At 49.9% G+C, this 57,671-nt stretch carries 52 protein-coding genes, 1 tRNA gene and 2 pseudogenes (1 of these 55 running past the window's edge); 38 read left to right on the forward strand and 17 right to left on the reverse strand.

The genetic code is table 11. From position 1 onward, the window contains the following. On the reverse strand, nt 1–253 hold a 253-nt coding region (locus I6E42_RS09285), incomplete at its 3' end, for a YabP/YqfC family sporulation protein (protein WP_235371644.1). A gap of 156 nt (nt 254–409) precedes the next feature. On the opposite strand from I6E42_RS09285, the gene I6E42_RS09290 reads away from it, so the two are divergent. From I6E42_RS09290 to lexA, 4 genes are all read left to right on the forward strand, one after another. Then, nucleotides 410–1,183 carry a Cof-type HAD-IIB family hydrolase gene (locus I6E42_RS09290; RefSeq protein WP_235371645.1) on the forward strand — a complete coding sequence of 258 codons (774 nt, stop codon included), beginning with the start codon at nt 410–412 and terminating at the stop codon, nt 1,181–1,183. A gap of 102 nt (nt 1,184–1,285) precedes the next feature. After that, complete coding sequence (locus I6E42_RS09295; protein ID WP_235371646.1) at nt 1,286–2,884, forward strand: MBL fold metallo-hydrolase RNA specificity domain-containing protein; 1,599 nt, start codon at nt 1,286–1,288, stop codon at nt 2,882–2,884. Between the two features lie 86 nt (nt 2,885–2,970). Next, nucleotides 2,971–3,936: a DUF975 family protein gene (locus I6E42_RS09300; protein ID WP_235371647.1), complete on the forward strand. Its 966-nt coding sequence runs from the start codon at nt 2,971–2,973 to the stop codon at nt 3,934–3,936. A gap of 176 nt (nt 3,937–4,112) precedes the next feature. Continuing rightward, nucleotides 4,113–4,730, forward strand: a complete 618-nt coding sequence (gene lexA / locus I6E42_RS09305; RefSeq protein ID WP_235371648.1) for a transcriptional repressor LexA — start codon at nt 4,113–4,115, stop codon at nt 4,728–4,730. Between the two features lie 53 nt (nt 4,731–4,783). Here lexA and I6E42_RS09310 read toward each other — a convergent pair whose 3' ends face one another. The 10 genes from I6E42_RS09310 to I6E42_RS09355 all read right to left on the reverse strand — a co-directional run bounded on the left by I6E42_RS09310 (nt 4,784) and on the right by I6E42_RS09355 (nt 14,508). Beyond that, the gene (locus tag I6E42_RS09310; protein ID WP_235371649.1) at nt 4,784–5,347 is read right to left on the reverse strand and encodes a chromate transporter; all 564 of its coding nucleotides are present in this window, start codon (nt 5,345–5,347) and stop codon (nt 4,784–4,786) included. After that, nucleotides 5,344–5,901 carry a chromate transporter gene (locus tag I6E42_RS09315; protein ID WP_235371650.1) on the reverse strand — a complete coding sequence of 186 codons (558 nt, stop codon included), beginning with the start codon at nt 5,899–5,901 and terminating at the stop codon, nt 5,344–5,346. Before I6E42_RS09315 ends, I6E42_RS09310 begins: the two co-directional genes overlap by 4 nt. A gap of 18 nt (nt 5,902–5,919) precedes the next feature. Next, nucleotides 5,920–7,008 carry a redox-regulated ATPase YchF gene (ychF, locus tag I6E42_RS09320; protein WP_235371651.1) on the reverse strand — a complete coding sequence of 363 codons (1,089 nt, stop codon included), beginning with the start codon at nt 7,006–7,008 and terminating at the stop codon, nt 5,920–5,922. 341 nt (nt 7,009–7,349) lie between these two features. After that, a complete protein-coding gene (locus I6E42_RS09325; RefSeq protein ID WP_235371652.1) occupies nt 7,350–7,742 on the reverse strand; it encodes a VOC family protein in 393 nt (130 codons plus the stop codon). A gap of 16 nt (nt 7,743–7,758) precedes the next feature. Further along, complete coding sequence (locus I6E42_RS09330; RefSeq protein ID WP_235371653.1) at nt 7,759–9,144, reverse strand: Na+/H+ antiporter NhaC family protein; 1,386 nt, start codon at nt 9,142–9,144, stop codon at nt 7,759–7,761. Between the two features lie 6 nt (nt 9,145–9,150). Beyond that, the gene (locus I6E42_RS09335; RefSeq protein WP_235371654.1) at nt 9,151–10,134 is read right to left on the reverse strand and encodes a phosphoglycerate dehydrogenase; all 984 of its coding nucleotides are present in this window, start codon (nt 10,132–10,134) and stop codon (nt 9,151–9,153) included. A 123-nt stretch (nt 10,135–10,257) separates the two neighbouring features. Further along, entirely contained in the window at nt 10,258–11,376 is a 1,119-nt protein-coding gene (locus I6E42_RS09340; protein WP_235371655.1) for a mandelate racemase/muconate lactonizing enzyme family protein, read from the reverse strand. A gap of 23 nt (nt 11,377–11,399) precedes the next feature. Further along, nucleotides 11,400–12,677 (reverse strand): TRAP transporter large permease, encoded by a 1,278-nt coding sequence (locus tag I6E42_RS09345; protein WP_235371656.1) that lies wholly within the window; start codon nt 12,675–12,677, stop codon nt 11,400–11,402. A gap of 1 nt (nt 12,678) precedes the next feature. After that, a complete protein-coding gene (locus tag I6E42_RS09350) occupies nt 12,679–13,311 on the reverse strand; it encodes a TRAP transporter small permease (RefSeq protein ID WP_235371657.1) in 633 nt (210 codons plus the stop codon). Between the two features lie 120 nt (nt 13,312–13,431). Continuing rightward, nucleotides 13,432–14,508, reverse strand: a complete 1,077-nt coding sequence (locus I6E42_RS09355; protein ID WP_235371658.1) for a TRAP transporter substrate-binding protein — start codon at nt 14,506–14,508, stop codon at nt 13,432–13,434. A gap of 299 nt (nt 14,509–14,807) precedes the next feature. Between I6E42_RS09355 and I6E42_RS09360 the strand changes: the two genes are divergently transcribed. The 33 genes and pseudogenes from I6E42_RS09360 (at nt 14,808) to I6E42_RS09520 (ending at nt 51,559) form a co-directional block, all read left to right on the forward strand. Further along, nucleotides 14,808–15,542 (forward strand): FadR/GntR family transcriptional regulator, encoded by a 735-nt coding sequence (locus I6E42_RS09360; protein WP_235371659.1) that lies wholly within the window; start codon nt 14,808–14,810, stop codon nt 15,540–15,542. A gap of 14 nt (nt 15,543–15,556) precedes the next feature. Further along, nucleotides 15,557–16,285, forward strand: a complete 729-nt coding sequence (locus I6E42_RS09365) for an SDR family NAD(P)-dependent oxidoreductase (protein WP_235371660.1) — start codon at nt 15,557–15,559, stop codon at nt 16,283–16,285. Between the two features lie 1,047 nt (nt 16,286–17,332). Further along, nucleotides 17,333–17,409 (forward strand) — tRNA-Arg (locus tag I6E42_RS09370). A 398-nt stretch (nt 17,410–17,807) separates the two neighbouring features. Next, entirely contained in the window at nt 17,808–18,539 is a 732-nt protein-coding gene (locus tag I6E42_RS09375; protein WP_235371661.1) for a class I SAM-dependent methyltransferase, read from the forward strand. Between the two features lie 38 nt (nt 18,540–18,577). Then, nucleotides 18,578–19,327, forward strand: a complete 750-nt coding sequence (locus I6E42_RS09380) for an alpha/beta fold hydrolase (protein WP_235371662.1) — start codon at nt 18,578–18,580, stop codon at nt 19,325–19,327. A 132-nt stretch (nt 19,328–19,459) separates the two neighbouring features. Next, nucleotides 19,460–19,735: a hypothetical protein gene (locus I6E42_RS09385; protein WP_235371663.1), complete on the forward strand. Its 276-nt coding sequence runs from the start codon at nt 19,460–19,462 to the stop codon at nt 19,733–19,735. Continuing rightward, a complete protein-coding gene (locus tag I6E42_RS09390; RefSeq protein WP_235371664.1) occupies nt 19,728–19,952 on the forward strand; it encodes a hypothetical protein in 225 nt (74 codons plus the stop codon). The genes I6E42_RS09385 and I6E42_RS09390 overlap by 8 nt, the downstream gene beginning before the upstream one ends. Beyond that, on the forward strand, nt 19,945–20,820 hold the full coding sequence (locus I6E42_RS09395; protein ID WP_235371665.1) for a DUF6017 domain-containing protein: 876 nt from the start codon (nt 19,945–19,947) through the stop codon (nt 20,818–20,820). Before I6E42_RS09390 ends, I6E42_RS09395 begins: the two co-directional genes overlap by 8 nt. An 18-nt stretch (nt 20,821–20,838) precedes the next feature. After that, the gene (locus tag I6E42_RS09400) at nt 20,839–21,666 is read left to right on the forward strand and encodes a ParA family protein (RefSeq protein ID WP_235371666.1); all 828 of its coding nucleotides are present in this window, start codon (nt 20,839–20,841) and stop codon (nt 21,664–21,666) included. After that, nucleotides 21,623–23,014 carry a CD1107 family mobile element protein gene (locus I6E42_RS12920; RefSeq protein ID WP_412761299.1) on the forward strand — a complete coding sequence of 464 codons (1,392 nt, stop codon included), beginning with the start codon at nt 21,623–21,625 and terminating at the stop codon, nt 23,012–23,014. Before I6E42_RS09400 ends, I6E42_RS12920 begins: the two co-directional genes overlap by 44 nt. Nucleotides 23,015–23,146: 132 nt before the next feature. Continuing rightward, on the forward strand, nt 23,147–23,830 hold the full coding sequence (locus tag I6E42_RS09415; RefSeq protein ID WP_235371667.1) for a hypothetical protein: 684 nt from the start codon (nt 23,147–23,149) through the stop codon (nt 23,828–23,830). 131 nt (nt 23,831–23,961) lie between these two features. Then, nucleotides 23,962–24,048, forward strand: a pseudogene (locus tag I6E42_RS12925) (hypothetical protein); the annotation flags it as partial. Nucleotides 24,049–24,084: 36 nt separating this feature from the next. Next, the gene (locus tag I6E42_RS09420) at nt 24,085–25,023 is read left to right on the forward strand and encodes a relaxase family protein (protein WP_412761300.1); all 939 of its coding nucleotides are present in this window, start codon (nt 24,085–24,087) and stop codon (nt 25,021–25,023) included. 300 nt (nt 25,024–25,323) lie between these two features. Next, complete coding sequence (locus tag I6E42_RS09425; RefSeq protein WP_235371669.1) at nt 25,324–25,560, forward strand: helix-turn-helix domain-containing protein; 237 nt, start codon at nt 25,324–25,326, stop codon at nt 25,558–25,560. 45 nt (nt 25,561–25,605) lie between these two features. Further along, nucleotides 25,606–27,867 carry an AAA family ATPase gene (locus I6E42_RS09430; protein WP_235371670.1) on the forward strand — a complete coding sequence of 754 codons (2,262 nt, stop codon included), beginning with the start codon at nt 25,606–25,608 and terminating at the stop codon, nt 27,865–27,867. Between the two features lie 32 nt (nt 27,868–27,899). Next, nucleotides 27,900–31,301 carry a DEAD/DEAH box helicase family protein gene (locus I6E42_RS09435; RefSeq protein ID WP_235371671.1) on the forward strand — a complete coding sequence of 1,134 codons (3,402 nt, stop codon included), beginning with the start codon at nt 27,900–27,902 and terminating at the stop codon, nt 31,299–31,301. Nucleotides 31,302–31,313: 12 nt separating this feature from the next. Continuing rightward, complete coding sequence (locus I6E42_RS09440; protein ID WP_235371672.1) at nt 31,314–33,227, forward strand: FmdB family zinc ribbon protein; 1,914 nt, start codon at nt 31,314–31,316, stop codon at nt 33,225–33,227. Between the two features lie 3 nt (nt 33,228–33,230). After that, on the forward strand, nt 33,231–34,823 hold the full coding sequence (locus I6E42_RS09445; RefSeq protein WP_235371673.1) for a nuclease-related domain-containing DEAD/DEAH box helicase: 1,593 nt from the start codon (nt 33,231–33,233) through the stop codon (nt 34,821–34,823). After that, the gene (locus I6E42_RS09450; RefSeq protein ID WP_235371674.1) at nt 34,811–35,641 is read left to right on the forward strand and encodes a DNA adenine methylase; all 831 of its coding nucleotides are present in this window, start codon (nt 34,811–34,813) and stop codon (nt 35,639–35,641) included. Before I6E42_RS09445 ends, I6E42_RS09450 begins: the two co-directional genes overlap by 13 nt. Then, nucleotides 35,628–37,934: a DGQHR domain-containing protein gene (locus I6E42_RS09455; protein WP_235371675.1), complete on the forward strand. Its 2,307-nt coding sequence runs from the start codon at nt 35,628–35,630 to the stop codon at nt 37,932–37,934. The genes I6E42_RS09450 and I6E42_RS09455 overlap by 14 nt, the downstream gene beginning before the upstream one ends. Nucleotides 37,935–37,964: 30 nt before the next feature. After that, nucleotides 37,965–38,945, forward strand: coding sequence for a helix-turn-helix transcriptional regulator (locus tag I6E42_RS09460; protein WP_235371676.1), 981 nt, complete (start codon nt 37,965–37,967; stop codon nt 38,943–38,945). Nucleotides 38,946–38,981: 36 nt separating this feature from the next. Continuing rightward, nucleotides 38,982–42,143 carry a DUF3427 domain-containing protein gene (locus I6E42_RS09465; protein ID WP_235371677.1) on the forward strand — a complete coding sequence of 1,054 codons (3,162 nt, stop codon included), beginning with the start codon at nt 38,982–38,984 and terminating at the stop codon, nt 42,141–42,143. Between the two features lie 26 nt (nt 42,144–42,169). Further along, nucleotides 42,170–42,544: pseudogene (locus tag I6E42_RS09470) on the forward strand ((deoxy)nucleoside triphosphate pyrophosphohydrolase); the annotation flags it as partial. Between the two features lie 75 nt (nt 42,545–42,619). Further along, nucleotides 42,620–43,171, forward strand: a complete 552-nt coding sequence (locus I6E42_RS09475; RefSeq protein ID WP_328284100.1) for a class I SAM-dependent methyltransferase — start codon at nt 42,620–42,622, stop codon at nt 43,169–43,171. After that, nucleotides 43,132–44,304, forward strand: a complete 1,173-nt coding sequence (locus I6E42_RS09480) for an HNH endonuclease domain-containing protein (protein WP_235371678.1) — start codon at nt 43,132–43,134, stop codon at nt 44,302–44,304. The genes I6E42_RS09475 and I6E42_RS09480 overlap by 40 nt, the downstream gene beginning before the upstream one ends. A gap of 173 nt (nt 44,305–44,477) precedes the next feature. Next, nucleotides 44,478–45,113, forward strand: a complete 636-nt coding sequence (locus tag I6E42_RS09485; RefSeq protein WP_235371679.1) for a LexA family protein — start codon at nt 44,478–44,480, stop codon at nt 45,111–45,113. Between the two features lie 869 nt (nt 45,114–45,982). After that, nucleotides 45,983–46,273 carry a helix-turn-helix domain-containing protein gene (locus I6E42_RS09490; RefSeq protein ID WP_235371680.1) on the forward strand — a complete coding sequence of 97 codons (291 nt, stop codon included), beginning with the start codon at nt 45,983–45,985 and terminating at the stop codon, nt 46,271–46,273. Nucleotides 46,274–46,743: 470 nt separating this feature from the next. Continuing rightward, a complete protein-coding gene (locus I6E42_RS09495; RefSeq protein WP_235371681.1) occupies nt 46,744–47,685 on the forward strand; it encodes a ParB N-terminal domain-containing protein in 942 nt (313 codons plus the stop codon). Then, a complete protein-coding gene (locus tag I6E42_RS09500; RefSeq protein ID WP_235371682.1) occupies nt 47,682–48,464 on the forward strand; it encodes a DUF6551 family protein in 783 nt (260 codons plus the stop codon). The genes I6E42_RS09495 and I6E42_RS09500 overlap by 4 nt, the downstream gene beginning before the upstream one ends. Before the next feature lie 31 nt (nt 48,465–48,495). Next, entirely contained in the window at nt 48,496–48,873 is a 378-nt protein-coding gene (locus I6E42_RS09505) for a type II toxin-antitoxin system PemK/MazF family toxin (protein WP_235371701.1), read from the forward strand. Nucleotides 48,874–48,937: 64 nt separating this feature from the next. Continuing rightward, the gene (locus I6E42_RS09510; RefSeq protein WP_235371683.1) at nt 48,938–49,174 is read left to right on the forward strand and encodes a helix-turn-helix domain-containing protein; all 237 of its coding nucleotides are present in this window, start codon (nt 48,938–48,940) and stop codon (nt 49,172–49,174) included. Nucleotides 49,175–49,266: 92 nt separating this feature from the next. Further along, a complete protein-coding gene (locus I6E42_RS09515) occupies nt 49,267–50,136 on the forward strand; it encodes a helix-turn-helix domain-containing protein (protein ID WP_235371684.1) in 870 nt (289 codons plus the stop codon). A gap of 16 nt (nt 50,137–50,152) precedes the next feature. Continuing rightward, on the forward strand, nt 50,153–51,559 hold the full coding sequence (locus I6E42_RS09520; RefSeq protein WP_235371685.1) for a tyrosine-type recombinase/integrase: 1,407 nt from the start codon (nt 50,153–50,155) through the stop codon (nt 51,557–51,559). A 680-nt stretch (nt 51,560–52,239) separates the two neighbouring features. Here the strand turns inward: I6E42_RS09520 and gltS are convergent. The 3 genes from gltS to I6E42_RS09535 form a co-directional block, all read right to left on the reverse strand. Next, nucleotides 52,240–53,427 carry a sodium/glutamate symporter gene (gltS, locus tag I6E42_RS09525; protein WP_235371686.1) on the reverse strand — a complete coding sequence of 396 codons (1,188 nt, stop codon included), beginning with the start codon at nt 53,425–53,427 and terminating at the stop codon, nt 52,240–52,242. 84 nt (nt 53,428–53,511) lie between these two features. Then, nucleotides 53,512–54,480, reverse strand: coding sequence for an aminopeptidase (locus I6E42_RS09530; RefSeq protein ID WP_235371687.1), 969 nt, complete (start codon nt 54,478–54,480; stop codon nt 53,512–53,514). 192 nt (nt 54,481–54,672) lie between these two features. Beyond that, the gene (locus I6E42_RS09535; RefSeq protein WP_235371688.1) at nt 54,673–55,323 is read right to left on the reverse strand and encodes a GntR family transcriptional regulator; all 651 of its coding nucleotides are present in this window, start codon (nt 55,321–55,323) and stop codon (nt 54,673–54,675) included. Nucleotides 55,324–55,840: 517 nt separating this feature from the next. Between I6E42_RS09535 and I6E42_RS09540 the strand changes: the two genes are divergently transcribed. Then, complete coding sequence (locus I6E42_RS09540; protein ID WP_235371689.1) at nt 55,841–56,272, forward strand: RrF2 family transcriptional regulator; 432 nt, start codon at nt 55,841–55,843, stop codon at nt 56,270–56,272. A 75-nt stretch (nt 56,273–56,347) separates the two neighbouring features. Here the strand turns inward: I6E42_RS09540 and I6E42_RS09545 are convergent, their stop codons facing one another. The 3 genes from I6E42_RS09545 to I6E42_RS09555 form a co-directional block, all read right to left on the reverse strand. Beyond that, nucleotides 56,348–56,755: an RbsD/FucU family protein gene (locus I6E42_RS09545; RefSeq protein ID WP_235371690.1), complete on the reverse strand. Its 408-nt coding sequence runs from the start codon at nt 56,753–56,755 to the stop codon at nt 56,348–56,350. Beyond that, nucleotides 56,756–57,370 carry an SIS domain-containing protein gene (locus tag I6E42_RS09550; protein ID WP_235371691.1) on the reverse strand — a complete coding sequence of 205 codons (615 nt, stop codon included), beginning with the start codon at nt 57,368–57,370 and terminating at the stop codon, nt 56,756–56,758. 62 nt (nt 57,371–57,432) lie between these two features. After that, nucleotides 57,433–57,671 carry the end of a ribokinase gene (locus tag I6E42_RS09555; RefSeq protein ID WP_235371692.1) on the reverse strand. Its footprint extends 757 nt past the window's final position, so 239 of the gene's 996 nt are visible here — the last part of the coding sequence; its start codon lies beyond the right edge, outside the window; it ends in the stop codon at nt 57,433–57,435.

Consider the following 57,671-nt stretch of genomic DNA (forward strand, 5'->3'; position numbering starts at 1 on the left):
CCCGCCCCCTGGGCTCATAGATCAGGGCGTTGACGAGGCCATCCACCTTCAGGTCCCCGCCGTCCAGCGACAGCTTCTCAATGTGCAGCCCCTCCCCCTGTACTTCCAGCCCGCCCCGGGCGGTGGACAGCAGGATGGAGCTCTCGTCAAAGTTCTCCACCTCCTCCACCCCGGAGATGGTAAGCTGCTCCCGGTCCTCCAGCACCACCCGGTGCGGCGCTCCGGGACGGAGCCGTTCTTCCTCGTATGCCATGGGCCTTCCCCCTTCCCGTTTTTCCATCTTATGGCCCGGCCAGTCCCGTTTATGCTACTTTTTCCCGCTCCCGGTCAGGATTGTCCAATTCGCACATGGAAATCAGGCGGGCTTTGCTGTACAATAGAAATGACTTCATTGCAGGAGGACTCTCCCATGATCAAAGCCATCTTTTTTGACATCGACGGGACCCTGGTCAGCTTCCGGACCCACCGGGTCTCCCCCGCGGTGATAGCAGCTTTGGGCAGGCTCCGGGAAAAGGGCATCAAGCTCTTCATCTCTACCGGGCGCCACCCCCATATGCTGTCTTACATCCGCTCTGTTTTCCCCTTTGACGGCTGGATCACGCTCAGCGGCCAGTATTGTTTCTGCGGCGACCGGGTGCTCCACCGCAATCCCATGGACCGTCAGACTGTATCCGGCCTGGTAGAAGCCACCCGAAACAACGACTTCTCCTGCATCTACCTGGAGGGGGAGGACATCTATATCAACTGCGTCGACGACCGCACCCGGGAATTTATGTGTGACCTGGACCTGCCCCTCCCCCCGGTCCAAGACCCCCGCCGCGCCCTGGAAGGAGAGCTGTACCAGGCTATCGTTTTTCTGACCCGTGAGGAGGAGGCCTTGCTGCTGAACAAGGCCCCCAATTTGAATACTACCCGGTGGCATCCGTACTTTTTGGATGTAATCCCCTCCGGCGGCGGAAAAGATAAGGGGATGGACGCCATGCTGGACGCTTTCCACATTCCTCTGGCGGAATCCATGGCCTTTGGAGACGGGGAAAACGACCTCTCCATGCTCCGCCACGCGGGCATCGGTGTGGCCATGGGTACTGCCAGCGACCAGGTAAAGGCCGGGGCCGACTATGTCACCGGAACCGTGGATGAGGACGGCGTCCTTTCAGCGTTGATCCACTTTGGCTTGCTGTGATCAGCCCTTTACACATTATTTACAATTTGCTGTGGAATTTCCTCCCCATCGGGTGTACAATAAGGACAACTTTTTCAATCTGAAGCTAGGAGGACACATCTGATGAAACTGACCTTTTTTGGCGCTGCCCACGCGGTCACCGGAAGCTGCCACTGTCTGGAGGTAAACGGGAAAAAGATCCTCATCGACTGCGGCCTTCAGCAGGGCCGTGACGAGCACGATGACAACGCCCTGGACTTCGCCCCCAGCTACATCGACTATGTGCTGGTCACCCACGCCCACATCGACCACTCCGGCCGCATCCCCCTGCTGGTCAAGGAGGGCTTCTGCGGCCAGATCTTCACCACCCGCCTCACCGGCCAGCTCATGTCCATCATGCTCCGCGACTCCGCCCACATTCAGGAGAGCGACGCCCAGTGGCAGAACCAGAAGGGCAAGCGCGCCGGACGGGAAGCCGTGGAGCCCCTGTACACCGTGGCCGACGCCGAGGCGGCGCTCCAGTTTATCCACACCTATGAGTACGGCGAGATTTTCGACCTGTGCGAGGGGGTCAAGATCCGGTTCAACGACGCGGGTCACCTGCTGGGTTCCGCCGCCCTGGAGATCTGGGCCACCGAGGGAGACGTGACCCGCAAGATCGTCTTCTCCGGCGACCTGGGCAATGTGGACCAGCCCATTATCCGGGACCCGGAGTTCGTGGACCAGGCGGACTATGTGGTCATGGAGTCCACCTACGGCGACCGGAACCACGAGCCTCCCGAGAGCTACACCGAGGCTTTGGCTGCCCTCATCGACGATGTATTTTCTCAGGGCGGCAACATTATCATCCCCTCCTTCGCCGTGGGCCGCACCCAGGAGCTGCTTTACTTCCTCCGGGAAATCAAGAATGAAGGGCTGGTCAAGACCGCCCCCAACTTTACCGTTTGCGTGGACAGCCCCCTGGCCGCCGAAGCCACTAAGATCTACGCCGGCGACCTCCACGGCTATCTAGACGAGGAGGCCATCTCCGTCCTCCAGGGCGGCGACGACCTGTTCACCTTCCCCGGCCTGACCCTGTCCCAGACCTCCGAGGAATCCAAGGCCCTGAATGCGGACAAGACCCCCAAGATCATCATCTCCGCCTCGGGCATGTGCGATGCCGGCCGCATCCGCCACCACCTGAAACACAACCTCTGGCGTCCCGAGTGCGCCGTGGTCTTTGTGGGCTACCAGGGTGAGGGCACCCTGGGCCGCCGCCTGCTGGAAGGGGCCAAGTCGGTCAAGCTCTTCGGCGAGGAGATCGCCGTCCGGGCCCGGATCGTCAACTTCAAGGGCCTCAGCTCCCACGCCGACCGGGACCATCTGATCGCCTGGGCGGAGCACTTCTCCCCCAAGCCCCAGCAGGTCTTCGTGGTCCACGGAGACGCTCCCGTCACCGAGGTCTTCGCTGATACCCTCAACGAACGGGGCATCCCCGCCCACGCTCCCCTGTACGAGGAGGTCTATGACCTGGCCGCCAACACCATGCTGGCCAAGGGCGTGGTGCTGGAGACCAAGCCCAAGTCCGGAGGCGCTTCCGCCGCCTCCCCCGCCTATGTCCGCCTTCAGGACGTGTCCAAGGAGCTGGAGCTGCTCATCAGCCGCAGCCGCGGCCGTCCCAACAAGGATCTGGCCCGTCTGGCCGACCAGCTGCGCCAGGTCATGGACAAGTGGGACGCCTGATCCCTTTTCCCACATACTTTTCCGTCTGGCCGCGCCAGCGCGCCTGAGATTCCCAGACAGAAACACAGATTGGAGTTTTGCCGCCTATGGAGATCGACCGCAAGGAACTGAAACGCCGGGCCCGGGAGGCCATGGGCCTCACCCGCCCCCGCTTCTGGGTGGTCGCACTGGTCTACTTTCTCATGACCACGGGTCTGTCCTACCTGCCAGACCAGCTGCTCTCGCTGCTGTCCAACGGAGAGACCGCGTTTACCCTCTCCCTGTTTTGCAGCATCCTCATGTCCCTCTATCTGGTCATCGTCCGATTCAGCTTCAACCTGTGGTCCCTGTGGACCAGCCGCAACATGGACCCAGGCCTGGGTTCCCTGCTCCAGGGCTTCTCTGTGGCCGGGCGGGTTGTCATTATGGAGGTCCTCATTTACCTGCGGGTCCTGGGCTGGTCCCTGCTGCTGGGCCTGCTGGTGGCCTCCCCCCTGGTTTACCTGCTCCTGATGGGTTCCTCCCTGCTGGCCCCCCTGCTGCTCCTGGTGATCGCGGGGCTGTACGCCGCCATGTGGGCCATTATGCTGCGCTACGCCCTGGCCCCTTACCTCCTGGCCGACAGTCCCGACGCCGGAGCCTCCGCCGCCGTCCGCCGCAGCGCCGAGCTTATGCGGGGCTGGAAATGGGAGTTGTTCAAGCTGGAGTTCTCCTTCATCGGCTGGGCGCTGCTCTCCCTCCTGCTGTCCGTGCTGGTGACAGCCGCGGCCCTGTGGCACGCCGGCTTCTTCCAGGCGCTGGCCGCCTTCCCCGTCTCAGAGCTGCCCGACCTGATCGCCAACTACTCCATCTGGCAAACGGGAACGCCCACAGACCTGCTGGAATTGACCCAGGCGCAGATTGAGCTGTTCACCCTGTACAGCTCCGCCTCCGGCGGATTCTGGACCGCCCTCCTCACCGATCTGATCACCCTGCCCGTGTTCCTTTGGGTCACCCCATACCGCTCCGTGTCTGAAGCCGGCTTCTACGACGCACGGCTCCAGCTCCAGCGCGCCAGCGCTCCGCCCCTCTGAACAAAGGAAACGCCGCCCGCCTCGGGAAATCAAGGTGGGCGGCGTTTTTCGCTGCGGCAGAAGACAGATATTTTTTGTCCCAATTTAGGAACATTCGTTTGACATTCGTACAAATGTATGATAAAATACAACTATCCCAACCAACACCTTCCATCTGCGCCGAAAGGAGCCTCACCATGGCCAAACTGACCGCAAAGCAGCAGCAGATTTACGACTATATTCTCGCCTTCACCGCTGACCACGGCTATCCCCCTTCCGTCCGGGAGATTGGGGCCGCAGTCGGGCTCAAGTCTCCCTCCACCGTCCACTTCCATATGAAGGGACTGGAGGAGGCCGGGGTCATCGTCAAAGCCGAGGGCAAGACCCGGGCCATCTCCCTCCCCGGCGTTCCCATGGGGCCCGTGGCTGAGGAGGCGGACCCCCATGCCAACCAGGTGCCCATTCTGGGCAACGTGGCCGCCGGCGCCCCTATTCTGGCCCAGGAGTGCATTGAGGACTATCTTACCTTTGACACCAACGGACTGTCCGGAGAGCACTTCGCCCTCACCGTCCGGGGAGAGTCCATGCTGAACGCCGGTATTCTGCCCGGAGATCTGGTGGTGGTCCACCGCCAGCAGGACGCCCATAACGGCGAGATCGTAGTGGCCCTGTTTGAGGATGAAGCCACTGTGAAGGCCCTGTCCCGCAAGGACGGTCATACCTGGCTGCTCCCTGAGAACCCCGCCTACGAACCCATCGACGGCACCTACGCCGAGATCATCGGCAAGGTAGTGGCCGTGGTGCGGCGGTACTGATTGCACAGCACATAAAAAGCCCTCCGCTTGAAAGCGGAGGGCTTTTTGATCCATCACAGCTGAAACACCGCGCCGATCAGAGCGGAAATGCCTATAAAGACAATGGGATGAAGCTTTTTCAGCTTGGTGTACCGCATGCATACGAAGACGGCCACCGTCAGCAGGATCAGAGGCCAATGCACCGTAAAGGTGTGCTCCGAGACGCCGCCGATGGTCACCAGCACCGCAGTGGCCACACTGAGCCCCGCGGAAGCGATCAGGGCGGTGGAGGCGGGACGCAGGCCGTAAAATACGGCGTCCACCGTCTTGGACTGGCGGAATTTCTGTAAAAACCCGGCAATGATGATAATTACAATGATAGAGGGCGTAACCAGACCCAGAGTGGCGATCACAGCTCCTGGAATCCCGGCGGTAGTGTAGCCCACATAGGTGGCCATATTCACTCCCATGGCGCCGGGCGTGGACTCGGAGACGGCGATCATGGTGGTCAGGTCCGCGTCAGTGAACCACTGGGTACGGGTTCCCAGGTCCCGGAGAAACGGAATGGTGGCCAGGCCGCCGCCCACGGCGAACAGGCCCGTCTTGGCAAACTCAAAAAACAGCCGCAGCAGGATCATTTGCCCTCAGCCTCCTTTCCCAGCTTCAGCAACCGGCGGGTCACATAGCCGACCACACCGGCGCAGACGATCAGGATGGCGGGAGACAGGCCCGCAAAGAAGGCCAGCCCCAGCACCACCAAGAAGATGGCCACAGTGACAGCATCTTTCACGGTGGACTTTCCCAGCTTGATGACACTGGAGGCGATCAGCGCCACCACGCAGGCGTTCACTCCGGTCAAGGCGTGCCGCACCACCGGGATGTCCGCGAAGTTGGTCAGGAAGGTGGCAATCAGGGTGATAATCACGATGGAGGGAAACACCACGCCCAGCGTGGCCAGCACTCCGCCCAGATATCCCTTGTACTTGTAGCCAATAAAGGTGGCTGTATTCACCGCGATGATGCCGGGGGTACACTGGCCAATGGCGTAGTAATCGGTCAGCTCCTCGTCGGTGGCCCACCCCTTTTTCTCCACCACCTCCCGCTGGAGAATGGGGAGCATGGCGTAGCCGCCGCCAAAGGTGCAGGCGCCGATTTTGGCGAAGGTGAAAAACAGGTCAAAATAAGTGTTCACGTTCTGTTCCCTTCCCGCTCACACATTGAACCGGAACAGGATGATGTCCCCGTCCTGGACCACATATTCCTTGCCCTCGGAGCGGATCAGGCCCTTCTCCCGGGCGGCCGCCATGGTACCGCAGGCCATCAGGTCGTCGTAGGCCACCACCTCTGCCCGGATGAAGCCCCGCTCAAAATCGGAGTGGATCTTACCGGCGGCCTGGGGCGCTTTAGTGCCCTTGCGGATGGTCCAGGCGCGGCATTCGTCCTCACCGGAGGTCAGGAAGGAGATGAGGCCCAGCAGCGTGTAGCTGGCCTTCACCAGGCGGTCCAACCCGGACTCGGCGATGCCCAGGTCGTCCAAAAACATCTTTTTCTCCTCCGGCTCCAGCTCGGCGATCTCCGCCTCCAGCTTGGCACAGACTGGGATGACCTGCGCGCCCTGCTCCTTGGCCCGCTGCTCCACCTGGCGGTAGTATTCCACGCCCTCGGGATCGGTAAACCCGTCCTCGTCCAGGTTAGCGGCGTAAATAACAGGCTTCAGAGACAGCAGCTCACAATCTGGGTACTCCTCGGCGATGTTCACCGCTTCATAGGCCCGGGCGGATTTGCCGTCGTTGAGCCAGTCCCGCAGGCCCTCAAAGTCAGCCGCCTCCTGGAGGAACTTCTTGTCCCCCTTGGCGGCCTTTTTGGCCTTGTCGATCCGGCGCTCCACCATCTCCAGGTCGGCCATGATCAGCTCCAGATCGATGGTGTCCATGTCGCGGACAGGATCAGTGGACCCCTCCACATGGATCACATTTTCATCGTCGAAGCAGCGGACCACATGGACAATGGCGTCGGTCATGCGGATGTTGCCCAGGAATTTATTGCCCAGGCCCTCGCCTCTGGAGGCCCCCTTCACCAGGCCGGCAATGTCCACAAACTCAATGACCGCGGGAGTGGTCTTCTTCGGGTGGTACATCTCAGACAGCTTGTCCAGGCGGTGGTCAGGCACGGCCACCATGCCCACATTGGGGTCAATGGTGCAGAAGGGGTAGTTGGCGCTCTCGGCGCCGGCATTGGTAATGGCGTTGAACAGGGTGCTCTTGCCCACATTGGGCAGGCCCACGATACCTAATTTCACGGCAATTCCTCTTTTCCGCTGTCGTTTTATGGATTGGCCAAAATATTATATATGCTTTATCAAAAAGTTGCAAGTGGAAAGGCGGGATGTGGGCCCAGGAATCCAAAATTTATCGCGGACTTCGCAGATTTTCTGTTCTGTCTAGGAAAAGCCGCTGGCGCCCTTTCAACACAAAGCAGGCCCCCGTTTTATTTTCAGGCCGCTCCACTGTACCGCCCTTACAATGCTCCGGATGTCCCGGGCACAAAAAACGAACCGCGGATCCACCGCGGTTCGTTGAAGCTATGGAAAGATAGCGCCCTCGCGCCGCGGGCAGCAGCCCTTTCGCGCCGTGGGAAGCGTTACAGCTTTTGGCAGAACTCGATCTTTTCAGCGTTGGGGCCCTCGATGGTAAAAAACCGGATCCCGTTTTCCCAGAACGGCAGGAACCGGATGCCCTCGTTGAGCATGTGGAGATCCAGCTCCTTGGCCAGGGCGTAGGTAGCCTCAATGTCCGTTGTGTTCAGCGCAATATGGTCGATGGCGCCGGGATGTCCGACCGCGCAGCCGTTTTCATAGCTTTCGATGATCAGGTTGCCCAGCTGGAGGAAAATCGCTCTGTGCTTTGCGGCTTCATTGTAGGTCTCCAGGGCCGTGGTAAATCCCAGGCTGTGGTAAAACTCGGTGGTTTTGTCCAGGTCATTAGTGGGGACCGCCACGTGCTGGACTCCGGTGATCAATTCCTGAAAAGACATATGAAACACTCCTTTTTTAATCAGTTCTTTTTTGTTGTCTGGCTTCCAGGGATACAAAAACATAGGAGAGGGCCGGCGTCAAAAAAGCGCAGAACGCAAATGGCGCCGCCTGCAAACTGCTGACCCCAAACAGGCCGGCAATATAGAGCCCGGAGACATTCCAGGGAATGAGCGGGCATAATACCGTGGATGTGGCGGTAATGTCGCGGGACAAGCTGTACCGCTCCAGTCCCGCCCGGTCATAGGCGTTGACCATCAAGGAACCCGCCATTAGAATGGAAAAGGTGTTCGTCCCCAGCATATTGCCCACCACAGCGACCATCTGTGTCGCGGCGGTCAGGCGGGCCGGAGAACTTGCCCGCTGGGTGACGGGGGCGATCAGCGCCTCCATCATCCCTACCGTGTTGAACGCGCCGATCATGCCGAAGGTAAAAATCATGGTACAGACCGTGTTGACCATGCTCCTGACTCCGCCGCGGCTGAGAAGCGCCTGAAGGAATTCGCCGCCGCCTTCTACGGAGGCGCCGTTCCAGAATACCGCGGCGATACTCTGAAGCTCCACACCCTGCACCCAAACAGCCACCGCGCATGCGGTGAGCACAGAGATCAGCATGGAAAACAGCGCCGGGATCTTGCAGATGATCAAAAGCAGCATGACCAGCATGGGGAGAAAGGCTGCTGCACAAATGGTAAAATGGTCGGTGAGCTGACTGCACAAACCTGCAATCGACGCCTCCGGTAAACTGCCGGCCACGAACTTCTGCCCCAGCAGAAAGTAGAGGACCGACGCGATCCCAGCAGATGGAATGGCGAGCTCCGCCGCTTTTTTGCAGTGCCGCATGGTCGGGACCCCGCAGACGGCGGCGCTCACATTGGCTGTGGCAGCCATGGGAGTGCAGGTCTCCCCCAGAAACGCGCCGCTGAAGATCGCGCCCACTGTCAGCGCCGGCGTGATCCCGAAACTCTCACCCACCGCGAACATGGCAATGCCGACGGTCCCCAGCGTGCCCCAGGCGGTTCCGCAGGACAGGGACAGGACCAGGCTCAACAAAAAGGCCACCGCCAAAAAAGTGTTCGGCTTGATATAGCGCAGGCCGTAGTAGATGATGGAGGGGACAGTTCCCGCCGCGGTCCAGGTGCTGATGGTCCCTCCGACCACCAGGCTCAACAGGGCCGCGCTCATACCTTTTTTGATGTACTCCAGCGCCCCCTGTTCCAGTTCCCCGTAGCTGTAGCCCAAAGCCATACAGGCCGGAAACACCAGCAGCCAGGAGAACAGGAACATCACTTCCAACCCGGCGTTCAGAAAATAGTATCCACCCAGGACGATGGCCAGCACACCGGTCAGGACCGCCAAGGAATACCCAAAGGACGGAGTTTGCTTCGGCTTATCTGAGCTCATCCAATATCACTCCCAACGTGTCAGGAATGGTCCCAGAATGACTCCGCTGCACGTTTCTCCCCTTGAGACAGCCAAGATGTTTTCCGTGTTGATCCGTCCCATCTCCGCGATGGCTCCGACGGAAAGTCCGGCGCAATGGGGAGAGAGCACTGTATTCTCCAGGGCAAGCAGCGTACTGTTCCCAATGGGTTCCGTCTCGAACACATCCAGGGCCGCGCCGCGAATGGTGCCGTTTTTCAGCGCCTCGCACAGGTCCTCCTCTTGGACCAGGGCCCCCCGGGAGGTATTGATCAGATAGGCGGACGGCTTCATCATGCCCAGCGTTTTGCGGTTGATGATGCCCCGTGTCTCAGGCAGCACCGGCATGTGCAGGGTTACAAAATCGCTCTCCCGCAGGATCTGCTCCATACTGGCTTCCCGGACGGAATATTGCGCGGCAAACGCGTGGTCAAAATCCTCCGGCGGAGAATAGGCCAAAACCGTCATATCAAACCCCCGCGCCCGCTTCGCCACCTCTTTCCCGATGGCGCCGAAGCCCAAAATTCCCAGCGTCTTGTGGTTGACATCGTCGGCGACCCAGCCGCTCCAGCTTCCGGAACGGACCGAGCGGTCCACAGCAGGCAGGCGGCGGGCCACCGACAGCATCAGCGCCATGGTTCCGTCGGCCACCGCTTTTGAATTGGCTCCCCTTACGGCGGTGACCGCGATTTTCTTGTTCCGCGCTTCATTCAGATCGATGTTTTCATAGCTGACGCCGTTTCGCGCGATCAGCTTCAGGCTTTCCGGCGCGCAGGATAAAAGCTGGGCGTCGTAGTTCTCTGTTCCGGCGATGATCACATCGGCGCCGTCCCAAAGCTCCCTGATCTCCCCGCTGGTGAGCTTTCGTCCCAGGGGGTTGAGGACCACTTCTCCCAACCGCCCGGCGATTTGCGCCGCCGCCTGTCTTCCCGCTTCTGTGCAGTACATGGTATCCGTAATGAAAATACGCATGATCGTTCTCCTTAAAAAGGGCATCCACCTCTCCGGTGGATGCCCTTTTTGTGATTCGGACCGGCAGGCTTCACCGTTTCGCGTCAATGGACCGGCTGGTCAGACAGATACGTTCCGCGTTTTTTATACGCCGTTTCTCTCGCGGCACTCCGCAAGATAATCCTGATTCAGCTCCAGGCCCAGGCCGGGCTTCTCGGGGATCGTCAGGTAACCGTTGACCGGCTGCGGCGCATCCAGATAGACGTTATTGACCAGGTCCTCGAACATGAACAGCCGCTCCAGCATAATGCCGTTAGGCGCGGCGGCCACCAGGTGCATATGGATATGCTCCATGCCGTGGGGAGCGTAGGCCTTATTCCACGCCTGGGTCATGGCGATGGCCCGCAGAGTCTCGGTGTAACCGCCGATCCGGGTGGAGTCGCACTGGACCACATCAGCGGCGTTATTCAGCAGCAGGTCCCGGATGCCATAGCGGGTGTACTCATGCTCGCCGGTGGCCAGAGGGATGTCGGTGCCGCGCTTGAACTCCGCCAGACCGGGTATATCATCCGCAAACACCGGCTCCTCAAAAAACTCAATGTTATACTCACGGATATTGTTGGCAAACTGGATGGCGGTGGCCGCTCTCCAGACGTTGTTCGCGTCCAGCATAAAGCCGATGTCGGGACCGATGGCCTCGCGCACGGCGGCGACCCGGCGCACGTCCTCCATGGGATTGCGGCCGCCGTCCACGCCGACCTTCAGCTTGATTTTGGTATAGCCGCGGGCCACCATCATTTTGGCCTCCGCCACCAGTTCCTCGGTGGAATAGCTGGTCCAGCCGCCGGAAGCATAGATGGGGACCACGGGATTGTTGCCGCCCAGCAGGCGGTACAGGGGCATATTCAGGAGCTTGCCCTTGATGTCCCACAGGGCAATGTCCACGGCGCTGTACGCGCAGAAGGCCAGACCCTTGCGGCCGACACCGCGCATATAATGGAAGGTCTCCTCATAGAGCATCTCGGTCTCAAAGGGGTTGCGGCCGATGAACTTGGGCTTGATGGCGTAGCGGATGAACTCCCGGATGGCTTCGCCGCCCACCTCATGATAGGTAACACCGATACCGGTAACGCCCACATTGGTGTCCACCTCCACCACGGCAAAGCCGATGGTCTCGACCTGCCGGGTCGAATCGGCAAAGTTGCCCTTCACACGGGTGTCGCACAGGGTAACTCTGACATCTGTAATCTTTACGTCTTTCATGCAAGTAACCTCCTGCGGTCAAATTATTTTACAAGGCTGGGGATAAACGTGACGATACCCGGGATCCAGGTGATCAGCAGCAAGACCACATAGCCCAGAATGACAAAGGGAATGATCGCTTTAAACAAATCGGTCAATTTCACCTTTGCCACGTTGGCCGTCACAAAGAGGGTCATGCCAACCGGCGGAGAAATCAGGCCGATCGTCAGGTTAAAGCAGCACAGCACGCCAAAATGTACGGGATCGATACCGAACTTCATGGCGATGGGCAGCAGGATCGGGACCATCATCAGCAGCGCGGGGCTCTGGTCCATCACGCAGCCGATGACGATCAGGATCACATTGGTGATCAGCAGGAACAACGCGGCGCTGTGGACATACTCCATACAGACGGCAACGATCGCCTGAGGGATCCGCAGAATGGTCAGGGCATAGCTCATCGCCGTAGCCACCGCAATGATAAACATGACGTTCGCGGTGGATTTCGCGGTGTTATAGCAGCAATCCACCAGGTCTTTCCAGGTGATGGCTTTTCGGGCCACCGCCACGATCAAGGCATAGAACACCGCAATGGCGCTGGATTCCGTGGCGGTAAAAACGCCGCTGACAATGCCGCCCAGAATGATCGCCGGCAGGCCCAGCACAGGCAGAGACTCCTTCAGCGCATGGAGGATCTCGCGCAGGGAAGAACGCCGCGCCCTGTGGGGATGGTTATACTTGCGGGCCAGGCAATAGCACAGGAGCATTTCGCTGAGGCCCAGCAGGACCCCGGGGCCGACGCCGCCGAGGAACATATCAGAGATCGACACGTTTGCCGCGCACACCGCGTAGATGATCATAATATTGCTGGGCGGGATAATGGGGCCGATGATGGCACTGGCGGCCGTGACCGCGGCGGAATATTCCTTGGTATAGCCCGCCTTGGTCATCATCTCCATCTCCACCCGGCCCAGGCCGGTGGCGTCCGCGGTGGCGGAACCGGAAATGCCGGCGAACAGCATGCTGGCCAGAATGTTTACATGGGCAAGTCCGCCGCGAATATGGCCCACCAGCGTATCGCAGAATTTCACGATGCTCATGGTGAGGCCGCACCGGCTCATGATCTCACCCGCCAGAATAAACAGGGGGATACAAAGATAAGTAAAGTTGTTGATGCCGGAATACATCTTCTGGGCCAGGGTGATCAGAGGGCCGTTGCCGACTTCGAAGCACACGATGGTCAGGAAGCCCATGGAAAACCCGATGGGCACGCCCAGGATAATGATGATCAGAAATACCGCAAATAATCCTGCTGCGAACATGTTACCCCTCCTTCTCCCCTGTCCGGTCCTCTGCGTCCAATTCCCGCTGCATGGCGGCAAGCACGCGCTGCTCCTCCTCCGATATTTCTTCTTCCTCCATCTCGGGCTGCCGGCAGACAAAGGGAACCAGTTCGCCGCAAAGCACGCCCAGAATATCCACGACCACCTCGAAGGTGATCAGCAGACAGCCGAGGAAAGGAGCTCCATATAAGATCCAGCCGGGCAGATGCAGGCTGGGAGATGTCCAATTACTGACAGACAGGATGGAAGCCCAGCTGTACTTGATCCCGAAATACAGGAAGATAAACACCACCACGCGTGTCAACAGGTACAGCAAAAATTTCGGGAAGGGCTTCAACCTGTCATAGACCAGGTTGACGGCGGCCATAGAGTTGTTTTTGTAGCAGATACCCACTGCCAAATAAGTCATCCAGACAATAAAATCCTGTGCGATCTCATTGGTCCAGGTCAGAGAAAAACTCACAAAATGCACCAGCACGAACCGGTACAGGACCTGTAGCAGCAGGTCAAAGGCACAGCCAAACGCCAAGAAGACCAAGATCACTTTCAGGATCTTTTCGATCATGTCGGATAATTTGCTGCCCCCATGATAGATTGTTTTCAGAACATTCATCGTTATAATCTCCTCTGGGCCCCAGCGCATGCCGAGCCCGGGAAAGCCCGCCTATCAATCACGGTATGATAGACGGGCTTTCGGGCGTTACTTATGGGTCAAATATGGACTTTGAATGGCTCAGGCAGCCTCGATAGCGGCCAGCAGCTCGTCAACGATCTCGTCGCCCAGCTGACCCTTCACATACTCGACGCAGGGATCACGCATGGCGTCGTGCCAAGCAGCCAGTTCATCCTCGGTGGGCTCATAAACGCTCATGCCCAGCTCCTCCAGCTTGGCAACGCCGTTGTCATTCAGAGTCTTACAAACGGCAGCGGCCTCGGGGGTGACAGTGGCGGCGGCGTCGGAAACGACCTTCTGCAGGTCCTCAGGCAGGCTCTGCCAGACAGACTCGCTGATGTCAAAGGTAACGACGGAGGCCACGTGCTTATCCAGAACCAGATACTTCTGGACCTCGTAGGTCTTGTCGTTCAGAATGTTGACAGGGGGATTCTCCTGGCCGTCAACGGTGCCGTTCTGCATGGCGGTGTACATTTCAGAACCGGGCATGGGCACGGGGTTGGCGCCGATGGCCTCCACCATCTTCTCGTAGACGGCGCTGGTCATAACGCGGAAGGTGACGCCCTTGGCAGAGTCAACAGTGGTCAGTTCCTTGTTGGAAGTGGTGAAGCTGCGCATGCCGTTGCAGAAGGCAGCCAGAACACGGATACCGGAATCCGCGGCCACATCGTCCCAGAACTTCTGGCCCCACTCGCCGGCCAGGACGGCGTCACACTGCTCCTCGTTGGCGAAGAGGGCGGGACAAGCCAGGACCATGGTGCGGGCGCTGACGCTGTTCAGGATGGTGGAGTTCACGCAAGTCATTTCCAGAGAGTTGTTGATCAGGCTGGTCACGTTATCCTCCTGGGAGCCCAGCTGAGCGGAAGGATAAATCTCCACGGTGATCCGGCCATTGCTGTTGGCCTCGACCTCTTCCTTGAAGCGCTCGACCCAAGTGACCTCAGCGCTTTCAGAGCGGTCCACGTTGCCCTGCTGCATACCTAATTTCAGAACGAAGGTCTCCTCGGCGGCAGCGGCACCCCCGGAAGAAGCGCTTTTTTCAGCGGAAGTGGAGCCTTTGGAGGAAGAATTCCCGCCGCAGCCGACCAGGGCGAAGCACAGGGAGAGCGCCAGAGCAAATGCAGTCAGTCTTTTCATTTTTTGATCTCCTTTCAATCTTTCTGTAACATGGTCATACAATTTTAATTTTATTGTCCGACATGCTAACCACGGTTTTAAGATACTACATTTCATCTTTTTTGTACAGTGTCAAAAAACACTAAATTTAAATTTATTTTTTGTGCGAAATACCTGTTTCTCTTAGAATATGAAGTTTTAAATTGTCAGACACTTGAAGAACGGCGCCATTTATTTTTGCTCAGATTGTTTGACAATTGACCGTTCTTATTGTAATATAATTCCATCCCAGCAAGCCAACATGGGGGGCGATATATAATATGCAAGCAATTGACAAGGTTTCGGTGGTCCAGCAGGCAGTGGAACAGCTGAAAACGTATATCATCTCAAACGACCTGGGGGTGGGGCAAAAGCTGCCCACCGAGAAGGAACTGTGCGCGCAGCTGGCCATTGGCCGGGGCAGCCTCAGAGAGGCTTTGCGAATTCTCGCCGCCACAGGATACGTCTCCCAGCAGCCCGGCCGGGGCGCCTTCGTCATGCGCACCAAAGAGGTCAACCACGACAAAGACGTGATCAATTGGTTTGAGACTCACGAAGTCCAAATGAAGGACTATCTGGAAGTGCGCGCGGTATTCGAACCTCTGGCCACCAAGCTGGCCATCAGCCGCTGCACAGACGAGGATTACAAGAAACTCGAGGGCATCCATAAGCGTTTCAAGGAAGCCGTGGAGACCAATGACTTTGACCACATTTTGCTGGAAGAAGGCAATTTTCACGATACCATTATCAAACTGTCCGGCAACGAACTGCTGATCAATATTTTCAAGCTGATGCAGCAGCCCATGATGAATTTCCGTTACAGAAGCCTGTCTCTCCCCAACGCGCCCCAGGACGCGCTGAAGCCACACACGCAGATCCTCCAGGCCTTCGACCTCCGCGATCCCGACTACGGGGAGGCCTGCATGCGCAACCACGTCACATTGGGCATCAAGAACCTGAATCTCTCCAAGGAAAACTACCACAGGGATACCACTCCCCCACCAACACAAGGATGACAGGAGGAATCCATATGTTACTACAGGATAAAGTCGCAGTTGTCACCGGAGCCAACCGCGGTTTGGGCAAGGCGGTTGCCCTCCGCTTTGCGGAAGAAGGCGCCAAGGTCATGCTGGTAGGCCGAAATGCGCAGGCCCTGCAGGCCGTCAAGGAGATGATCGAAGAAAACGGAGGCGCCGCGGAAGTATTCCGCGTGGATGTCACGGATCCGGCGTCAGTCAATGAAATGGCTGCGCAGATCGACCGGTCCTACGGCAGGATCGATATTCTGGTCAACAACGCGGGGATCTCCATCGAACAGCCGCTGAACGACATGAGCATCGAGACCTGGAAACAAATCATTGACACGAATCTTAACTCCGTTGCGGTGGTGACCAAGGCGTTTTTGCCCATGATGATCCGCCAAAACTCCGGCAATATCGTAAACGTCGGTTCCGGAGCCGGTCTGCGGGGTCTGCCCGGAAGCTGCGCATACTCCGCTTCCAAGGCCGGCGTCATCTGCCTGTCCCAGGCTTTGGGCGACGAAGTCCGCCGCTACGGCATCCGGGTCAACGTGATTTGTCCCGGTCCCATTGATACCGAGTTGTTCCAGCTGTCCGAGCGGCGGGAGTACCTTTTGAAAAACGGCGGAGACGTCTTCTCGCCGGAAAGCGTAGCGAGCAGCATCCTCTTTTTGGCCTCGGATATGTCCGGCGGCATGAACAGCCAGATACTGACCATGCGCGGCGTGAACCGTTGGTAACCGGAAATAGATCTCCCCGTTTCAAAATCAGTTGCCGAAGATCGTAAATGCCCCCGACCTTTAACAGGATCGGGGGCTTTGTATTGTGATTTGCAAAGCGGCGTTCTGCAAACCGCTGGCTCCGTAATGCGCTGAACTGTTAGGGACCGCTGTAAAACCAGTCGTGTGGATTCCGGCGTCTAATTTCACGATAGTTTTTCTTTTCCGTTGTGGTTTTATCGATTGGTGACATGTGGGAAAGCCGTAGGAGGCAAGGCCGTATGTGGGGCAAGAATTAAGGATTCGCTCCTTATCCTGTATATTTCCCACTTCCGCCCGCGGAAAAGCCGTTGACACCGCTCCCCTCCTAAGCTAAAATAGAGGAGTCCATTTTGAAGGACATGTTTATACTTGATGCGTCCGTAGCTCAGCAGGATAGAGCGTCCGCCTCCTAAGAGAACGAGGATCAGACACCTTTGGGGGCGGACCCTACCTTAAAATTTCATATACGTCTCCGTAGCTCAGCAGGATAGCGCATCCGCCTCCTAAGAATATGTTAATCACGGGCCAAATGTTTTTTTGAAATCTGAAGTCCGGTTCGAGTGGAGTTGTGAATTCGGCGTTTTTCTAACGCCGGGGAAGAGGAACATTTTTAAGAAAAATGCTTTCATGAGGTAAAAATCCATTAGCAAAATGACCGTTTTTCTAATGGATTTTCCCTCTGAAATATAGATCGTCACCTTGGACGAAACGTGAAAAACCGCGTAAAATCAAGGAAATTTCATAGATGTCTCTGTAGCTCAGCAGGATAGAGCGTCCGCCTCCTAAGGAAATGATAAACAGAGAAATTTTGAAAAATTCATTTCTTGCTTGGAGTTCGAGTCATCGTTCACTTTTCACGGGTTTTGCTAAGACAGAACTCATGATACCGTGTTCGTTAGCAAAATCGCCTTCGAAATCCGATGCGAAAATCGACGGATCTGCTAATCCAAACAGAGTTCCAGAAGAACCCGGTTCCTTACCCGGAAGGCCGAAAAGCCTTGAAAAATAAGGGTTTTTTGAATAAATGTCTCTGTAGCTCAGCAGGATAGAGCATTCGCCTCCTAAGCGAAAGGCCGTGGGTTCGAATCCCGCCAGGGACGCCAGTCAACAACCGCGGAAGATACGAAAAATGTCTTCCGCGTTTCCTTTTTCAGAGATTTTTAGGCCGTTTTCCGCTAAAATAAAAAGGTGGTCTCTTGCAGAAATCCAAGAATCGGGTCGAAATGCTAACGGGCCGAAAATGCCCTTTCCGGGGCTTCTGCTAAATTCGGCGGCCTGTCAACTGTTCTCCGTTGTTTCTCTATGTATTTCTGTGCTGAAAAGGCTGTTTTCGGATCGGATTTTCCGAGAATTCCGAAATCAGCAGATCCTTCCGAGGATTATTTCTGCAAAGAAATTTGAGGAGCCTTTAGAGAGAAAAACGACGGATCTTTGGAAATCCAAAATCGCCCGCCTGGGTTAGATGGTGGGAAGTGAAATTTGAATTCATTGGAGAGATTCTATGCCTGAAAATCTATATGATAATCATGAATTTAATGAAAAATATGCACAGATGGAACGCAGTGTAATAGGCTTGGAGGCTGCAGGAGAATGGCCGCAGCTGAAGGAGCTGCTTGGTGATATGAAGGATAAAGACTTTATTGACCTGGGCTGCGGCTATGGATGGCACTGCGCTTATGCGGTTACGGCCGGCGCCAAAAGCGTTGTCGGTATCGACCAAAGCGAAAAGATGCTTTCAAAAGCAATGGAAATAAATGCGCACCCGCTGATTCAATATCGAAATGAAAGAATTGAAACGTTCATACCGGATTTCGAATGCTGTGATCTTGTACTAAGCAATCTTGTGCTGCATTACATTCGGGAGCTGACCGTGGTCTATCGAAATGTGTATGCTGCACTTAGAAAGAACGGTATATTTGTTTTCAATATAGAACATCCTGTATTCACGTCGGGGATCAGGCAGGAATTTGTTCAAGATGCGAACGGCAAGAATCTATACTGGCCAATCGATGATTATTTTATCAGCGGTCCTCGCGATACAGTATTCCTTGGTGAGCACGTGGAAAAGCAGCACCATACATTAACTGAGGTTCTGCAGGGACTTCTTGATACCGGCTTTGCAATTGAAGCAGTACAGGAAGTAAGGCCAACAGATGAAGTAATAGAAAGCAACGGATGGCAGGATGAACTGCGCCGACCGATGATGCTGCTTGTAAAAGCGAGAAAAGTATAATTGCAGAATGAAATTCTAATTTGGCAGCGAGGTGAGGCATGTTGCAATATAAAGAATATGGGAAAGAGAACCGCGATGTGATTATCCTCCTTCATGGTGGCGGACTGTCATGGTGGAATTATCGGGAAGTAGCGGAACGAATTCAAAATGAGTTTCGTGTAATCATTCCGATGTTGGACGGTCATGCAGAGAGTGATAGAGACTTTACAACAATCGAAAGCAATGCTGCCGAAATTATCTCCTTTATCGATGCGGAATTGGGAGGCTCAGTGCTGCTGATTGGCGGATTGTCTCTTGGCGGTCAGGTGTTACTTGAACTTTTATCCCAACGAAAAGATATTTGCCGTTTTGCGATGATTGAAAGCGCATTGGTTATTCCGTCTAAGGTCACCCACTCCTTGATTAAACCGGCATTCGGAAGTTGTTATGGGTTAATTCGTCAGAAATGGTTCTCTGAATTGCAATTTCGTTCACTCCGAATGAAATCGGAACTGTTTAACGATTATTATCGAGATACCTGCCGCATTACCAAACAAAATCTGATTGCATTTTTACAGGAAAACTCCATGTATTCTATGAAGGAGTCGCTTGTAAAATGTACCGCAGCAATTCATGTATATGTAGGAGAAAAAGAGAATAAAGCCATGCGGCGCTCTGCAAGGAAAATGCAGGAAAAGCTGCCGGGCAGCACCATTCATGTGCTCCCCAATATGTACCACGGAGAGTTTTCAATCAACCATGCCGATCGCTATGTGAATGAATTGAGAGCAATTATAAAACAACGATAAATTTCAGTTCGCTCTCTCTCACAACTAAATACGATATCTTACATAGCCCCGTAGTGACGTAAAAATCACTGCGGGGCTTTTGTCGTTTCAGGACTTCCCTGAGATGTATCAACTTCAACGGAGGATATCGCTATGAGTAAGACAAAGGTGATCGATGGTATCAGATACCATGCAGACCGTCCGGATAGCTGCCGCGCCTGTTACTTCTATAAGAACAGAAAGATCGGCTGCATTCTGGGCAAGGAGAACTGCTACTACCTGGCAGAGGTTGTGAAGACCGAACAGGAAAAGAAATGTGAAGGTTGCTGTTATGCCAAAGGCCAGCCCTGTGTCAGCGCCTGCTGTTACAAGGACCTGGACAAATGGCTTCAGGAAGGACGTAAGAAAGCAGGTGGTTCCCATGAGTAAGGCCGAGGAACGCTTCCGTCATTACGAGAAGCTTGTGAAGAAGGCCGGTGATCAGGCCCCTGCAAGCTGCAGAAAGTGTCCTTACTACCAGCCGGATTTCAAGTACCGCTCCTGTCTGTATGTGCGTTGCCCTTTCGAGAAGCACCGCTCCACTCTTCGCGAGAAACCTCTGAAGAAGGACAGTTTCGTGAAGGAGGTGGTGAAGATGGGTGTTTGATTACTTTTACGGGGCGCAGTCAGATCAGTTTTCCTTCTATCGTGTCCCTAAGGTGATGTTTACGGATCCTGCCTTTCAGAATGTATCCGCAGAAGCCAAGATTCTGTACGGATTGTTCCTGGACCGCATGGGGTTATCTGCCAGAAACAACTGGGTGGATGAGCAGGGCCGTGTGTATATCATCTACACCATCGACCAGATCATGAAGGCCATCGGCTGCAGTGATAAGAAGGTCAACCGGATGCTTCGTGAGCTGGAGGTGGTCGCAGGGCTGATCGAGAGAAAACGCCAGGGACTTGGGAAGCCAAATCTCATCTATGTGAAGAACTTTCTATCTGTCGGACAGAATGGTCGGATCTTGAATCGTAAAATGGACGATTCTGGAGTCGTAGAAACGCAGTTTCTGGAATCTTCCGAAGTACGAGGAAGTAATACTGAGATAAATAATACTGAATATAGTGATACTGATCCTTTCTTATCGGCAGATAGGAATGAAGGGATGCGTGAGCATGCTCAGTATGAAAGCTATTTCAGAGAAAGTCTTTACTTCGACCTTCTGCTTCAGGAGCATCGCTTCGATGAGGAAACTCTGGAAGGTATTCTGGATCTGCTGGTGGACACCTGCTGTTCCAAACGAAAGACCATCCGTATTGCCGGAGATGATAAGCCAACCGAAGTGGTCAAGAGCAGACTTATGAAGCTCACTAAGGACCATATCGACTACGTTCTCATCTGCCTGCAGAAGAATACGACCGAGGTCCGCAACATGAAGCAGTATCTGCTGGCCACTCTCTTCAATGCCCCGACGACCATCAGCCCATACTACCAGGCATGGGTGAACAACGACATGGCTTCCGGCAAGTTTTAAGGAGGTGGTTACAAAGAAATGCAGAACAAAGCAACGGTTATCGCCTGTGTAAACCAGAAAGGCGGAACCGGTAAGACCTGCACAGCTGAGAATCTTGGTATCGGCATGGTGCAGGAAGGTAAGAAAGTCCTTCTGGTGGATATGGATCCGCAGGCCAGTCTCACGATTTCCTTAGGTTATCCGAGGCCGGATGACCTGCCGGTGACGGTATCCGATCAGATGGCAAAGGTCATGCAGGATATCCCTATCCCCCTAAAGGAAGGTATCTTGACTCACGAGGAAGGCGTGGACCTGATGCCTGCGAGCATTGCACTGTCAGGATTAGAGGTTTCTCTGGTAAATGCTATGAGCCGCGAGTCGGTTCTGAAGCAGTACCTGGAGCCTCTGAAAAAGGAATACGACTTCATTATCCTGGACTGTATGCCTTCCCTTGGAATGCTAACGGTCAATGCACTGGCTGCAGCGGACCAGCTGGTGGTGCCGGTTCAGGCACAGTATCTGTCCGCAAAAGGTCTGGAGCAGTTACTTCAGACAGTCAACAAGGTGAAACGGCAGATCAATCCAAAGCTTCGGGTGGAAGGGATTCTTCTCACAATGGTGGACTCCCGAACAAACAACGCCAAGGAGATCGCATCTCTTATCCGAGAAGCCTATGGCAGTAAGCTGAAGGTGTTCGATGTGGAGATACCAAGGTCTGTCCGTGCAGCCGAGATCAGTGCCGAGGGCAAGAGCATCTTTGCTCATGATCCCGGCGGAAAGGTAGCTGATGCCTACAGGCAGCTTACAAAGGAGGTGATCCATGATGCCGAAAAAAGGCGCAAACATCAGCTTGAGCAGTTACGATGATATCTTCGAAACAGATGCGAGCCGCGCTGAGGCAAAACAGGAACGCATTCAGAGTATTTCGATACTTGATTTGGTTCCTTTCGAGAATCATCCGTTTAAGGTAGTCGATGATGAGGCGATGCTGAGGACGACCGAAAGTATTGCCCAGTACGGTGTGCTGACTCCCATCATCGCAAGACCTTTGGAAGATGGCGGTTATGAGATCATCTCCGGGCACCGGCGAGTTCACGCAGCTGAAGCTGCAGGGTTGGATGAGGTTCCGGTCATTGTTCGTGATATGACGGATGATGAAGCGACGGTCCTCATGGTAGACAGCAACCTGCAGCGAGAAAGCATTCTGCCTAGTGAGAGGGCTTTTGCTTATAAGATGAAGCTGGATGCTTTGAATCACCAAGGTCAGCACACTTCTGTTCAAGTTGAACAGAAGCAGAATTCGCGAAGCAAGGTGGCACAAGAAACAGGACAAAGTGAGGCTACGGTATTTCGTTTCATCCGTCTTACCAACTTGATCCCCGACCTTCTGGAGATGGTGGATCAGAAGCAGATATCCTTCAATCCTGCGGTGGAACTGTCTTACCTGAAACCCGAAGAGCAGGAAATCTTTATGGAGGCCATGGACATGGCGCAGACAGCTCCCTCCCTTTCCCAGGCACAGCGTATCTCCAACATCAACCCTGATGGCAGCTTCAATATCACTATCGATCAGGAAGCTTTGAATGGCTTGATGGATCTGGCTATGGGACTGTTCTTCAAGGACACTTCCACCCCGCCCCTCACTCCCGATGGTAACCTGACTCTTCTGGATGATGTGGGAAGTCCTACTGGTGCAGGAAAGCAGTTCATCACCATGGTCACTAAGTCAGGAAACACTTTCTATCTCATCATCGATCGTGATGATAAGGGCGAGGAAAATGTCCACTTCCTGAACCTGGTTGATGAAGCGGATCTGTTTGCACTTCTGGATGAGGACCAGCAGGCAGCTTATCAGAAGCCTACCGTAACCGCTCCTGTTGAGCAGACTCCGACTGAAGAGAAGCCTGCAGATGAGACTACTACCGAGAAAGAACCGGAGGCAAAGCCTGAAAAGAAGGGCATGAATCCCATGCCAATCCTTCTGGTCATACTCCTGATGGCTGGTGCAGGTGGCGGTTATTTCTATCTGCAGACCAAGAAGAAAAAGACTGCCGAACAGCAGCGTCCTGATCCCGATGCAGACTACAGCGAGGATGATGACGATGAGGATGTCTACGATATTCCTGAGGAGGACGAAGTAGATGATGCTGAGGCAGATCCTGAGGGTGATGATGACTATACTGAAAGCTATCAGCCTGATGACGAGGACGAATAAGCAATAAGGGCGATGCCCGGGCGGCCGAAAGGCTGCCTGATACATAAGAAGTCCTTTATTTTGGACACCATGAGTCGTATAATAGTAATATAAAAAGATTGGAGATTGGAGAATGGTTGTAGAATGAAAAATATGTCCAAACACGAAAAATTCACTATTGGTACTGCCGTTTTAGCCGTGGCTCTTCTGATTATTTCATGTTGTCCTGGGGGCTATGAAGAGGCAACGGGTATTCTGCAAGGAATTGCAACAGGTTTGTTGTCAGGCGTTGTTCTTCTATTTGTGGCTGGAATTAAAAACAGAGAGGTCGATGAGTTAAATAAGACGCTTTCTTTTTATCGCGAATTAACTCGAGGACTGGCTGATATTGAGCATGCGTACAGCACCTATTATCACAATATATACCATGGGAAAATTGATAAGATGACTGCAAAAGAGTACGTCCAAGTATTCTTTGATCTATATCATGAGTTTCGGGATGCATATGCAAATCTAGACAACATAGAACAATATAACACCAGAAAAGAAGACGCAGAAAAAATCGCGTCGCTAGTTCCTGTATTACTAGAAACCGTAAATGATACTTGGAAAAAACTATTAGAATTTACTGGATGTAGTGAAAGAACTTTAGACGATACCGTTAGAAAGGCTATTTTAGAACAACATGAAAAACAAGAAATAGTCGATTTTTTATCACCACTAGCGGAAAAGTATTATGAAATATCGAAAAAAGCTATGAACGCTGAAGGAACGATGTATAGATACGAACTAGAGCAAGAAAACAAACTCAACCATATAATGAAGTCATACATTTGATCCTTACATACCTCTCCCTTCTCCCATCCCGGAGATTGGAGAGGTAATTTTTATGTAAGGAGGACTCGTCTTGAGCAAACTTGTTTTGGCTGAGAAGCCGTCTGTGGCCCAGAGCATCGCCAAGGTTCTGGGTGCGAACAAACGCTGCGACGGATATCCATAACCATGTCATTTTTAATTCCACTGCACTGGACGGAGCCAGGAAATTTCAAGATTTTCATCTGTCCGGACTGGCACTTCAGAGACTCAGTGATGTGCTCTGCCTGGAGAATGGTCTGTCGATTATTGCGCCAAAGCCCTACAGCGAACGGCAGAAACGAACCGTCTTCCCTCGCCGTCCGAAGCTCAGAGATCAGCTCTGCGAAGATATCGACCGCATCTTAAATGCAGAAAAGAAGCCAAAGGATTTCAATGAATTTCTGCAGCTGCTGGAAGCTGCTGAGTATGAAATCAAGCAAGGCAAGAATGTATCTGTCCGAGGAAAAAATCAGAAACGGTTTATCCGGCTGAGCTCACTTCCGGAAGGTTACCGGGAAGCGCAGCTGCGAAAAGTTCTCGATGGTACTGCCGAGCATACGCCTATTGTTATACCGAAAGCCGAAAAGCGGTTCAGCCTTGTTATCGATATTCAGGCAAAGCTTCAGGAGCGTGGCGCCGGTTATGAACGCTGGGCTAAGAAATTCAATCTGAAGCAGATGTCCCAGACGCTGCTCTTCCTCAGAGATAAAGGCCTGGACTCTATTGATGATCTGGATGCTGCAGCTGCGGCCGGTGTTGCTAAGCGGGATGCTCTGCTTGCCGACATCAAGAAGGCAGAAACCAGACTTGTCGAGATCGGTGTGTTGAAAAAACACATCGTCAACTACTCGAAGACCAGGGCTGTCTATGAAGAATACCGCAGGTCCGGCTACAGCAAACGCTTCCTGAAAGAACACCGGGAGGCCATCACCCTTCATAAAGCAGCGAAGAAAGCCTTCGATGAACTTGGCGTAAAAAAGATTCCCAAAGTAAAAGACCTGAGCACCGAATACGCCCAGGTCCTTACTGACAAGAAGAGAATGTATGCAGAATACCGACAGGTCCGCGATGAGGTGCAGGAGCTTCTGATCGCACAGAGAAACATCGCAACGCTCTATGCTGAAGATCATGGCGAGGAGGAATCTCAAAAAAAGAAATCGACAAAAGACAGATGATTGTAACCGGATAGTGGCCCATTTGGCTGCTATCCGGTGTCTTTTTTTGTATAGCGTTTCGAAGAAATGCGTAGCCATCGCTTGCGATGATCAAGAAGGGATTGGGATTATCCCAACAAGTTTTCGGAATAGAAATTCTGAAAAGGGCGCCCGCGCACCCTGCTTGCGAATTACTGATTTTTGGTGAGGTGACAAAAAAATTGGGCAATAGACGCGCATGTTATAATTGATTTTCCGCGAGGTTTAGAGTAGAATAAATAGTTGGAGTAGTATGCCCTTTTGTAATGAATGGAGATTTGTATGAGTTATTTATCGATCAGACAAACATCAGAAAAATGGAATATATCGCCCAGATGGATTAATGATCTCTGCGCAGATGGAAGAATTCCCGGTGCGATGAAAATAGGCTCCTACTGGGCAATACCTGAAGACGCAAAAAAGCCTAAAGATGGACGCGTTAAAAGCGGAAGATACATAAAAACAAACACTTCGGATAAACCTGAAACCCAAGAACGAAATACGTCTTTTAAGAAGTAGTAATCAAGAGCCACAGGTCTAATCTTAAGAAACGAGGATACTATTATGGCAATTCGCTTATGGCCACAGGACTATGAGAGAAAAGATCATATTACAAAAGCCGAAAAGGCTTTGTTGAGAAATGCTGCTCGAAATTTCAAGAGCGGCCATATTGCGGTTGGCATTGATCCTTTGGGTATGAGTACTGCCTCTGTAAAAATGGGCATGTATATTTCTTCAACAGAAGGCCTTCTTACATATTCGCTTTATGAGGGTAAACTGGATCCCGCTAAGATCGACGCATATCTCATGTATGTAAAGATGGTTGAAGACCAGATTTATGCACGTTTACTCGATTCCAAAATGCTAATCGTGCGTAATGGAGACTATAAGGTATTGAAGTTCCCGTACAAGCATATTGTCATGTTCCCTGATGAGAAGCTGGGAATGGCTTCTGGCTCAAAAGCCCAATTGCAGAGATTGTACTCCTATGCGACATATGGCTTTTTTCAGCCAATCACCTCTGAAGGTAAAGAGAAACTTGTAAAAGATCTCCAAATGTTTGGGGATATCCGAAAATCCTACGACAAATCCTTCTCTGAAATATCGGATTTAGAGTGCCGTGCTATTTTCGAGCGCCTAGCGCCGGAATATACGGTCGTAATGAATGAGACTGAAAATGTCCGTATTGAATCGAAGAAGGTAGCAATATCCGATGAGGATTTGAGAATCACCGGACGCGAGCAAGAATACAAGACTTTCTTCCTGGATGAGTATCAGGTTGCTGTTGTCAACGACATGGGTAAAGGCCACAGGGTCATTCTTGCAAACCCAGGTGCAGGTAAGAGCGTTTTGCTTTTATCCAAAGCGTTCAAGTATGCCAGTATGTATAAAGACTCAAATGTGCTGCTTACATGCTTTAACAACAACCTGGCCGATTCCTACAACTTCAAAAAAAGCTGTGCAAACTTCGGTAAGAACCATCACCTCTACATTATGACGCTTCACAAACTTGTGAAAAAGATCTATGAGGAGTGTTTGCATACTCGGTGTGCCACAAACATAGCTACCGATGAAGAGATTCAAGCGTGTATAGAGCTTGTTCGTTCAGGCAAGGTTAAGCTGCGTTTCAAAGCTATTTTTATCGATGAAGTGCAGATATTTGACCCTTTGTATCTGCAACTTTGTTATCTGCTTCTTGAACCAGGAGAAGACAGCGTTTTTCTCATGGCTGGAGACCTTAATCAAGCGGTTCGATCCCTTAGCCGTAAAGGTGATGCTCCCTGGAAACGTATTCCTGATGTCAAGCTCGATTTCACCGGCCGTGTTAGATACATAGAAAAGAATTATCGCAACAGTAAGGAAATCGGTGAGTACATCCGAAATATGCTCACCCTGATGAATAACCGTCTTTCCATGCTGGATATGATTAATTCTATGGAGTACGAGTATAACTCCTTTAAGGTTGGAGATAATCCGACAGTTGCTCTTAAGGTTAAAACCGCTGTAAACCGGATGGATATCCAAAAGGAAGTAATCGCGGCTGTAAAGGAAATTGCTATCAAATATAAAATCGGATATTCCGATATTGCTGTGCTGTTTCCATATAAGCAGCATAAAATCATTAAGTATTTCTTCATGTATTGGCTGACAAAAGCTTTGGATGAAGAAGGTATACCGTATTCCCTAATCACATCTTCAGATGACGATCCTTTTGCAAAGAAAAAGTACAGTGAAACCTCGGGAGTTGTTGTATCAACAATCGATTCTTCTCTTGGGTTGGATTTCAAGGCAGTTATTTTTACCGGTCTGTATCCATACAACTATGTTTTTGGCGAAAAGTCGAAGAAAGAAATCAAGTCTTGGTCTGCTATCAAAAAAATGGATGAAGACGACCAATCCAAGGTTCAGAGCCAGATGCGTTCAATGTACACGGCTTGTTCAAGAGCACGTGATGTATTGTATGTTATCAGTGATCTTACTCCAGGGTCACCTATGGAAGAGATCATTAATTGTGCGGGAATGAAAGTGGCTCCTTCTTCTGTCCCTACACCCGTTCATAGAGGTCCCAAGACGACCGACGGGCAAAATACACCTAAAACAATCTTAAGAACCGCTTCATCCAACCGTTCAGATTCACTTCCGGCAGTTACGGATAAAGTGATTATTACAGCCAAGGTGAAAGAAACTGGAGCTACGGCCAAAATACAGGTTGATTTGAAAAAATATCCTTTGCAGAAGGGGATTATCGGCAAAAAAGTTGGAGAGTCATTTTCTTTTGGCCCTAATTCAAAAACATACACCATCCTCAGCATTGCTAAAGGATGAGTTTTGAAATCATAGATACAAGGAGATAGCGTATGGCAAACAATTATAACATTATGGCAGACTACATTGTCTCCAAGTACATTGAACGCGTTTCCGGAAGTGATATTGGAGATACTTTTGTAGACGAGGACCCTGCAGAGCGTGTAATGGTAGGTATGCTGGCAGAAAATCGTGTAGACGACAGTTTTGCCGGAGGATATGTTGAAAACAACAGCACTCGTTTTGAAAGCGTTCCGTCTATTAGCCTCTCTTTTATTGTGAAAAAGAATCAGACTGGAGTTCTTAACATTTGTCCTCAAGGTCTTCTTTTCTATTCTGTCGAACCAGACTATCAAAAGACCGTTGAGTATATGCTGACCAAATATCGCGAAAAAGATAACTTCCATTACGAGTCGATAGATCAGTTATGTGAGCGTTATCCGAAAGAGAAATTCTACCTTCCTTTGACTTATAAAAAGATAAGTATCGCGGATGTGATGGGGGGTGGTATTCAAATCCATTTAGATGCTCTTCCGGGAAGGACTTTTCATCTGGAAGATCTGATAAACGAAAGGCTTTCAGAGTTATCAGATCGGATTGCAAATGAAATCGCCATTATCCAGGCAGATCGCGTAACTTTTTTTGATCTTGCGGACGAGACTGCCTTTAAGCTGAAAACTGCAGTAAGGGAAGAAAAGGTTCAGCCTCGTTGGAATATAGATATTTACTGCACTGTGATTGATGAGGGTGAATGCCTGAGGTTCCTTCTGCAAATGGTCAATAAGACTCCTGTAGAAGGAAAGAAGAATATAGGATACCTTCCTAAAGTTTTTAACGCAGGGATGCTTGTTAGAGGAAATGAAGGTATTGTATTCCAGGATATCAAATTGGACTATTTCAAGAGCAGCTACAAAGAGCGTTCGCTTGTTTATGCTGTTGCCGAAAATACTTCAGCCAGATATATCCCTGAAGAAAACGCCATCTGTACTGATAATATTCCCAAGTACTATCAGATGCGGTTAAAGACCAAGGATGATTACAATCAGTATGTTACATTCGACAATTTAATCGCGGACCCGATTGGCAATCTCACTTTTATCTATAATGCCATGAGAGAGGATTATTCTCGCTGTGAGGCAGAATTGCGCTCTACTTCTTTTGCGTCTGATATTGCCAAGGAAAAATTTGTTGAAGCTTTAAGAGAATACCAGCGTGAAATCAATCGTTTCAAGAACGGAATTGATCAGATCAAATATAAAGACAATGTAAAGAGAGCATTTCTTTACATGAACCAGACCTTCAGGCACAAAATGGAGGGCGAGCATCGCACAATCGTTGGATGGAGACTTTTCCAGATTGTTTTTATTGTGTCTTTGATTTGCGAAGTTATTCGGAGTGAATATCCGGATGATACAACTATCGCAGAAGTCGATATCGAAGTGGCAAATTTACTATACTTCCCAACCGGTGGTGGTAAAACTGAGGCCTTCTTGGGTGTCAGTGTATTTGCTATGTTCTTTGATCGCCTCAGAGGAAAGAACGATGGTATTTCTGCTATTTTGAAGTATCCGCTTCGTCTGTTGGCAGTGCAGCAGTTGGACCGTGTTCTTACCATTGTAATGAAAGCAAACATTATCAGGGAACGGAGCGATGACCTGTGCTTCACAAATCCTTTCCAGGTTGGCTTCTTTGTTGGAAAAAGCAATACGCCGAACAAGATTAACGCATATGAAATGTTGAGTGACCGCGGAGAAAAAGGAAAGTCAAAGAGCTTAATTCTTGAAAGTGATCAAGATACATTAAACGACTACTACCGCTTTATTGATACCTGTCCATGCTGTGGGAAAAAGATGGTTAATGTCCGCTTTAACCGAGACACATGGAAACTGGAGCATATCTGTGACAATCCAGAATGCAAAATTGGCGTATTCCCGCTATTGATAGTCGACAGTGAAATTTACAGATACCTCCCTTCGATTGTTGTAAGTACAATCGATAAGATGGCAATGTTGGGAACCAGTAATGAATTCCGTACCCTTTTCGGCCAGGTAAAAAAACGCTGCCGCATTCACGGATTTTCCAGTAGCTCCTACTGTGCTTGTGATGCATGCAAGAACCGTAACACCTTAGAAACTGTAGGCTTACTGAAAGATCCTATTCCTACGCTGTTTATTCAGGATGAGATGCATCTTGTTAAAGAAAGTCTGGGTACTTTCGATGCTCATTACGAATCCTTTATCAGTTATTACGCAAAAAAACTTGTTCCTCATTCTCAGAGAAAGCAGGTTCGTTTTATTGGAGCAACGGCCACTATTTCTATGTACAAGGAACATATTCATAATCTGTATCATATGGCAGGCAGACGCTTCCCTTGTGAATATCCGTCTGTTAAGAGCGGTGAAGATTTCTACTCCTATACGGATAAGAAAGACATAACAAGAATTCTGCTAGGATATGCACCCTATGGCCGTTCTATTACTGATGGCATGTGGGAATCTGTCTATATTATGCGCCTTGTTGTTTATCGGATGATTCAGTTCTTCGAAGAAGGCTATAAGGAAATATGTGCAAATGGGTTTGACGGAACACTAGAGCAGTATAAAGACATGCTCTATGACTACTGGATCGAGCTTGTGTATAACAACCGCAAACAAGATGCAATGGAACTGGAAAATGCCTTCCAAAACCAGGGTAACAACTATCTGGAAGCCAAAGGCGTTCCTAGGTTTGTTATTAAACAGATGACAAGTGATATTGATTTCCAGGATGTTAGAAAAACGCTCTTTGATATCCAGGCTAATCATAAAAATCATGAAAGCACAAATCTCATTTTGGCAACCAGTACGATTTCGCATGGTGTCGATGAAGATTCATTTAATGTGATGTATTTCTTCGGAATGCCTAATAATAATGCGGAGTATATTCAGGCCTATTCCCGAACCGGCCGAAAATACACCGGCATTGTTATTGATATCATTAGGTTGATGCGAGTTCGCGATCGCTCCTACCTCAAGAATTTTGTGGTATTCCATCAAAACAGAGATGATCTGGTTGAATCAGTGCCGATTAACCGATGGGCTAAAAATGCTATTTATAGCACCCTTCCTGGCCTCCTTGCTGGACTGATCATGCAGTATTACACAGTACAAGTTGGTGAGGATAATCTTTATTCGGTTGTGAAAGTTAAAAAGCTGCTTACCGAAGGAGCTATTGATATTGAAGATGCTATTGAGAAATTGATTGCAATATACGGTTGCAATCCTCAGGAAAAGCTTTCTCTCGCCTACGAGGAAACTATTCGTGAAGAAGTGACCAATATCCTCACTGGCATCCGTAATGGAAACTTCGACAAGAATGAATTCCTTTCTGATGCCATCGCAAAATTCTCAAGAGGTAAGAAAAAGCCGATGACTAGTCTTCGTGATACCGAAGAGCAGATTGAGATTAAGATCTAAGAGGGCGAAAATATGAAGAGAAGCAAAAATCAGGCTGTATATCGTTTTTTGCCGGAGATGTGGGTCTCTGAGAAGACAGAATCAAACGATGCTGTAACCGCCCGGATTCGAAACTGGAATCATATTAGAATGACGGGTATTTATGAAAACTTTATAGAAGGTGAAATCAAGCGCCAGATCCGCCTCTTTGGTAAAAGGGAAGGTGACATCAGCGCCTTTAACGTTGAGGATGGAGCACATTCTTTCTGCATTGTCGAACCTGCTTGTAATGAGGGTATTCCAGACATTATTGGTGAAATCTCTCCCTTGGTGTTTTATTGCAGCTCTTGCGGAAAAGCTTTTGAAGAACGTGGAGCAAACGAGGTTGATAAATACACATGGAAGTGCCCTGATTGCGGAAAGCGTTCTGTAAAGCAGTTACAGATGATCTATTCTTGCGAGTGCGGATATGCACAGCCGGTTAAAATTCCCTTTGTGCGCGGAGTTAAGGATTTCAAATTCAGACCTAACGAATCTCAGTACAAGATGTTCTATCGTAGTGGAAATAGTGAGAAGCCTGCAGAATTTGTGCAGATGTGCCCGAACTGCAACTCGAGGCTTGTTCCAGACAACGCCAGTTCTGGTCGAAACTATAAGCCATTTACATTGAGAATTATCAATCTTGTTGATGCCGGAAGCGGTCAGTTCTATGAAAAAGGATTGGAAGCGCAAAAAACTATTGTTGCACGGTGGTTTGGCAAAATATCGACTGAAGACTTTGAATATATTCTGAACAATATTGAGCTGGCGTTCAGTGATGCATTTAGAAGTGACTCCAGAAGAAAGGAAGCTGAAGACCAGGTTCGTGGCCTAATTGCTATCGGCTTAGTACCTGAATCTGGTTTTGAAACGGCCGTTAATAAAATTCTGGAGACAAACGCAAGTGGCCAGAGCTCCAGAAGCGTGGAGCAGTATGTAGCTGCGTGCGATGAACTGTTTGCAAAAAAGAAAGCTGAGAATTTAATTGTCTATAACGAATGGTTGAATAACTTCTCTTTTAAGTTGATGCAGTACAATACCATCAAATATGCAAAGAGAACCATATCTCTACAAGATTCCATTCAGCGTCAGTTAGATATGGAGTTCATCGATTCTGCTGATGAAATTTTGCAATTGAACCGGCGTATGGGAATCGCAAATATGCAGGTGTCCTGCGATATTCAAATTGTGAATTGCACATATGGATATTCCCGTAAAGTTGCGGATCCTAAAAATTCAAATAACAGAAACTGCCGCTTAAAACTGAATGCATATGATCGTACTAAAGATGGCACGGCTAACTTGGTTTACGGTGCGAAGCTTGATACAGAAGGAATACTTTTTGAAATTAGTCAGAGAAGAATCATTGAGTGGCTTTTCAGGAACGGAATCATTAGAGAAGAAATCCTTCCCGATATGGATGATGAACTGGCGATAAAAAAGTGGTTCTCTGAGTATGTGCATAGTGATGTCATATCTATGTTTGGTGACATTGATGCACAGGAAGTCATTACCAAAAATGTTTTTGCACTGCTTCATTCCATGTCACATGCCTTTATCAATGCAGCTGGTGAAATAAGCGGCTTATCTAGTAATTCACTTACTGAAATTATAATTGCAGAAACCGCAAGTATTTTTATTTATGCGCAAACCAGTCAGGGCATCCCTCTCGGAGCGCTGTCTGGCATGGCTGAATCTAGCTATGCTTATTTCCTGAGGAAGGTTCTTGACGAGTCAAAAAATTGCGTGTTTGATCCGATATGTACAGAGCGTGATGATACTGCTTGCAGTGCATGTCTGATTATTCCTGAGATTTCCTGCAACCATTTCAATGCAGAGCTTGGTCGTAAGTATCTGTATTCGATAGATGGTGTATCAACCCCTACTATTGGTTTTTGGGAGATGTAATTAATGGCCATTATGTATCCGAAGAGCATATCAGAATATATGCCTACCGATTCAGAGAGAATTGTATATCATGAATTGAAAACCCAGCTTCCGGACACATTCGAAGTCTTCTATTCTGTCAAATGGACAGACTCTGAAGATGGAAAACTAATAAAGTCTGAAGCAGATTTCATCGTGACGAGCCCTGAATATGGGTTTCTTTGTCTTGAGGTAAAAGGTGGCAGCAATATTCGTATCGAGGATAATGTCTGGTATGTCGGGGATGATACTCATGGCGAGCGAAAATTGAAACGTTCTCCATATGACCAGGCTGAACGTAGCATGTATTATTTCACGCAAATGTTCTCCAATAAGTTCAATATGGATTATCAGGGGATTTTTGGTGCAGGTGCAGTCTTCCCTTTTTATCCAATCGGACCGGATGTTACGCTGGACAAAAGACATCGTGATTGCACGATAGACAGTAATGACTTGAACTCCATTCACAGCAAGATTAAATCCATGTTTCGCCTGTGGAAAGGTAAAAAATACCGTTGGTTTTATCCTAGCGGGCAGCATGCGGCTTTGATGGAATTGATTCGTGAACGTTTGGCTATTTCTGCAGCAGCAGGAGCGTTGGTAAAATATAAGGACCAGCAACTTGACGTTATAAATCGTGTTCAGGACGGGTACGTTTACTTTTTGAAAAACATGAACCGTTTTTATATCAGAGGTGGCGCTGGAACCGGAAAGACCTGGATTGCTATGAAGATGGCGGAGGAGTCTTATTCACAGCATCAAAAAACATTATTCATGTGTGCATCTCCTCATCTCGCAAAGAAGGTGCGAGCCTCGCTGTCGCAAGGAATAGATGTATATGATCTTGCAGACCTTTTAGATCAATGTGTTGAGGAGATTGGTTTGTTGGCTCCACCTTTCTATGCAGGCGTAATGGAGCATCTTCGGGAGGTCTATCCACACTATGATGCAATATATGTTGATGAAGCGCAGGATCTTACTGAAGAATTAGCTCGATTTGTAAACACCTTGTTGGTTGATACGAACTCCAGACTGGGTGTGTTTTATGACGATGTTCAAATATTGCGGCAGGATAGTTTTAATAACGGATTTGCGATAGAATCACGCCCTTACCTGCTTCATGAAAATATTCGTAATACTGCGAATATCTATAATTGGACTGCTGAAAAAACGCAACTCGGAACAGATGTAATATCTAATCCGGTTGAAGGCCCGATGCCAGTTACAGAATATATAACAGAAAAAGGTCAGATGACCCACCGACTTGAAATGCTGTTTAGGAAGTATTTAGACGATGAGTATTTGCCTAATTCTTCACTGGTTCTGATCATCGATGATGTTGAGGCTTTTCAGTCAGAATATCCTGATGGAATTGCTAAGTGGAACTTCGTTCATCGTGAAGTGGCGATGGATAACGAAATCCAGATTGCATCCGTGGCGGAATATAAGGGATTAGAAACAGATATGGCTGTTTATATCCACTCGCGCGATGCGTCAGAGAATCTTAATTATATAGCATACACGAGAGCCAAATACTATTTGATTGAACTTGTGAGGGAATACGAATGGCACCGATAACATCTTTTATACGATGGGCTGGCGGTAAATCCTGGCTTATTCCATTTGTCCAAGACTTGACGGCAGACTTGAAATATAACAATTACTTTGAGCCTTTCATGGGTGGAGCTTCCATTTTTTTTGCTCTTGATATAAAAAACAAAAGTTTTCTTTCTGACATTAACGAGGACTTGATAAACGCATTCACTGGCGTGAGAGATAATGTTGAAAGCGTCATCGACTGCCTGAAAAATTGCAGCACGGACTCGGATAGCTACTATAGGATTCGTGCATTAGAGCCCACGGACCCCGTGGAGAGAGCAGCTCGCTTTCTTTATCTTAATGCCACTTCCTTCAATGGATTGTACCGAGTTAACAAGCTTGGGAAATACAATGTTCCTTATGGCCAAAGGTCTGTTTCATTCAACTATGACCGGCTGACGGACGCAAGTAAAAAGCTTTCAAATGCCGATTTGAGTTGTCATGACTTTGATAGTATTAGAGCGTTATTATCGCCAGAAGATCTAGTCTTTTTAGATCCTCCCTATGCTGTTACAAAGGGAGACAACGGTTTCCTCGGCTATAATCCTAGATTTTTTTCACTAGAAGATCAGTACCGTCTTGGCGAGCTGATTGATTATATCAATTCCATTGGAGCGTATTATATTCTAACAAATGCGGCTCATGAAAAAATCGAAGAAATATTCTCTTCTAGAGGCCGCATGGTTTCATTAGAAAGAAATAGCTTGATTGGCGGGAAAAAAGCTTACCGCGGAAAAATCAAAGAGTACATTTTTACAAATATTCCGGAAAGGAGCACCAATAATGGAACGGACTGATTGGACTAAGATGGTATCCGAACGAGCATTGTCCACAGAAAAGAGTTTACGCAAAAAAATCTTTGTATCAATGAAGATTGCTGCTTCTGACCTTCCGGCAATGATTGATCAGGGATGGGAAAAATCGAAAGAATATAAGAGCCCCAAATTTGTAGGCATCACCAAGGAAAAACCAGCAAATGAACAATTCGAGGACCTAGTATGGCTTCTTTTTGCTAATATGGGCTTTTCAGAAATGAATGCAGGAAGCCCTTTCGAAGTTAGCTATGATTTTCATGATGACAGTCTGAAGTATCCTGTCAGTGTCGTAGCGGTTGACGATGAAACTATTTTGGTCGTTGTTTGCCAGGCGACTGACGAGGTGACTGAAAGAAGTTTCGCTGATGAAATCCAAGAATTTAGTTCTAAGATCTCCGGAATTCGAAAAGAAATATTGAAACAGTATCCTGGTCGAAAAACAAAGTTCATCTGGGCTACACATAATTATATTACCAATCGGAGAGATCTTGCTCTTCTGGACAAGGCAGGCATTGCATACTTTAATGATTCAGCTATTGAGTACTATAGCGAATTGGCAAAGCATCTTGGTTCATGTTCTAGATATCAGCTTCTCGGTAATTTGTTTGCGAACCAGGAAATTAAGAACATGGATGACAGAGTCCCTGCAATCCAAGGCAAGATGGGAGGATATACATACTACTCCTTTTCTATAGAGCCGGAAAAGTTGCTGAAAATTGGATATGTGCTGCATCGATCTGAGGCCAATCAAAATATGATGCCGACATATCAGCGAATTATTAAAAAGAAGCGTCTTCAGGATGTTCGCGCTTTTATTAATGATGGTGGATACTTCCCGAATTCAATTATCATCAGCATTGATTCAAACGGAAAAGGTCTAGCATTTGACCAATCCTCAACTAAGATTGATGGGACTATATCCAAGATAGGAATATTACATATCCCGAAGAGATATCGTTCAGCATACATTATTGACGGACAGCACAGACTTTACGGATACTCTGACTCAAAATATGCAGCAACCAATACTATTCCCGTTGTCGCATTTGTGGATTTGGAAAGAACAGAACAGATTAAACTGTTTATGGATATTAATGAGAATCAAAAAGCGGTTCCGAAATCTCTGCGAGTTACCTTGAATGCAGATATGCTGTGGGAGTCTCCTGATTTTAGCGAGCAGCGACAGGCATTGCGTTCTAAAATTGCTCAGATGCTCGGTGAGGAACCCACTTCTCCTCTCCATGGCAGGGTTGTTATTGGTGAGAATGAGTCCACACCGGAAAGATGTATTACCGTAGAAGCGATTCAGTCTGCATTAAAAAAATGCCGGTTCTTTGATACCTATGGGAAAAAGAACGCCCTCCAGAAATCAGGCACTTTTGATTGCCAGAATAATCAAGAAACCTGTGACCTTTTCTATCCGTTTATAGAAAAATGTCTTTTATACATTCGAGAGGCCTGCCTTGATGAATGGAATAAAGGTGATCGCGACAGTGGAATGCTGACTATGAACCGTGGTATTCAAGGTGTTATCCGTGTGATTGACGATATTGTGAACATGCTAGTTGACAAAGCTATGATTTCACCGAAGTCGCAGGACCTTGATGACATGTTTGGTCTTATTCGCTACTATTTGAAACCTCTTGCAGATTATATAAACAACCTTACTGCTGAGCAGAGAAAAGATCTTAGAGGATATTTCGGTGGTGGCGCAGACACCCGTTTCTGGCGAGCATATCAGAAAGCTGTTTCTGATGCGAGACCTGATTTTAATCCGGAAGGCCTGGAAGAATACTGGCAGAATGAGACTAAGGTATATAACGAAGAAACCAAGAGTATGCTTCGTGAAATTGAGTCTAAAATTAAACTTATAGTTTCATCCAGACTTGAAGAGTATTATGGCGACAGCTGGCTCGTCAAAGGTCTGCCTAAAGCCATTTATACGCGTGCCAAGGGTGAGGCTGATGAGGCTCGGTATGAACAGATCAGTAATGATGATGAGGATGTTGAGATTCCTATTTGGGATTATGTGACCTTGGCCGAATGCAAACCTATAATCCTTAATGGTAAGAACTGGTCCCTTCTTTTTGAGGATTCCATGGTGAGACCTGAAGAAGCAAATATGGTAGGTGGAAAAGACCCTAAAACAGATTGGATCTTAAGGGTTAATAGCATTATCAATAAACTAGCCAAAGATAGTTACAGTGTGCCGGTAGATGAATATAGCTATGTCAAAAGTGTACATGAATGGCTGATGGGCATCCTTGTTTTTTAATTATCCAGCCATTTCCATGAGGTAAACAGTATGGAAAACGGAACAAAACTCAGAATTCTATATCTTTACCAGCATCTAATCCAGAATACGGATCCGGATCATCCTGAGTCAACGGTCGAGCTGATGAAGATGCTGAAAGAAAAATATGATATCAAAGTCAGCCGCAATACAATCAGTGATGATCTTCTTATGCTGAGTGACTGCGATTTGCAGGTAGAAGTCATCCACTCAACTCAGAACAAGTATTACTTTGACGGTCAGCTTTTCAGCGTACCGGAATTGAAGATTCTGATTGATGCGGTCTCTTCTTCCAAGTTCATTACCGAGCGTAAGAGTGAGGAACTTATCAACAAGCTTCTCACTCTCGTGCCCCGGCATAGTGCGGTGAAACTTCGCCGTCACATCTATGCATCAGACCGTGTTAAGTCTGATAATGAGCGAGGATATTACATTGTTGATGCTATCAATGAGGCCATCGATACCAAGAGAAAGATATCATTCTGCTATACTGACTATGACATCAACAAGAAGCGTCAGCTGACAAATGATGGTATAGCCTATACTGTCAGTCCATATACGATGATGTGGGATGGCGATTACTACTATTTACGAGGGTACTGTGATGAACGCCAGGCCATGAGAACCTTCCGCCTGGATCGTATAGAAAAGCAGCCGGACATTCTCCGGGATCCTGCAGTTCCGAAGCCGGAAAATTACAGCATCGCAGAGTACAGCAAATCCGTATTCCGGATGTACGATACCGATGAGCCGCAGGAAGTTACCCTTCTCTGCAAAGCATCGACCATGAAGGTGCTGATCGATAATTTTGGCTTGGATGTAGATACCACTCCGGTGGATGAAGATCACTTCCAGGCTAAAGTCATGGTTTGCACCAGCCCGACTTTCTACCGTTGGGTATTTGGCTTTGGTGACAGTATTAAGATCATTGGACCGATCAAAGTGGTCGAACAATATAGAACTATGTTAAATAATGCCTTAGAAAATCTTTGATTAACTGAAACAGCAACAAGAAAGAAGGTACTTCGCATGCTTTCAAATGGCATCTATGAGCAGATCGTGAATACACGCATCAGCAATGAGCTGGCTCTGCTTGATAAAGAAAAATACGATATTGAGTTGGAGAATCTTTCTGCCGATGATGCCAGACGAATTCTGACTATTTACATTTCCTATGTTATCGGTCAAGGTCTAAAGGTCATTCGTGAAAGCTATCCAAGTAGCAAGGATTCAGAGGCACTTCTGGCACAGATAAAGCTGTGCAATGCCATTGTCAGGGATATCGCTGCGCATGCAGAAGAGCCTGATTTTGAGGATAATATCATTCTTGAAAAGGGCGAGGTGCTTACCTCTCTCTATCAGAAGCTGGATTCTGCCCGAGGTATTGCAGCAATGAAAGCGGTTCGCCCGGAGACATCTCTGGTGGAAAATGCACTGTTTACCGGTGCCAAAAGCGAGCCTAGCATGTTATCAGAGCTCAAGCGGGAGATCGTTACTTCAGATACGATCGATCTTCTGGTCTCCTTTATTAAATGGAGTGCGATCCGTCCGCTTCTTTCGGAACTTACAGAGTTCACAAAGCGTGAGGGTACTCGTCTTCGCGTGATTGCGACAACCTATACACAGGCGACAGACTACAAGGCTATTGAGGTCCTCGCATCGCTCCCGAATACGGAGGTCAAGATCAATTACGAAACAAACCATGCTCGTATGCACGCTAAGTCCTACCTTTTTAACAGAAATACCGGCTTCACAACGGCCTATATTGGTTCATCGAATCTTTCTAATCCTGCCCTTACCGGTGGCCTAGAATGGAACGTGAAGGTCACAGAACAGGAATCCTTTGATATTGTTCGGAAGTTTTCCGTAGCCTTTGAAAGCTACTGGAACGATGCATCCTTTGAGACCTTTGACCCTAACGATCCGGAGTGTTGTAAGAAGCTTCGTGAGGAACTGACGAAAACACCGTTCCATACGGGGACTGACCGTAGGCTCCTGGTAGAGATCCGGCCATATGCTTACCAGCAGGAAATTCTTGACCAGCTTTCTGCGGAACGAGAAATTTATGGACATTATAAAAATCTGATCCATGCTGCGACCGGAGTTGGTAAGACAATTATTGCCGCCTTTGACTATAAACGATTTAAGGAGACTCATCCAAGAGCCAGACTGCTCTTCGTTGCACACCGTAAGGAAATCCTGGAGCAGAGTGTCCAGAAATTTCAGGAAGTCTTAAATGACTTCAACTTCGGAGAGCTCTACGTGGACGGCCACAAACCGACAGACATTGAGCATCTCTTTGTCAGCATTCAGTCCTTTAATTCTGCGAAATTTACAGAATGGACCTCTAAGGATTTCTACGATTACATTGTCATCGATGAATTCCATCATGCCGCAGCCGATTCGTATCAGGCACTTCTGTCCTACTATGAGCCTCAGATCCTTCTGGGCTTAACGGCAACACCGGATCGAATGGATGGCAAGGATGTTCTGGGATATTTTGATGGGCGTATCGCCTCCAAGATGCTTTTAGGCGATGCCATCGACCGGAATCTTCTAAGTACCTTCCAGTACTATGGTGTATCCGATGATGTGGACTATTCCCATGTAAATTGGGTTCGCGGCCGCTACGATACCAGTCAGCTGGAAAAGATATATACTGCGGATACTATCCGCTGTGCGTTGATCTTAAACAGCGTAAAAAAATATGTGACGGATATTCATTCTGTGAAGGGCCTTGGCTTCTGCATCAGTGTTGCGCATGCGGAATACATGGCGAAGTATTTCAATGATCACGGAGTTCCGTCTATTGCGTTGTCTTCTAAGAGTGCAGATGATATTCGAACGGATGCGAAGGAAGCGCTGGTCAGTGGTAAGATCAACTTTATCTTCGTTGTGGATCTGTACAATGAGGGCGTTGATATTCCGGTGATCGACACCGTGCTTTTCCTTCGTCCTACAGAAAGTGCAACCATCTTCCTGCAGCAGCTTGGCCGTGGCCTTCGATTGGCTCCCGGTAAGGAGTGTCTGACTGTACTGGATTTTATTGGCCAGGCAAATAAGAAGTATAAATTCGCCATGAAATTCGAGGCCATGGTTGGCAAGGGCCGGAAGTCCCTGCGTAAGCAGGTTGAGGAAGGCTTCTCCAATCTTCCGAGAGGCTGTTATATCGAGCTTGAAAAATACGCAAAGAGCTATGTCTTGGAGAATCTGAGACAGACCGATAACAATAAGACTGCGCTCATTGAGCAGGTAAGAACCTTCGAAGAGGATACTGGTCTTCCGCTTACCCTGGATAACTTCCTGACCGAATATAATCTGTCTCTTTATGATTTCTATCAGAACACCGGCGCTCGTTCCCTTCATCGACTGAAGAAATGGGCCGGACTGACCGAGAATACTAGGGATGTTGATGACAAGGTCTACAGCATGCTGACGGGCCTGTTCCATATTGATTCCGCAAAGCTTCTGGATTATTGGATCCGGTATATTGAGGGGGATACAGCACCCGCTTCTGAAGAAGAGCGTCTGATGCGGAACATGCTGTATTACACCTTTTACAAAAAACACCCGAAGCAGCTGCATTTTGCAGATATCGATGCCGGTATCAATGCAGTACTTGGAACTGATTTTGTACGAGACGAGGTTCTGCAGATCCTGCGCTACAACCGCAGTCATCTGGGTTTTGTATCACGCCGAAATGAGTATGGTTTTACCTGTCCTCTTGAGATGCACTGCCGGTATAACACCAATCAGGTCATGGCCGCATTCGGACTGTTTTCTGAAACGGATTCGCCGGAATTCAGAGAGGGTGTAAAGTACTTTGAAGATAAGAAGACGGATGTCTTCTTTATCAACCTGAATAAATCCGAGAAAGACTTCTCTCCGTCTACCATGTATGAGGATTATGCGATTAATGCACATCTTTTCCATTGGCAGACGCAAAGCAGAGACAGACAGGCAAGTCCTAAAATCCAGCGATACATTCATCATCGCGAAAGCGGAAATGCCATCTCGCTCTTTGTTCGTGAGTATAAGAGAAATGGTTCTTATACAGCACCGTTTACCTTCCTTGGCAACGCTGATTATGTGAGCCATAACGGAGAGCAGCCGGTAAACTTTATCTGGAATCTCCATACTGCAATCCCGGCAGAGCTTCTGCCTCAGGCAAACAAGAGCATTGCATTATAAAACAGCCTTAAGGAGTCTCATAGCTTATGAAAACGATCCGTGTTGTCGCTGCGGTGATAAAAGAGAATAATCGTATCTTTGCCACAGCCAGAGGTTATGGTGATTATAAGGGGATGTGGGAGTTCCCTGGCGGAAAAATCGAACCAGGAGAAACACCACAGGAGGCGCTGCGTCGTGAAATTCAAGAAGAACTTACCGCCGACATTGATGTTGGAGAATTGATCTACACGATTGAATATGATTACCCGGCATTCCATCTGTCCATGGACTGCTTCTGGTGCACGGTGAAATCCGGTGAGTTAACGCTACTGGAAGCGGCGGACAGTCAGTGGCTTTCAAAGGATGAGCTCTATAGTGTGGACTGGCTACCGGCAGATCTGGAGCTGATTGAGCAGATCAAGCTGGGATGGGATAAGCAGTTTGAAGATATCGAACATAAGACGCTGTCTTATTACAATCAAAATGCTGCTAGTTTTATTGCTGGAACCCAGTCCGTCGATTTCCATGATACACAGGACTTATTTCTCTCTTTCCTCCCGCAGGAATCTTCTATATTGGATTTTGGTTGTGGATCCGGACGCGATACCAGATATTTCCTTGAAAAAGGGTATCATGTTGTGGCAACGGATGGTTCTGAAGAACTTTGCAAAGTAGCGTCAGCATATACCGGCGTTCAGGTCCGTAAGTTGCTGTTTCAGGAACTGCAGGATGAGAATTGCTATGATGGTATTTGGGCCTGCTCTTCTATCCTTCATGCAGGAAGAACGGAACAACCGGACATTTTCCGGCGGATGATATTGGCATTGAAGAAGCAGGGTTATATCTATACGTCCTTCAAGTATGGCGCATTTGAGGGCTTCCGTGGAGAACGGTATTTTACAGACTTTGATGAAGCTGCCTTTAGAGATTTTATCAGAGCCTTCCCAGAATTAACGATTGAAAAGATGTGGGTGTCTGCGGATGTCCGACCGGAACGGAGTAATGAGAAATGGCTGAATATTATCCTTCACAAGTCGATTATCAGCTGACAATAAAAGGCGATTATATCAATACGCTGGATATTGAGAGCTTCTCCCTCATGATGAAGGATCCTTCCTACTGCTATAAGTTCTACTGGCTAGAGGCATTGGTGATCCTGATTTCAGAAGGTCGTCTGGAAACAACCTTTGATGAGATCATTGATGAGATGATCTCAAATGCCTGGTATTCCGTCAGAGAGTTCCATATTCACCTTAGCGGAATACAGGCTGGCGCTGTTAGGGATGGTCTGGAAAGGGCGGTTATACTGCTGGCAGAGCTCAGTGATCTGCCTTCGAATGCATCAAAGACGGAGATCCGAAACGCAATTCGCGAGCACAACAAAGATCTCAAAGCCGCAAAAGAGCAGCTCACCAATATGGTTCCCTATAGGGCACTGGCGGGATTTTTTCATCGCAGTGATGAAGTTGCAAACTGGAATAGTACCGTGCGAATGGTGGAGTATATTCAGCGTATCAATAACACGGTGATAACTCTGCCCTATACGCTGGGAGAAAGCAGCAAACTGAAAAAGGAAGTCCACATCAGTCCTGTTTGGGCAAAGATGATCCAGGACAATACAGTTTCTATTCTTGGATGGATTCAGTACGAGAAGGTTAAGTGGCTGCAGATGAATAATCCGGAAGTTCCCGGATTGGTATATAAGCTGGCACCTTTGGATGAAAGGATGCGTAAACTGCAGCATGTACATAAGCTTTGGGATGCGATTATTGAAATCCAGCCGGTCAGAGATGTGTTTACAGATGAGTTTATACAGAGGAAAGCTTATGATGTAGACCATTTCATCCCTTGGAGTTTTGTGATGAATGACGAGCTTTGGAATTTAATGCCGATGGATTCCTCGCTCAATTCCTCCAAGAGCAATCGACTGCCTAAGTGGGATCCGTTTTTCCTACGTTTTGCAGGTAATCAGTATTTATTATACAAGATGGTTCAGGAAAAGCCTGGCATCAGAAGATTATATGAGGCATGTTTTCGGGATAATCTGCATTCTATCTGGGCTGGCCAGGAATTGTACAGGCCTGGAAACACAAGAGAAGAATTTACTTTTATCCTGCAGAAGAATATGCAGCCAGTTTATGACTCTGCCAGACGGCAGGGATATGAGCTGTGGAAGTTATGATGAAAAGATGGCGTTTAGTCCCAGGTATAAATTATAAAGCGATGTGAGGTGCACGCTATTTTATGCACCTGCGTTCCGTTAAAATTGTCACCCCTTGATTTTCGGATCAAGGGGTTTTATAATGTAGTCAATGGAACGAGTCGTTCCGTTGTCAAATGAAAGGAATTAAAACCATGAAGAAAATGAGCATTGAAACGATGGAGAACATCATTTCCTACGTTGATCTATACTTCTGCGATAAGCATACAACGCCCTCTGTGAATGAAATTGCTCTGGGTGTAGGTATCCCTAAAACAACCGCCTTTCGCTACCTGGTTGAAATGGATAGTCGTGGAATGATCGAGTATGATGGTAAGTCTCGTACCATTCGTACACCTATGATCAATAAGTTTGCTCCCGAATCTGCCCCCTGTCCTCTCGTTGGATCCATTCCGTGTGGTACAGCAGAGGAGGAAGTAGAAAGTATCAGAGAGTATATAAGCCTTCCTGTTTCCCTTTTCGGGAAGGGCAAATTTTATATTCTTGAGGCGTCCGGTGATTCCATGGTTGATGCGGGCATCGATGACGGAGATATGGTCGTTATCAGAACTGATTGTGATGTAAAGGTTGGCGATATTGTTGTTGCCCTTACCGGCGATAACGAAAATACGCTTAAGGTTTACGGCGGCATAGATGAAGAGACGCTTGAAGCACGTCTTCTGTATCGAAATGAAGCGGTATATCCTGGCGAGGAGATCAGGGTGAAATATCTGACTGTCCAGGGCGTAGCCAAGCATGTCATCAAGGCACTTGGGCCAAATAATCCATGAAAGGGAGTGTTTGAGTATTGAGAACATATGATGTTAAATGTCCCATTTGCGGCAAGGTAAACCGTGCCCTCTACTTAGAGGAAACGGAAGGCTGGATGGAATGTGACCACTGCCGCAATGCTACAAAGGTCCAGCTTACAGAAGAACACAAATTGATCCCGGTCTATGCCGTTAAACGGCTGAAACCGCAGCTCGCTACATTCTGATACATATAAGGAGAACTTGGATGGCTGTATTCGAAGACAATTCATGGCGTCCTCTCTCCTGGTACTGTTCCAACTGCGGACAGCTTGTCACAGCATATCAGAACAGCAAAGGCGAATTCAAAGTCGCATGCCCCAAGTGCAGATCCGTCATGGTTCGCACACCTAAGGGACGACGCCGAGACACAATCGAGCTTTATGCTCCCAAGGGACAGGAACATGTCCCTACGCTCTGAGTCTTAGAGGCTCATTACAATTGAACGGTATAACGACGGAATGGCTGAGATGAAACAGACTGCATAAGACCATCTCCAGGTCACATACTTAGAATATTCGGCTGGTTACACCAGATATATTACATGAGAGGCCACCGACAAACACAGGGAAACCATACCCATTGGTAACCCGTGCTTGCCGGTGGTCTTTTCTTTTTGCTCTTTTCCGCCGGTCAGGCAAATCAAATCCCCAGACTAACAAAATATCGAAAGCCTGACATGCATTAAGGGCCGAGGATACATATACTGCTCACTCCCGAAAAACGTGATTTTTATCATTTTTCGGGAATGCAGTATCGGTACCCTTTCTTTAGTGCACCCTTTTGCAGGCTGCCGGATCCGGTCCCGAGTATATGTATCTTCTGCTCCGCACAGGCGGAAAGGAAAAGAAATGTATTTCGATCTGACTGAATTTGGCAAGAGACTTCATGACATCCGTGTTCTTCGTGGCCTTACCCAGGAGGAGCTGGCAAATAAGCTTGGCGATATCAATAAGCAGCATATCAGCCGTATGGAGCGTGGCGTAAATGCCTGCTCTATCGATCTTTTGATCGAACTGTCCTGCGTGCTCGGAGTCAGCACGGATTATCTGCTGACCGGAAAGGATTCTCAGAGGGAGAAAATCAAAAATATCCTCATGGACATCATCGGAAAGCTTATGGAACTTCTGAAAATGCTTTAAGTGGCCCCACGAGGGCTACCAAAATGGCCCTGCCAGGCCCACGGCAAAACATCACTTCAAAGATAGAATAAGCATGTACCGATCAAAAGGTACATGAACTTTGAAAACCGAATATACATTCTTCAGTCACGAACCCGTGATGAGCAGCAACCTCCGTTGTAAATGCGATGAACTCCCACTGAGGGAACGAGCGGTACACAGCGGTAAGTGCAGGACAGCTTCCGGCATAGCTTAAACATCACGGCATAATGAGACTTCCGCCTGTGGGCGGCTCGGTGAGAACCACGGAGGGGTGAGATTCCCATGGACCCGGTAAGCTGCCGGACGACTGAATGTATTCCCTGTTTTCGGGGGTGTCGAGGACAAATACGAAAAGATCATATAACGAAACTTACATCCGGGGAGACTCGGAGTTTGATAGTAGGGCTGGTAATCGTACCAGCCGTTTACATACGAAGGAGGAATGCACAATGCTTGAGAACCTGATTGTGGATCCTGAATTTGAGGAGAAGATACCGAGGCTTTCGGAGGATGAATTCCAGCTCTTAGAGCAGCTGATCCTGGAAGAAGGCCGGATCAAGGACCCGATCGTTACCTGGAACGGTATCATCGTGGACGGTCATAACCGGTATCGGGTCATGTTGAAGCATCCTGAGATTCAGATCCCATTTGATATTTATGAGAAGGAATTCCCAGACCGATTTGCTGCAATCGCCTGGATCTGTAAGAACCAGTTGGGGCGAAGAAATCTTACACCAGAGGATCGCAAGTATCTGATTGGAAAACAGTATGAGGCTGAGAAGCAATCTGTTGGAGCACCTGAAGGAAACCAGAACAGATCATTTCAATGGTATCAAAATGACACCATTGAAAATCGACGCACAAGTGAACGTATTGCAAAAGAGAACAATGTAAGCAGAAGTTCTGTTGTCAGAGCAGAACGATTTGCTCAAGGTGTTGATGCTGCAGAGGAAGCCGTTCCCGGTGCCCGCAAAGAGATCCTTTCCGGTCGAGTCAAGGCAACTGATAAAGCTATTGCTTCTATAGCAAAAGCAGATCCGGAGGAACGACCTCAAATGGTAGATCTGATTTTACATCCACCGGAGAAAACAAAGAAAACCGATGAGGATGAGGAAGAATCTGATGAATCTCCTCCCGTCACTCCCCTTGAAGAAGCTGAAGACGAACCTGATGAAACGGCGACGCCCATCTTACTCGCTCCCACCACTGAGGAGGACATGCTTTATGAGATGGAGGATGCCTTAAGCGCTGCCATCTGGCGCTGGAACAATTGTAAATCTACATATCCTGAACACTTGAAGAGTCGGTCCGGCCAGCAGCAGGTTAAGAAGCTGGCGGACGAGGCCATGAAGTTTTTCAGAGAAGTTAAACAAGGAGGACTTTGGAAATGAAATTACAGGAACGTACTTATCGTGAGATGACCATTAACAGCTCCCAGCTGATCATCCCGAGAGAAACCTATCAGAGAGAACTGAACCCGGAGCGTGTCAGAAAAATCGTGAAGGAGTTCGACGAGCGAGTGGCCAATGAGCCGAAGGTCAGCTGCCGCAACGGCAAGTATTACGTGTTCGATGGTCAGCATACCATCGCCGCCAGAAAGATCCTGAACAGAGGTCACGATCTTCCCATCACCTGCAAGGTGTATTACGGAATGACCGAAAGCGAAGAAGCAACGCTCTTCGCAACCCAGACCGGTGCTTCTGCTCCTCTCTCTGCAGGTGCTAAGATCCGTGCTCTGGTTTATGCCGGAGATCCGGAAGCCATTGCATTCATGAAGGCAACGGAGTCAACCGGCCTGGCCCTTGATTATGAGCTAAAGCGCGGCAGGAAAAAGCTGGCCTGTGTCAGCACTGCTTTCACTCAGTTCAAGAAGCTTGGGGCTGAGCGATATAAGGAAGCTCTGGAGATCCTGGTTACTGCCTGGGGCGGTGACATGGAGTCCCTGAGAGGGGAAACCGTTCAGGGCATCTGCCGTTTCGTTGATCTTTACTATGGAGAGTTTGATCCTCACAGGCTGGTCTTGAGACTTCGCCGGGTGGATCCCTTGACCATCTACCGTGAGGGCAAGGCCATGGGTGTGAACATGCCTGCCAGTCAGAAGTACCTTTATCAGGTGTTCCGTATTTACAACGGGTCCAGCAAGGTCCACTCTCTTCCCCTGAAGTTTTAAGGAGGTGCCCATGAGACAGAACAAAGATGTGCTGCAGCCCGGATGGCACTTCAGACGAGGCGATATCTATATGGCCAACCTGAACCCCTTCACCGGTTCTGAGCAGGGCGGCACCAGACCGGTGCTGGTCCTGCAGAACAATGACGGCAACTTCTACTGCCCGACCCTGATAGTAGCGCCCATGACCACGCAGTTAAAAAAGCTGAATCAGCCGACGCATTTCCTGATCAAGCACAACAGGGCGCTGGCAGCTCCCTCCATGGTAGAGTTCGAGCAGATTAAGACCATCGATAAAAGCAGGGTGATGAGCTACCTTGGAAAGCTCACCAGAGAGCAGCTGGCTCAGGTAGATGATTACCTGAAGGTCAGCCTGGGAATGTATATTCCGGAAACTGTTGAGGCTCCTTAAGAGCCGAACAAAGAAAATGCCCCGCAGGCAAAGGTCTCGGGGATCTACATAGGAGGAAATGAACATGGAAGCATGTGAAGTATTTGAGATGGATGCAGCTTCTAAGGAAGCTGTCCCGGAAAAGAAGACCTATAGGGTTGAAGATATTCAGATCATTCTGGACATCGGCAGAGGCACTGCCTACAAGCTGTTAGAGCAGAATGAATTCCGCTGGTTTAAGATCGGCGGGATCTACCGGATCTCCAAGGAAAGCTTTGATGAATGGCTAAACGGTAAGCTGAATGGTTGTCAAGGATGTTGATGGCAGATTGACATCCTAACAATTTTAAGCATCATCCGCTACTTTTTATCCAGGTCATCAGACCTGGATAAAAACATTTTAAGGAGGGCAACATGGAAGAAAAAGCAAAAACGACGATGTCCGTTCCCGAGATGCAGCGGATGTTGGGGCTTTGTAAGACGGAGTCTTACTGGCTGGTACATAGGGGCTACTTTGATACGATCCTTGTGGAAGGAAAAATGAGGGTTGTTATTGAAAGCTTCGAGAAGTGGTATGCGAATCAGATCAAATGGCATAAGGTAAACGGCGATCCGCCCGGACAGGAATTAAAATCCTATTCGTACTCGATCAAAGAGTTTGGTGAGCTGTTAGATGTGGATGATTCTGTCGCATATGACATCGTCAAACGCTGCAGGATCGAGACCTTCACGGCCGGATCCTGGAAGCGGATACGAAAAGATGTATTTGAGGCCTGGTATAACAGCCAGTCCCGATACCGTACTCCCGAGGATCGGGAGCGGGATGTCGAACGTGAGGAGGCAACCATCACCATGCCAGAGATGGCACGGCTTCTGATGATCTCCCGTAAGGAGGTTTACAACATCCTCGCTTCTCCGAAGAATGAGGGAGTCTTTGAATATGAAGTGATTGCGGACCGCAAGCGAATTACCAAGGACAGCTTCTGGCGCTGGTACACCGGACAGGATGTGTATCACACCTTCGAAGATCTTCCGGCCGAGGAGCAGTTCCGCATCGAACGACTGAAACAGGAGGCGGTTATGCCAAGATTAAAAGTTGCAGTGGATAAACCATCCTATGATCTTCAGGAGACAGCAGTTCTTCTGGATATGTCTTACCGTGAGGTTCGAGCCCTGATCAAGGATGGATACCTGGAAGCAAGACAATTCGGAAATAAAAAATACGTCCTCAGGGACGACCTGCAGTGGTTTCTGCTTCAGCAGAAATTAAACTGCGAATCTTAAGGAAGGAGGCTCCAACATGGCTTCGATCGTATCAAGAAATAACAAATTCAGCGTTGTCTATCTGTATGACGCTGAAGATGGCAAGAGAAAGCAGAAATGGGAAACCTACAAGACCCTGGCCGAGGCCAAGCGCCGTAAGGCTGAGATCGAGTATAAGACAGAGATCGGAACCCTGGCGGTTCCCACCTGCAAGACGCTGAAGGATCTCCTGGACGAATATATTGTCCTTTACGGAAAAACCACCTGGGCCATTTCCACCTATGGCAGTAATATCTCCATGATCAACAACTATATCCTTCCGATCATCGGCTCCATGAAGCTGACGGAGATCACGGCCAGAGTCCTTGAGAAGTATTACATGTCTCTCCTCAAGACACCGGCGGTCCATAAGATCACCCAGAAAAAGGGGTCCAAGAAGGTCGAGTATGTGACTCCGGCGACTGTAAAAAAGATACATAACATTCTGCGCAGCGCTTTTCATCAGGCCGTAAAATGGGAACTGATGGAGAAGAACCCGGCGATCTACGCAACGGTTCCGAAAGCAGAGTCCAAGAAACGTGATATCTGGGATGCGCCAACGCTCTTTCGGGCCCTTGAGGTATGCGAGGATGAGCGGCTGAAAATCGCCATCAACCTCGCTTTTGCCTGCTCCCTTCGAATGGGGGAGCTTCTTGGGCTGACCTGGGACTGCGTAGATATCTCTCCGGAGAGTATCGCAGCCGGAAAAGCCTATATTTACGTGAACAAGGAGCTTCAGAGAGTGGACAAGAATCATATGGCCACGCTGGAGAAAAAAGATGTGCTCCGTATATTTCCGGAGGGCAAGGTAAATAACCGCACGGTCCTGGTTCTAAAGAAACCCAAGACCGCAACCAGTACCCGTAAGATATTCCTTCCGAAGACAGTTGCGGAGATGCTTGTTGATTGGAAAAAGAGTCAGGATTTTGCCAAGCTGGCGCTGGGAGATGAATACCAGGATTACGATCTTGTCATGGCCAATGGTACGGGAATGCCTACAGAGGATTCCCGTATTACGGCTATGTTTAAGGAGCTGATCCACAAGCATGATTTTCCCGAGGTTGTCTTCCACAGCCTGCGTCACTCCAGCATTACCTATAAGCTGAAGCTGAATGGTGGCGATATTAAGGCCGTTCAGGGAGACTCCGGTCATGCACAGGCCACCATGGTCACCGACCAGTATTCACACATCCTGGATGATGACCGCAGGGTCAATGCAGAGCTCTTCGAAAATGCCTTCTATAGTGGCAAGGTTGTTGCACCGGAGGCTGCGCCTACAGAGGAGCCTGAATCGGTAGCGGAAGCGACCATACCTGCCGGTGTAAATGCCGAGCTTCTGATGAAGATTCTCGCAAATCCGGAGATGGCAGCACTTCTGAAGACACTGGCACAGACATTACAATAAGCTCATTCATGGATGAGCACTTACATAGAGAGTATTGTGATTTGGGATAATAGCCCGGATAGCAGTGCTCTCTTTTTCTATTTCCGGCAGGCTTTTACACGTTTTGTTATGGGTGGATGCACGGAGCCCTATCGGTTCTCCGTCTCTTCCCGGTAGTTGTTCCGTCGTTTCCCTGTCGGTGTTCCGTAGGAGTTCTGTCGGTGTTCCGGAGAGCCTTCGCTGCTCTGCCGGCCGGTCCCTCCGGTAGATTTTTTCTCGAAAATCTGCTAATATTGGGGGGCGATGTCAAAGCATCCTTTGTTCTTTTTTAGAAACCGCTAAAAACAGGCTAAAAGAACTGCACGATACGCCAAATACACAGAGGTACACAGACGAGCAAGGATGAACTTTGAATGCGAAAGATCCTCGGAAAATAGAGACATACACGTACATACAGAGGCTTGTATGATAAAGGGTTGGTCATTCTCCTAAGCGGAAGGCCAGCGGTTCGAATCCGCTCGGGCGTACCACGTCGTCGCGGACTCCATATCGTTCGCGGCGGCTTTTTATGCCCAGAAAAACATCCCGGGGATTCCTTGAATCGTCAAGGGTCCCCGGGATATTCTGTATGCATATGGCCGCATGCTCAAGCTAGAGCCTGATGCCGCGGTCAGCGGTTGCCCACCAGTGCGGTCACAGAATCAGACAATGTTCAGGAAGACCGTGATGATGGCGGAGTTGACCAGATTGATGAACAGACTGCCCACCAGGGGGACGATAAAGAATGCGCTGGGAGAGGAGCCGTACTTGGAGTCGATGACCTGCATATTCGCCATAGCCGTCGGCACGGCGCCCAGGCCGAAGCCGGTCTGTCCCACTGTCATGACCGCCGCGTCAAAATTCTTACCCATGACACGGAAGGTGATGAAGATGCCAAACAGGGTCATCAGGATCATCTGAGCCACCAGGATGACGATCATGGGCAGAGCCAGGTCGATCAGCTTCCACAGCTTCATGGTCATCATGGACAGCGCCAGGAACACCAGCAGGGAGATATTGGAAATCATAGACAGCTCAGGCAGCTTGAGGTCGAGCTTCTCCGTGTGGTCCGCCACATTTCTCAGGATGGCGGCGGCGGTCATCACGCCCACGGAGGCGGGGAATTCGATCCCGGTCTTCTTGAGGAGGTAAGAGATCAGGGTGCCGATACCTACGGTCAGGAGCACCTGATACGCGGCCGCAGTCATCCGCTTTTCATCCACAGGAACCTTCTTCTCCTCGTTGCCGAACTTCATATCCATGGCTTCCGGATTGGGCTTCAAATTGTTATGCTCAATCAGGTAACGGCCGATGGGGCCACCCAGCAGAGCGCCGCCCACCAGGCCGAAGGTCGCGGCGGCAGTGGCGATGGTCGTTCCCGCTTCCAGGCCGGCGCTTTCCAGAATGGGACCCCAGGCAGCCGCGGTTCCGTTGCCGCCCACCATGGGGATCGAGCCGCAGGCCAGACCCACAAGGGGGTTCACGCCCATGAGTTTGCACACCACAACACCCAGTCCATTCTGGAATACCACCAGGATGCTGGAGAGGATCAGGAAAACGATGACCTGGGGGCCGCCCTTCTTCAGCAGCTTCCAGCTTGCGGTGTAGCCGATGCCGGCATAGAACAGCAGGCTGAAAAATTCATTGAAGGAGCTGTCCAAAGACACCTTGCAGATGCCGGACATATTCAAAACAGTGATCAGGATTGCGAACAGCACGCCGCCGACAACCGGGGTCGGGATACAGAATTTCCGCAGTACCGCCATGCGGCTTTTGATAAAATCGCCGAGCATGAGGACCAGAATGGACAGCGCTATGGTGTAGTATACGTTCAGACTGATTTCTAACATTGTAGTTTCCCCTCTCGTTATATGTTCGCTCTTGGCTTTCCCTGGGGCAATGTACCAAATGTTCTCCCTGGGCGTCCGATCCGTTTAAACCTTGGGAACTCCATTCTCCATCAGGACCTTCCCATCCGCGACGATGGTGCCGTTTTTCATGATCACATCATAGTGGCAGGAGGCTTTTACCGTTCCGCCGAGGGTAATACTGGTCCCAATGCCAATATGGCAGCTTCCGAACACGCCCTCGTCCTCCAGCATGAATCCGCAGAAATGGCACCTGGGGTTGAGGCCCACGCCGTGCTCCGCCACGTTGTAGACATTCGGATCATTCTTGGACGCCAGGTTGTCCGCCAGCATCTTGGCCTGATAGCCGCCGGAGATGTCCACGATCCGTCCGTTTTCCACCTTCAGGGTAACAGGCTCCTCCAAAACGCCGATGCCGATATAGGGAATACTGCCGTCGGCTACGATGACGCCGTTTGCCGTTCCCTCCAGCGGGGAGACATTGGCCTCCACCGTGGGCAGAGTGGAAAACTGTCCCGGCTCCACCATGCAGTAGAGCTTATTGCCGCGGCGACCCTTGGCGGAATACTCCAGGTGCGTACCGCCGGGCGATGTGAGGACGATCTTTTCCGCACCCGCCATTCCCTCGGCCATGGCAGTACAGACCCGCTTCGCCTCTTCAAAATCCCCTTCGATCCCGCCGTGGATCATCATTTCCTCAGTAAAATGGGTGAGTACCAGTCCGCGGGAGCCCGCGGCGATGGCGTCCTTTACCGCGTGGGTATGGGTAATGGATTTGCCCACCACGCTGAGGAAGGCATCACTGGCCTTCATGGCCGCCGCGATCTCCTTCGGGGGTTCCTCGCTGTCCTGCTTCCGGGGCTCCATGATGCAGATCGCGGGCTCGGCGCCCACGCGGTACACCTCCGTGGCCAGTGCCTGGGCGATGCTCAGTCGGGATAACTCAGTCACGATCAGGACCTGCTCTCCGGGCTTGATCTTGGCACACACGTTGACGACCTTGCTTGCCCCCCTGGACATATAAATGTTCTCCATGTCTCATCCTCCCATGATCACAATTTTCACATGTTCAAAATATGGGCCTGCCTTCTGCCTCTTTCCATATTCTATATTTAATATTCTATAGAATATTTTCTTGAAGTCAAGTCCTTTTTCAATTTTATCTGTTTTAGACAAAAATTCGGAGCGGCTTTTGTGCAGCCGCCCCGAATTCTCTGGGATTCCATCTTATCCCTTGTTCTCGATAAATTTTCTGCCGTTGCGGATATGCTTCGAGACCGCTTCCTTGGCCTTTTCCACATCCCGTTCCTCCATTGCCCTTATGATCTCCTTGTGCTCGTTATAGATCTCCACTCTCCGCTCCACGTTGGCGGCAGAGTACTTCTTGTCCCGGCTGATGGTCCCCTTCAGCATACCCAGCAGATTGTGCAGCGTCTGGTTGTGCGACAGGCCGTAAATATAATCGTCAAACTTTTGGCTGCTCTCGTAGATGTCGGTGGGGTCGTCCATGGACTGATAGGAGTCCACCAATTCATTCAAGTTCTTGATGTCCTGATCCTGCAGATGGCCGATGGCCTCGACGATGGCCAGCCGTTCCAGTGCCTCACGGCACGCGTAGGCCTCCGTGATCTCCTGCTGGTTGAGCATCCGGACCACAGAACCCCGGTATGGGACCGTCTCCACAAAGCCCTCGCTGGCCAAACGCCTGATCGCCTCCCGGACGGGAGTGGCGCTCACATTCATCTGTTTTGCCAGGTGCTGTTCTTTCAGTTCTGTCCCCGGTGCAATGCTGCCATTGGTAATGAGCTCCACAAGGGTGCGGTAAACCTGCTCGTTCAGGGGAAGCTTTGATACGCCGTTAATATTCTTATAATTCATGTCATTCCACTTTTCCACCGTAATCATTGATATGATTATATGGCACCCGGGCAGACAAAGTCAATCACTTTTGTGAAGTCCGGCACGGTCCCCTTCCGCCAACAGTACGAATTGCCCATGTCCGGCACAAGCCTTTCCTGCCAACCATCCCACCCCGGAACGGTTGAAAAACGCCTGCGGCTTCCATTCGATTTTTGTTGATTCCCTACCAAACACGTTGTATAATAGTATTTACTAAATGAAACGCTTTGCGGTTTATTCGTGGAGCGGTGGCCGCACAATTCCATAAAAACGGCTCCTTTGAGCCGTTTTCATGGAATTCAGATATTGTTACAATGCGTATTTCCACTGGAGCGCCGCGGCGCTCCAGTGGAAGGTGCAAGATTTTTTGGACAATTTAGTCCAAAACCCTTGCGCCTGAACAAAGCCACTGAACCTTAAAAGCCTTGGCTTTCAAGGCTTGCGGCTTTGTTCAGCACGCAGTATAATGGGGTTATCATTGGATGGAGGGATGCAAATGCTGATCTCAACAAAGGGCCGCTACGCACTGCGGGTCATGATCGATTTGGCAGAGCATCAATCGGAGGGATTCATCCCCTTGAAGCTGATCGCGGACCGCCAGGGGATCTCTGAGAAATACCTGGAGAGCATCATTAAACTGTTGGTAAAGGCCAAGCTGCTGAACGGCCTCCGGGGCAAGGGAGGCGGCTACCGGCTGACCAAAACGCCGGATCAATACACCGTGGGCGAGATCCTCCGTCTGACCGAGGAATCCCTCGCCCCCGTCGCCTGCATCGAGCAGGGGCCGGAATCCTGTCCCCGCATGGCGGAGTGCCGCACGCTTTCCGTGTGGCAGGGACTGGACCGGGTCATCAATGACTATCTAGACCAGATCACCGTTGCGGATCTGACCCAGGGGTATGACCCCGGCAACAATTACGTCATCTGAATAGGAACCAAAACGGCCGGCGGGACACACCCGCCGGCCGTTTGATTGTTGTTTGGAATTGTCGGCGTCCGCCGCTCAGGCCACGCCCACTGTGATGAGCAGGTTAGCAAAGACCCGCCCCTCGCCGGTGGAGATCGCCAGCTTCACGCCCTCCTGGCAACAGGCGTCATAAAACTCATAGCGCCCCAGCTTATGCAGCTCCATGCCGCCCAGCATGGTCTGGAACTCTCCGAAGATCTCGGGAGTGGTGCCGTCGGCGGGGTCCATGACTTCCGCCTTTTCAATGTTGATGACGCTCTGAAGGGCGGACAGCACATCGGTGACGGTGGGCAGGCCGGGGGTAACCCCCAGGTACACCTTCTCCGCGTCCCCACTCTTAGAAGCCAGAGGGTAGTTTCCGTCGGCAATCAGGACCTTGTCCCCGTGGCCGCACAGGGAGAGCACCCGGATCAGCTCTGGATGGATACATTTTCCAGTCAGCATTTACTTCTCCCCCTCCCGCAGCTGGCCCAGCTTTCCGCCGGGATGGCAGCGCACATAGCGGATGGGGTCCCAGTCCTTCTCGGCCTGGAGGGCCACGGACAGGGTCTGGAGGGTGAGCATCTCCGCCAGCACGGAGTTCCGGGGGGCCCGGTTCAGAGGACCGCCCTCGGCCTTGACGCCGGCAAAGAGGAAGGCGTCGGTATTCTTGGCCAGCCAGCTGTCCGGATTGCCGGACACACCGATGACCTTGCAGCCGTTGTTCTTCACAGCCAAAACAGTGGCCTTCAGTTCTCCGGTCTCGCCGGAGTTGGAGATGGCGATGACCACGTCTCCGGCCACCAGCTGACCGCAGGAGCCGTGGACGGCCTCGGTCCCATGGAGGTAGTAGGCGGGGTTGCCGGTGGAAGACAGCAGGGAAGCCACATAGGTGGATACATGGCTGCATTTGCCGATACCGGTGACATGGATGCGGCCGCCCTGGGCCTGGGACTCCAGGATGATCTGAGCCGCCTGCTCATAGGCCTCGGGGGTCAGGCCTTTCAGGAAGGCGTTGAACTCAGTATCCACCGAAGCCAGGAAATTGGTCACGGCCTGTTTGCTTTCAGGCTTGAGCATGGGTATTTCCTCCTTGAATCATATTTAGGCGGTCCCCATGAAGGGGACCGCCTGAAAATCAGTTACTTCAGCGCGTCCAGGATCTGGGGATCAAAGCCCTGATAGCCACGCTCGGTCAGCAGGGTCTGTACCTCCGCCACGGTGGGCAGGCTGGGCATGGCGCCCATCCGGGAGACCGTGATGGCGGCAGTATGGCTGGCGAAGGCCAGCGCCTCGCCCTGGGGCAGTCCGGCGGTCAGGCCGGTGCAGAACGCGGCCACAAAGGAGTCGCCGGCGGCAGTGGGATCAGCCACATGGGGCA

Source organism: Pseudoflavonifractor phocaeensis (assembly GCF_021531815.1).
Lineage (GTDB): Bacteria > Bacillota > Clostridia > Oscillospirales > Oscillospiraceae > Lawsonibacter > Lawsonibacter phocaeensis_A.

What these genes read in the sequence shown, in the direction of transcription:
- I6E42_RS09290 (WP_235371645.1), top strand. Translation starts at nt 410, where the DNA reads ATGATCAAAGCCATCTTTTTTGACATCGACGGGACCCTGGTCAGCTTC.
- I6E42_RS09295 (WP_235371646.1), top strand. Translation starts at nt 1,286, where the DNA reads ATGAAACTGACCTTTTTTGGCGCTGCCCACGCGGTCACCGGAAGCTGC.
- I6E42_RS09300 (WP_235371647.1), top strand. Translation starts at nt 2,971, where the DNA reads ATGGAGATCGACCGCAAGGAACTGAAACGCCGGGCCCGGGAGGCCATG.
- lexA (WP_235371648.1), top strand. Translation starts at nt 4,113, where the DNA reads ATGGCCAAACTGACCGCAAAGCAGCAGCAGATTTACGACTATATTCTC.
- I6E42_RS09310 (WP_235371649.1), bottom strand. Translation starts at nt 5,347, where the DNA reads ATGATCCTGCTGCGGCTGTTTTTTGAGTTTGCCAAGACGGGCCTGTTC.
- I6E42_RS09325 (WP_235371652.1), bottom strand. Translation starts at nt 7,742, where the DNA reads ATGTCTTTTCAGGAATTGATCACCGGAGTCCAGCACGTGGCGGTCCCC.
- I6E42_RS09330 (WP_235371653.1), bottom strand. Translation starts at nt 9,144, where the DNA reads ATGAGCTCAGATAAGCCGAAGCAAACTCCGTCCTTTGGGTATTCCTTG.
- I6E42_RS09335 (WP_235371654.1), bottom strand. Translation starts at nt 10,134, where the DNA reads ATGCGTATTTTCATTACGGATACCATGTACTGCACAGAAGCGGGAAGA.
- I6E42_RS09340 (WP_235371655.1), bottom strand. Translation starts at nt 11,376, where the DNA reads ATGAAAGACGTAAAGATTACAGATGTCAGAGTTACCCTGTGCGACACC.
- I6E42_RS09345 (WP_235371656.1), bottom strand. Translation starts at nt 12,677, where the DNA reads ATGTTCGCAGCAGGATTATTTGCGGTATTTCTGATCATCATTATCCTG.
- I6E42_RS09350 (WP_235371657.1), bottom strand. Translation starts at nt 13,311, where the DNA reads ATGAATGTTCTGAAAACAATCTATCATGGGGGCAGCAAATTATCCGAC.
- I6E42_RS09355 (WP_235371658.1), bottom strand. Translation starts at nt 14,508, where the DNA reads ATGAAAAGACTGACTGCATTTGCTCTGGCGCTCTCCCTGTGCTTCGCC.
- I6E42_RS09360 (WP_235371659.1), top strand. Translation starts at nt 14,808, where the DNA reads ATGCAAGCAATTGACAAGGTTTCGGTGGTCCAGCAGGCAGTGGAACAG.
- I6E42_RS09365 (WP_235371660.1), top strand. Translation starts at nt 15,557, where the DNA reads ATGTTACTACAGGATAAAGTCGCAGTTGTCACCGGAGCCAACCGCGGT.
- I6E42_RS09375 (WP_235371661.1), top strand. Translation starts at nt 17,808, where the DNA reads ATGCCTGAAAATCTATATGATAATCATGAATTTAATGAAAAATATGCA.
- I6E42_RS09380 (WP_235371662.1), top strand. Translation starts at nt 18,578, where the DNA reads ATGTTGCAATATAAAGAATATGGGAAAGAGAACCGCGATGTGATTATC.
- I6E42_RS09385 (WP_235371663.1), top strand. Translation starts at nt 19,460, where the DNA reads ATGAGTAAGACAAAGGTGATCGATGGTATCAGATACCATGCAGACCGT.
- I6E42_RS09390 (WP_235371664.1), top strand. Translation starts at nt 19,728, where the DNA reads ATGAGTAAGGCCGAGGAACGCTTCCGTCATTACGAGAAGCTTGTGAAG.
- I6E42_RS09400 (WP_235371666.1), top strand. Translation starts at nt 20,839, where the DNA reads ATGCAGAACAAAGCAACGGTTATCGCCTGTGTAAACCAGAAAGGCGGA.
- I6E42_RS12920 (WP_412761299.1), top strand. Translation starts at nt 21,623, where the DNA reads ATGCCGAAAAAAGGCGCAAACATCAGCTTGAGCAGTTACGATGATATC.
- I6E42_RS09415 (WP_235371667.1), top strand. Translation starts at nt 23,147, where the DNA reads ATGTCCAAACACGAAAAATTCACTATTGGTACTGCCGTTTTAGCCGTG.
- I6E42_RS09425 (WP_235371669.1), top strand. Translation starts at nt 25,324, where the DNA reads ATGAGTTATTTATCGATCAGACAAACATCAGAAAAATGGAATATATCG.
- I6E42_RS09430 (WP_235371670.1), top strand. Translation starts at nt 25,606, where the DNA reads ATGGCAATTCGCTTATGGCCACAGGACTATGAGAGAAAAGATCATATT.
- I6E42_RS09435 (WP_235371671.1), top strand. Translation starts at nt 27,900, where the DNA reads ATGGCAAACAATTATAACATTATGGCAGACTACATTGTCTCCAAGTAC.
- I6E42_RS09440 (WP_235371672.1), top strand. Translation starts at nt 31,314, where the DNA reads ATGAAGAGAAGCAAAAATCAGGCTGTATATCGTTTTTTGCCGGAGATG.
- I6E42_RS09445 (WP_235371673.1), top strand. Translation starts at nt 33,231, where the DNA reads ATGGCCATTATGTATCCGAAGAGCATATCAGAATATATGCCTACCGAT.
- I6E42_RS09450 (WP_235371674.1), top strand. Translation starts at nt 34,811, where the DNA reads ATGGCACCGATAACATCTTTTATACGATGGGCTGGCGGTAAATCCTGG.
- I6E42_RS09455 (WP_235371675.1), top strand. Translation starts at nt 35,628, where the DNA reads ATGGAACGGACTGATTGGACTAAGATGGTATCCGAACGAGCATTGTCC.
- I6E42_RS09460 (WP_235371676.1), top strand. Translation starts at nt 37,965, where the DNA reads ATGGAAAACGGAACAAAACTCAGAATTCTATATCTTTACCAGCATCTA.
- I6E42_RS09465 (WP_235371677.1), top strand. Translation starts at nt 38,982, where the DNA reads ATGCTTTCAAATGGCATCTATGAGCAGATCGTGAATACACGCATCAGC.
- I6E42_RS09480 (WP_235371678.1), top strand. Translation starts at nt 43,132, where the DNA reads ATGGCTGAATATTATCCTTCACAAGTCGATTATCAGCTGACAATAAAA.
- I6E42_RS09485 (WP_235371679.1), top strand. Translation starts at nt 44,478, where the DNA reads ATGAAGAAAATGAGCATTGAAACGATGGAGAACATCATTTCCTACGTT.
- I6E42_RS09490 (WP_235371680.1), top strand. Translation starts at nt 45,983, where the DNA reads ATGTATTTCGATCTGACTGAATTTGGCAAGAGACTTCATGACATCCGT.
- I6E42_RS09495 (WP_235371681.1), top strand. Translation starts at nt 46,744, where the DNA reads ATGCTTGAGAACCTGATTGTGGATCCTGAATTTGAGGAGAAGATACCG.
- I6E42_RS09500 (WP_235371682.1), top strand. Translation starts at nt 47,682, where the DNA reads ATGAAATTACAGGAACGTACTTATCGTGAGATGACCATTAACAGCTCC.
- I6E42_RS09510 (WP_235371683.1), top strand. Translation starts at nt 48,938, where the DNA reads ATGGAAGCATGTGAAGTATTTGAGATGGATGCAGCTTCTAAGGAAGCT.
- I6E42_RS09515 (WP_235371684.1), top strand. Translation starts at nt 49,267, where the DNA reads ATGGAAGAAAAAGCAAAAACGACGATGTCCGTTCCCGAGATGCAGCGG.
- I6E42_RS09520 (WP_235371685.1), top strand. Translation starts at nt 50,153, where the DNA reads ATGGCTTCGATCGTATCAAGAAATAACAAATTCAGCGTTGTCTATCTG.
- gltS (WP_235371686.1), bottom strand. Translation starts at nt 53,427, where the DNA reads ATGTTAGAAATCAGTCTGAACGTATACTACACCATAGCGCTGTCCATT.
- I6E42_RS09530 (WP_235371687.1), bottom strand. Translation starts at nt 54,480, where the DNA reads ATGGAGAACATTTATATGTCCAGGGGGGCAAGCAAGGTCGTCAACGTG.
- I6E42_RS09535 (WP_235371688.1), bottom strand. Translation starts at nt 55,323, where the DNA reads ATGAATTATAAGAATATTAACGGCGTATCAAAGCTTCCCCTGAACGAG.
- I6E42_RS09540 (WP_235371689.1), top strand. Translation starts at nt 55,841, where the DNA reads ATGCTGATCTCAACAAAGGGCCGCTACGCACTGCGGGTCATGATCGAT.
- I6E42_RS09545 (WP_235371690.1), bottom strand. Translation starts at nt 56,755, where the DNA reads ATGCTGACTGGAAAATGTATCCATCCAGAGCTGATCCGGGTGCTCTCC.
- I6E42_RS09550 (WP_235371691.1), bottom strand. Translation starts at nt 57,370, where the DNA reads ATGCTCAAGCCTGAAAGCAAACAGGCCGTGACCAATTTCCTGGCTTCG.